Below are 56,170 nucleotides of genomic sequence, written 5' to 3' on the forward strand. Positions count from 1 at the left end.
CGGCGAGGGCGGGCGCCGCGAGGGCGGTGGTGCCGACGGGCAGGACGGTGACGGCTGCGAGCGCGACGGCGAGGCCGCGGCACGCGATACGCCTTCTGATTCTGATCATCCCATCAGAAGAACGCGCGGAAACGGCGGGACCGGGGTGCCGCGCGGCGAGGTCACCCTTTCCGCCGAGCCCGGCCGCGGGTGACAACGAGCAGACCGAGAGGTCCGGCGGCGCGTCAGCCGGCCGGCCCGCAGGTCGGGCGAGGCCGTCGTCAGTCCCGGAGGTCGCGCCAGGCCGTCAGCCCCCGCAAGCCGAGCCAGAACGTCAGTCCTGCACGCCACGTCAGCCCGCCAGTCCCGCACGCCGAGCGAGGCCGTCAGTCCCGGAGGTCGCGTCAGGCCGTCAAGCCCGTACGTCGCGCCAGGCCGCTGGGATCGCCTCCGCGACGTCATGGGCGCCGGCCGGTGCCCCGTGCGCGGCGAACCGTCCGGCCAGGCCGTGCAGGTAGGCCGCGACACTCCCCGCGTCCAGTGCGCTGAGGCCGGACGCCAGCAGCGACCCCGCGAGCCCCGACAGCACGTCCCCGCTGCCGGCCGTCGCCAGCCAGGCCGTCCCGGTCGCGTTGACCCGTACGGCCCCGCCGCCGGAGTCGGCGACCAGCGTCGTCGAGCCCTTGAGCAGGACGGTGGCGCCGTAACGGGCGGCGAGTTCGCGCGCGGAGGCGAGCCGCGCCCCCTCGACCTCCTCCCGCGCCACCCCGAGCAGCGCGGCGGCCTCCCCGGCGTGCGGGGTCATCAACGTCGGCGCCGTACGCCCCCGTACGGCCTCGCGCTCCGCCAGCCGCAGCCCGTCCGCGTCGAGGAGCACGGGTACGTCCGTCTCCAGGACCTCGGCGACGGTCGCCGCGTCGTCCCCGGCACCCGGTCCCACGACCCACGCCTGCACGCGCCCCGCCTTCTGCGGCCCCTGGTCCGACACCAGCGTCTCGGGGAACCGGGCGAGGACGGCGTCCCCGGCGGGCCCGACGTACCGTACGGCCCCGGCGCCACCCCGCAGCGCCCCCGACACGGCCAGCACGGCCGCGCCCGGATACCGCACGGACCCGGCGGCGATCCCGACGACCCCGCGCCGGTACTTGTCACTCTCGGCACCGGGAACGGGCAGCAGCGCGGCCACGTCGGCGTGCTGCAGGGCCTCGAGTTCGGGTTCGAGGGGCAACACGTCCGCCAGCCCGATGTCGACGAGCCTGACCGACCCGGCGTACTCGCGCGCGGGATCGATCAGCAGCCCCGGTTTGTGCGTGCCGAAGGTGACGGTGAGATCGGCCCGCATCGCCTCCCCCCGCACCTCACCGCTGTCCGCGTCGACCCCGCTGGGCAGATCGACGGCGACGACGGGAACGCGGGCGTCCGCGGCGATGGCGGCCAACTGCGCGGCCTCGGGCCGGAGTCCACCCTTGCCGCCGATACCGACGATGCCGTCGACGACGAGATCGGCCCGGAGGACCGCCTCTTCGATCGCGTCAAAAACGGCGGCGGCTGCGGAGTTGGCGGTGGCGCGGGCGGTGTCGGATCCAGGTTCGGCAGAAGGGGTACGAGTGTGAGCGGCCCCCGCGGCGACGATCCGCCCCCCGGCCCGCCGCAACGCCGCGAGCCCCTCGGCGTGCGCCCGTTCGGGCGTGAGCAGCAGCGCCGTGACTCCCGCGCCCCGCCGGGCGAGCCGCGCGCCGGCGTACAGGGCGTCGCCCCCGTTGTCCCCGCTCCCGACGAGCAGCACGACGCGGCTGCCGTAGACCCGCCCGAGCATCTCGGCGCAGGCGGCGGCGAGCCCGGCCGCGGCCCGCTGCATCAACGCCCCCTCGGGAAGCCGCGCCATGAGCTCCCGCTCGGCGTTCCTGACCGTCTCCACGCTGTAGGCAGTACGCATGCGACCGAGTCTCCCCCGCCGACACCCCGCCCCGCACCCCGGCCGTTCACCGCACGAGGTCGACTGTCAGTGGCGGCTGCCATGATCGGCCGCATGGGAGTCATCTACGGCTATTACGCCGCTGCGGACGACGGGGACGCCGCCGGAGCGATCGTGCGCGAGGACGAGGAGCCCTACGGGGCGGGGTACGACGAGGTGGCGGTGAAGGGCATCGACCCGGTGGTCGACCTGCTGCCCGCCGAAACGCTCATCACCGGCCTGTCGGCGGAGACGGTCACGTCCGACCCCCGCCGCGGTGAGCTGATCGCCGCCGTCGCGGACGGAGAAGCGATCAGCCTCTCCCTCACGGACACCTTCCGCGACGCCCTCGCGGCCTTCGACAAGCAACTGCTGGACGCCGTCGCCCAAGGCTGGGCGGCCTCGGGCGACTTCTACACCCCACCGGACCCGTCCGACCTGTCCGACTTCCTCCGCGAACTGTCCGGCTTGGCGGAACGGGCGGTGGGGCGGGGACAGCGGTTGTACTGCTGGATATGCCCGTAGCCGACGTTGGGGCCGCGACGGACGACAGCGCCGCACTCGGTGGTCATCCCTCGGCGACGACGACCGCGGAGGCCACGCCGGCATCATGGCTGAGCGACACATGCCAGGACCGCACGCCCAGTTGTTCCGCCCGGGCCGCCACCGTCCCCTTCACCCGCAACCGCGGTTGCCCACTGTCCTCGACATACACCTCGGCATCGGTCCAGTGCAGCCCCGCCGGGGCCCCGAGCGCCTTGGCGAGCGCCTCCTTGGCGGCGAACCTCGCGGCCAGCGAGGCGACCCCCCGCCGCTCACCGCTCGGCAACAACAACTCGCTCTCCACGAACAGCCGCTCCGCCATCCCGGGCGTCCGCTTCAGCGACGCCTCGAACCGCGCGATCTCAGCCACGTCGATCCCGACGCCGATGATGCTCATGCGGGCACTCTACGGTCCGTCAGACAGCCCTGGTCAGGACTCCTCCTCGGTCCCGGTGAACAGTTCTTATAGCGCGGACCGGGCCTGTCCGTAAGATCCTGCCGGACAGGCCCCATCCCAGGGAGAGCTCAGCACTTCAGTGTGAAGGTGAAGTCGCCGGAGAGCTTGCCGCTCAGGCGGATCGCCGACACGACCTTCCCCTCCGTGATCAGACGCTCGACCTCGGCTCGCGAAAGCCCGCAGCCCTCCGCGATCAGCCGCACCGGCCGGACCGGAATCCGCGCCGCGAAGTGGACCGAGACGTCGATCACCTCGTGGTCCAGGTGATCGGTTCCGCCCGTGTCGAGGCGCCAGGCGCCATCCCAGTCGAGGGCGACGCGATTACGCCGCCGTACGACCGGATCCTGCAGCAACTCGGCTGCCAGGCCGATGTCGTTGGCGTGCAGCCGGTCCAGCAGCTCAGGTCGTACGGAGCGCACGTTCATCCGCTCGAAGACCGTGAGCTTCGCGGTTTCCCCGCACGCCGTGCAGAGCGCGAGCAGCCAGGCGTCGATGAGTTTGTGGTTCGCGTTGACGCGGAATTTACCGCTCGCCCGGAAACGCTCCGACGCGCACGTATGGCAGCGGCGCAGGACGAGCGGCAGGCAGGTGGGCATGACCACCCAGTTGGTGAGCACAGAAGTACACCGGTTTCAGTGAGAAGTCCGCAGCAAAGAGGAGCGCGGCGCACATGCGCGACGCGCGACGATTCAGCGCTCGGGAGGTCTCACACGGTGTACAACGGCACGTCCTTGCCCAGTCGACTCGGTCGGCAGCACGGTAAGGGCCCAAGTCGGCACCCCTCCACTGTTTTTCCACGCCACCGCCAATTCGCGCATCCGGGCCAGGGGCGCGAAGGGCGCCGTACGCAACGACGGGAAGACCTACAAGGGCGGCTCGTACACGGCCTGCGGCGGGGCCGGACAACAAAGGGGCGTACGGCATGCCTTGCGGCAGGCCGTACGCCCCTTTCCGCGCCCGGTAGTTCTACCTCCGCCCGCTCACTCCACCGTCACCGACTTCGCCAGGTTCCGCGGCTGGTCCACCTCGTTGCCGCGGGCCGTCGCCAGTTCGCAGGCGAACACCTGCAACGGGACCGTGGCGACCAAGGGCTGGAGGAGGGTCGGGGTCGCCGGGATGCGGATCAGGTGGTCGGCGTACGGCACCACCGCGTCGTCCCCCTCCTCCGCGATCACGATGGTCCGGGCACCCCGCGCCCTGATCTCCTGGATGTTGGACACGATCTTGTCGTGGAGGACGGAGCGGCCCCGGGGCGAGGGGACGACGACCACGACCGGCAGGTCCTCCTCGATCAGCGCGATAGGCCCGTGCTTGAGTTCACCCGCCGCGAAGCCCTCGGCGTGCATGTAGGCGAGTTCCTTCAGCTTCAGCGCGCCTTCCAGGGCCACCGGGTAGCCGACGTGCCGCCCGAGGAAGAGCACCGTGTTCTTGTCGGCGAGGGACCGCGCCAGCGCCCGTACCGGCTCCATCGTCTCCAGGACGCGGTCGACCTCGACCGAGATCCGTGCGAGGTCGCGGATCACGGCGCCGATCTCGTCGCCCCACTTGGTGCCGCGCACCTGGCCCAGGTAGAGGGCGACCAGGTAGCAGGCGACCAGCTGCGTCAGGAAGGCCTTCGTCGACGCGACGGCCACTTCCGGACCGGCGTGCGTGTAGAGCACCGCGTCCGACTCGCGGGGGATGGTCGAGCCGTTGGTGTTGCAGATGGCCAGCACCTTGGAGCCCTGCTCGCGGGCGTGCCGCAGCGCCATCAGCGTGTCCATCGTCTCGCCTGACTGGGAGATGGCGATCACGAGCGACCGCGCGCCCAGGATCGGGTCCCGGTAGCGGAACTCGCTCGCCAGCTCCACCTCGCACGGGATGCGCGTCCAGTGCTCGATGGCGTACTTGGCGATCAGCCCGGCGTGGAAGGCCGTACCGCAGGCGACGATGACGACCTTGTCGACCTCGCGCAGCTCCGAGGCGCTGATCCGCACCTCGTCCAGCGTCAGCGACCCGCCGGCGTCGATGCGGCCGAGCAGCGTGTCGGCGACCGCCTTGGGCTGCTCGGCGATCTCCTTGAGCATGAAGTAGTCATAGCCCCCCTTTTCCGCGGCGGAGGCGTCCCAGTCCACGTGGTAGGTCCGGACCTCCGCGGGCGCGCCGTCGAAGCCCGTCACCGTCACGCCGTCGCGGCGCAGCTCGACGACCTGGTCCTGGCCCAGCTCGATCGCCGACCGCGTGTGGGCGATGAACGCGGCGACGTCGGAGGCCAGGAACGCCTCACCCTCCCCAACGCCCACCACCAGCGGGGAGTTCCGGCGCGCGCCCACGACGACATCGGGTTCGTCCGCGTGCACCGCCACGAGCGTGAACGCGCCCTCCAGCCGTCGGCACACCAGCCGCATGGCCTCACCGAGATCGGCGCAGGACGAGAACTCCTCGGCGAGCAGGTGCGCGACGACCTCGGTGTCGGTCTCGGAGGCGAGATCGTGGCCCCGCTCCGCCAACTCCGCGCGCAGCACGGCGAAGTTCTCGATGATCCCGTTGTGGACGACCGCGACGCGCCCCGCGTTGTCGAGATGCGGATGCGCGTTCGCGTCGGTCGGTCCGCCGTGCGTGGCCCACCGCGTGTGCCCGATGCCGGTCGAACCCGTCGGCAACGGCCGGTCGACCAGCTCCTTCTCCAGGTTCACCAGCTTCCCGGCCTTCTTGGCCGCCGCCAGCCCCCCGTCCGCCAGCACGGCGACACCCGCCGAGTCGTACCCCCGGTACTCCAGCCGCTTCAGCCCGGCCATCACGACATCAAGCGCCGACTGCGCCCCCACGTATCCCACGATTCCGCACATGGCCCGCAGCCTACGGCCGAATCACCGCCGGAAAGACAGCGATCGTGCCCGAAATCGGAAATTCCCACGGCCATACGAACCCGCGTGGACGAGCGTGACGCACCCCACCCCCCACCCCGTTCAAACTCCGTTAACAATGGACTGTGATCTCTCCGGTCTCCTCGATGCCCCGGAGCGCCCACCGGCAGAGGCCGGAGGCGACTCCCTACGTCGACCTCACCCGAACCGAGTGGAGCGCGCTGCGGGACAAGACGCCGTTGCCGCTGACCGCGGAGGAGGTCGAGAAGCTGCGCGGTCTCGGTGACGTCATCGACCTCGACGAGGTGCGGGACATCTACCTCCCGCTCTCCCGGCTCCTCAACCTCTACGTCGGCGCCACGGACGGGCTGAGAGGGGCCCTGAACACGTTCCTGGGCGAGCAGGGCTCCCAGTCCGGCACCCCGTTCGTCATCGGCGTCGCCGGATCGGTGGCCGTCGGGAAGTCGACCGTCGCCCGTCTCCTCCAGGCGCTCCTGTCCCGCTGGCCCGAGCACCCGCGCGTCGAGCTCGTCACGACGGACGGCTTCCTGCTGCCCACCCGGGAGCTCCAGGCCCGCGGCCTGATGTCGCGCAAGGGCTTCCCGGAGTCGTACGACCGCCGGGCCCTCACCCGTTTCGTCGCCGACATCAAGGCCGGCAAGGACGAGGTCACCGCCCCCGTCTACTCCCACCTGATCTACGACATCGTGCCGGACCAGCGGCTCACGGTCCGCCGCCCGGACATCCTCATCGTGGAGGGCCTCAACGTCCTGCAGCCCGCCCTCCCCGGCAAGGACGGCCGCACCCGCGTCGGTCTCGCCGACTACTTCGACTTCAGTGTGTACGTCGACGCCAGCGGCGAGGACATCGAGCGCTGGTACCTCAGCCGGTTCAAGAAGCTGCGCCAGACCGCCTTCCAGAACCCGGACTCGTACTTCAGGAAGTACACCCAGGTCTCCGAGGAGGAGGCCCTCGACTACGCCCGCACCCTGTGGCGCACGATCAACAAGCCGAACCTGGTGGAGAACATCGCTCCCACCCGAGGCCGCGCCACCCTCATCGTCCGCAAGGGTCCCGACCACAAGGTGCAGCGCCTGAGCCTGCGCAAACTGTGACCGTTACTCTGCGGCCATGCTGCACCTGCGTCTGATCACCCCGGCCGGCAGGACCGACGACGTGGTCCGCCTGATCGAGAAGACGGTCGGGACGACTCATCTCGTCGTCCTGCCCGGCGCCGCCCGCAACCCCGCCGGGGACGTGGTGATGTGCGATGTCGCCCGTGAGGCCGGCGACGAACTGATCGGCGCGCTGCGGGAACTGGGAGTGGACAGGACCGGTTCCATCGCCGTCGAGAACATCGACCTGTCGCTGTCCGAGCGGGCCGACAAGGCGGAGGAGGAGGCCCCGGGCGAGGGCGCGGACGCGGTGCTCTGGGAGCAGCTGACCGACGCGACCCACGAGGAGTCGACGCTCTCCGTCACCTACGTCGCCTTCATCACCCTCGCCACCATGATCGCGGCCTGCGGTGTCGTGCTCGACAACGCGATCCTGATCGTGGGCGCGATGGCGGTGGGCCCGGAGTTCGGTCCGCTCGCGGGCATCTGCACCTCGGTGGTCCAGCGCCATCCGCGTCTGGCCCTGCGCTCGCTGATCGCACTCCTCGTCGGCTTCGCGGCGGCCATGCTGATCACCGTCGGCTTCACCTACCTCATGCACGGCCTGAACCTGTTCAGCAGGGTCCAGCTGGCCGCCGAGCGCCCCAACACCAACTTCATCTACCGCCCCGACGCCTTCTCCTTCGTCGTGGCGGTCCTGGCCGGCATCGCCGGCACCCTCTCGCTGACCTCGGCGAAGTCGGGCCTCCTGGTCGGCGTGGCCATCTCGGTCACCACGGTCCCGGCCGCCGCCAACGCGGCGGTGGCCTTCGCCTACACCGAGTACCGCCAGGCCTGGGGGTCGACGGAACAGCTGCTCCTGAACCTCATGGGCATCGTTCTGGCGGGCACGCTGACGCTTTTGACCCAGAAGTGGGTGTGGGCCTCTCAACGCCGGAACAACAGCGCCCCATAGGGACAGCCCGCAATCAGGAATTCCGCCGCCCCAAACCCGGCCCGGGCCCGTTGCGGCCCTTACCCCAGCGCCGACTTCACCGCGTCGGCCAGCCGCCCCGCCACCGACCGAGCCTGGTCGATGTCGGCCGCCTCGACCATGACCCGGACCAACGGCTCCGTCCCGGAAGGCCGCAGCAACACCCGCCCGGTGGACCCGAGTTCCCGCTCGGCCTCGGAAACGGCCGCCGCCAGCTCCGCGGACGTCCGCACCCGGGACTTGTCGACGTCCGGCACGTTGATCAGCACCTGCGGCAGCCGCTCCATCACACCCGCGAGGTCCCGCAGCGACCGCCCCGTCTCCGCGACCCGCGCCGCCAGCATGAGCCCCGTCAGGGTGCCGTCCCCGGTCGTCGCGTGGTCCAGGATGATCACGTGCCCGGACTGCTCGCCGCCGAGCGCGTAGCCGTGCTGCTTCATCTCCTCCAGCACATACCGGTCCCCGACCGCGGTCTGGACGAGCGTCAGCCCCTCCCGCTCCAGCGCCAGCTTGAAGCCGAGGTTGGACATCACGGTCGCCACCACGGTGTCGGCCCGCAGCACCGACCGCTCCCGCATGGCCAGCGCGAGTACGGCGAGGATCTGGTCGCCGTCGACCTCCGCCCCGGTGTGGTCCACGGCCAGGCACCGGTCCGCGTCACCGTCGTGCGCGATACCGAGCGCCGCCCCGTGCTCGACGACCGCGGCCTTCAGCTTGTCGAGGTGGGTCGAGCCGCAGCCGTCGTTGATGTTGAGCCCGTCCGGCGAGGCGCCGATCGTGACGACCTCGGCCCCGGCCCGGGAGAACGCCTCCGGCGACACCCACGCCGCCGCGCCGTGCGCCTCGTCGAGGACGATCTTCAGTCCGTCCAGCCGGTTCGGGAGTACGGCGATCAGATGGGCCACGTACTTGTCGAAGCCCTCCTCGTAGTCCCGCACCCGTCCGACGCCCGCCCCGGTGGGCCGCTCCCAGGGCTCACCGTGCCGGTGGGAGTCGTACACCGCCTCGATCCGGTCCTCCAGCTCGTCGGCCAGCTTGTGGCCGCCGCGGGCGAAGAACTTGACGCCGTTGTCGGGCATGGCGTTGTGGCTGGCGGAGAGCATGACGCCCAGGTCGGCGCCGAGCGCGCCGGTGAGGTACGCCACCGCGGGCGTCGGCAGCACACCGACGCGCAGCACGTCCACGCCGGCGCTCGCGAGGCCCGCGACGACCGCGGCCTCCAGGAACTCCCCGGACGCACGGGGGTCCCGTCCGACGACCGCCGTTGGCCGGTGGCCCTCGAACGTTCCCGCCTCGGCCAGCACGTGCGCCGCCGCGACCGACAGACCGAGCGCCATCTCGGCCGTCAGGTCCGCGTTGGCGACGCCCCGTACGCCGTCCGTGCCGAAGAGTCGTCCCACTTGTCCTCCTGAGGAAACGTCAGTTACGGGCGGCGTACACCCATCGGATAGCGGCATCCGATCACACAAGCCGTTGAGCGTCTTGTGCCGTTATACGCCCCCGACGGTGATAAACGAACGCCCCGACAGCACTGTGGCGTGCCGCCGGGGCGTTCGCGGAAGAGCAGGCAGCGAAGCTTAGCGCTTGCTGTACTGCGGGGCCTTGCGGGCCTTCTTCAGACCGGCCTTCTTGCGCTCGACCGCACGGTCGTCGCGGCGGAGGAAGCCGGCCTTCTTGAGCGGGCCGCGGTTGTTGTCGACGTCGGCCTCGTTCAGCGCGCGGGCGACACCGAGACGGAGCGCACCGGCCTGACCGGAGACACCGCCACCGGCGATGCGGGCGATGACGTCGTAGCGCCCCTCGAGCTCGAGCACCTTGAAGGGCTCGTTGACTTCCTGCTGGTGCACCTTGTTCGGGAAGTAGTCCTCGAGGGTGCGACCGTTGATCTTCCACTTGCCGGTGCCCGGGACGATCCGGACGCGGGCGATGGCGTTCTTGCGGCGGCCCAGGCCGGCGGCCGGCTGGGGGTCGCCGAAGCGGGACGCGAGGGACTCGGAGGTGTACTCGCCCTCGACGGGGACGTCCGACTCCGTGGTGTAGCTGTCGATGTCAAGCTCTTCGAGCGGCTGCTCGGCAGTGGTCTCGGCCACGATTCTCCTCAGATTCTCTTCAGTCTTAGGGGTGGCCGGACTTACTGCGCGACCTGGGTGATCTCGAACGGCTGCGGCTGCTGCGCGCCGTGCGGGTGCTGGTCACCCTTGTAGACCTTCAGCTTCGAGAGCATCTGACGGCCCAGGGAGTTCTTGGGAAGCATGCCCTTGACGGCCTTCTCGATGGCTTTCTCCGGGTTCTTGTCCAGCAGCTCGTCGTAACGGACGGAGCGCAGACCACCCGGGTAGCCGGAGTGGCGGTACGCCATCTTCTGGGTCCGCTTGTTGCCGGAGAGGTGCACCTTGTCGGCGTTGATGATGATGACGAAGTCACCGGTGTCGACGTGGGGCGCGTAGATCGGCTTGTGCTTGCCGCGGAGAAGCGACGCGGCGGTCGTGGCGAGACGCCCCAGGACAACGTCCTGAGCGTCGATGACGTGCCACTGGCGAGTCACATCGCCGGGCTTGGGGCTGTACGTACGCACTTCGCAGCCTTCTTCTTCAGTGGATGGTTGCTGAAAATGGCATCACTGAAGCGATCGTGCAGCTGGGGACGACAAATATGCCGGGCCACTGCCCGTATGCCGCCCACTGGTAACTGCTCCAGGGAACCTGTGTGAAGGGCCTCTCGTGAGTACGAGCGAGCCAATACACAACGAAGAAGCAGAATACCGGGGTCATCCGGGCGGGTCAAAACGAGCCCGTTGTCCACAGGCCCACCGGCACCACGCGCACCCCCACTAAGATGCGCCCCATGAGCTTTGGGCAGCAGGGGGGACCTCAGTCCCAGTGGGATCCCTGGAAACCGCAATCCCAGCAGCCGTGGAACAGCGGCGGCGACAGCCGGACGCCGGACTGGGCGGCCCTGGCCGAGGCGTCTGAGACCCGCAACAGAAGGCGCCGGCTGCTGTTCATAGGCGGCGGCGCGGTGGCCACCATCGCGATAGGCACCGCCGTCGCCATGGCCGTGGTGTCGGCCAACGGCGACAACAACGCCTCCGGGAGCCCGTCCAACCTGCCCGCGAGCGCCTCGATCCCCAGCGGCAGCGCCTCGGCCCCGTCCTTCGCGCCGACCAGCGCCCCGCCCCCGCTGGACCCGAAGGAGTTCATCTCCAGCAAGGCCAAGGACACGGCCCCGCTCAGCGTGGAGACCCTCTTCCCGGGCTCCCAGCTGACCATGGGCTCGGCGGTCTACAAGAAGGGCGCCACGGCCGACACGAAGAACTGCGCGTCGGCCGCCAAGGGCACCCTCCCGGCCGTCCTCACCGGCAACGACTGCACCCGTCTGATGCGCGTCACCTACAGCAAGGACGGCGTCGCGGTGACGGTCGGCGTGGCCGTCTTCGACACCCAGGCCCAGGCGGCGAAGGCCAGGACCCAGTCGGACAAGAAGGGCTTCGTCACGTCCCTGCCCGGCAAGGGCGTGAAGGACTTCTGCAACGCCGCCACCTGCCTCACCACGGCCAACTCCTACGGCCGCTACGCCTACTTCACGACCGTCGGCTTCACCAACGGCAAGGACGTGACGAAGAACTCCACGAACGTCTTCGCCGCCGGCAACGACCTGCAGCTGTTCACGTTCCGCCAGATCAACCGGCGGGGCGAGGCGCAGGCGTCGGCCGCGGCCGGCGAGTGACCGTGCGCCCGCGCGTGTGAGACGCTCCCCCTGATCATCTGATCATCGACCGCCGACACGGGTGGGGGACAGGTCCATGGCCGAGCACCACAGATCCAGACGTCACCTGCTGGCAACCGCCGCCGGACTCGGCGGGACGGCACTCGCCGCGACCGTGGCCGCCGCAGGCGACGCCGCCGCCGTCGGTACCGGGGATGGCTGGCTCAATGTCATGGACGCGGAATCCACGAGCCGTATCTTCCTCACCGTCCAGGCCCCCGGCGGCACCCCGGCGGGCGTCGCCTACGTCGCGGGACGCAACGCCGGCGCGTCCTTCACCGTCAAGGGCGTCGCCGGGGACACCTCGACCGTCGCCTGGCTCATCGTCGAACCGGCGTAGCAACATGGAGAGGCGGAGGCTGATCCAGCTGGCCGGGTCGGCCACGGTGGCTGCGATGATCGCGGCCCCGCTGGCGGTGTGGGCCTGGCCCGACGGGACGGAGGGGCCGCGAGCGGTGTCGACGGACCTGCGCGCGAGGGACCCGCGGGCGACGGACGCAGCACGCCGTGTGTACGCGCTGCTGGCGGGCCTGGAGAACGAGGCGCGCGCCGGTCGGCCGAGCCGGACGGTCATCGGCCAGCACGTCGAGCTGCACAACGAACGGTACAACCCGTCGTACGGCGACTACCGGGGTATCAAGCAGCCTGGCTACTACTACAAGAAGGTCCACGACATCACCGGCCGGCTGCCCGGTTTCGTCGAGCTGGACCTCGGCCCCGGTTACGGCCGGCCCGGCTGGGCGGTGGGCACGGCACGCTCGTACAACAAGGCCTGGCCCTCCTGCCGGCCCTACTGGGGGTACATAGAGGACGCCGTGGACCTCGCCGTCGGCGTGTGGGCGGGACTGCCGCGGGCGGCCGACGGCAGCTACCGACCCTCCGGCACACACAAGGAGTGCGCCACCGGCAGGTACGTATCCCTTCCGCACAACGGGGGCGGACCCGCGGGCCTGGTCGGCTTCTCCTTCCACCTGCCCTACCCGGGCAGCCCGGTCAAAGGCTTCACGCAGACGCTGCAGCACAACTCCCCCGGCGCAGAGGACCCCGGCTGGTTCGGGCGGGTGGTCACCGAGGGCACCGCCGAACACCAGGCCCTTCTGCATGATCTCGCCTTTCTCGCGGACCACCTCGGCTATCTCGCGGATCAGGGGGTGCCCGTGCTGCTGCGGCCGTACCACGAGATGAACTCGGCACCCGGGCACGGCTTCTGGTGGGCGGGGCAGGACCCGGCCGCGTACCACCGGCTGTGGCGGCTGACGCACGACTTCCTGGTGAACCGGCGAGGACTGCACAACCTGATCTTCGTGTGGTCGGCGAACTCCTGGGGCAGCGGCCACGGCCGGCCGCCGCGCGAGTACTACCCCGGCGGCGACTACGTGGATGTCGTCGGTGTCGATGCCTACAGCGACACCCCGGCCGAGCCACTGGGCAAGGGCGCCTGGACCGAGCTCTGGTACCGCGGTCTCGAGGAGTTCGACAGGCCGCGCGTCGTCGCCGAGTCCTTCCACGTGCCGCTGAACGCGAACCAGCCCCGGACCCTCACACGGACACCGTGGGTGATGTGGACGGTGTGGGGTCAGTCACTGTCGTACGACAACATCTCCGCGCCGCGGGCGAAGAACACGGCGGATGACGTGAAACAGACCTACGGATCGCCGATGGTGATCACCGGTGGCCATCGAATCCAAGCCGAAGACGCCCAGTGAAGATCACCGAACAAGACGTAACTTGATTAACTTTTGAACACACCTTCCTCACAGGTGTTCCATGCATCGCCCATACATGCCATTATTTGACGTCTGTTCGGTCAGTGGCACGGGCGCCTGGGGGGGCATCTGAGCGGCCAGTGACCGAGGCGCCGAAGAAGGCGTTGAGGGGGATGGACCCGGAACAATCCAGCCGCCAGGCTCCGTACGCGCGTGCCATGGCCGAGATCCGTCGTTGCCTCAGCGCACCATCGATCTCACGGGAGTTCCGCAGTCGTCATGGCATCGACACTGGTCGACGGGGGTGTGCCGCATTCGCGGCACAATCAGAAACTGGCCAAGCGCACCGCTGCGTGGAAGCCGGGAATCCTGCCCTTCCTGCTGCCGTTCGCTTTCCTTGTCCTGTTCGGGCTCTGGAGCTTCAGACCCAGCACCTCGGTGCTGAGCTGGATCCTCACCGTCGTCTGGTCCCTGCCGGTGGCCGGTGTGCTGGTCGGCATCCAGGGGGCCCTGCTGATCCGCCGCCGGGTCCGCAAGAGCGACCAGATGACCCCTCCCGCCCCGGCCGAACAGGACTTCCTGATCGTCCTGTGCCCGACCATCGGACGCAACGACACCTACCCGGCCCTCGAGCGCTCGATCATCTCGTACGTCGATCACCTGCCCGAGTGGTTCCCGCACATGCGCGTCGACATCCTCACCGAGGAGGGCTGCGAGGCGGCAGCGGACATCGACCGGCTCGCCGCCTCCCACCCGCTGATCCGGGTGATCACGGTCCCCAAGGACTACGTCCCGGCCAACGGCACCCGCTTCAAGGCCCGCGCCAACCACTACGCCCACGAGCTGCGCATCGAGGAGGGTGAGGCCCTCGAGTACGTCTGGGTGCTGCACATGGACGACGACACCGGCGTCGGCCCCGACACCGCGTCCTCGCTCGCCCAGTTCATCAACCGCCAGCGCCGCGCCCACCCCGACGAGGCCAAGCACATGGCCCAGGGCATCCTCACTTATCCGCGCGAGAACGCGGTCAACAAGTTCACCTGGCTCGCCGACGCGGTCCGCCCCGCCGACGACATCGCCCGCTTCCGAGCGCTGACCGGCATGGGCACCCCGGCCGCCGGCGTGCACGGCGAACTGCTGGTGCTGCGCGCCTCCATCGAAGCCGAGATCGGCTGGGACTTCGGCCCCAAGGAGATCGTCGAGGACGCTCGGCTCGCCCTGACCTTCTGCCGCAAGTACCCGGGCCGCAGCGACTGGTTCAACGGCCGCTGCTACGGCGCCTCTCCCGCGACCGCGGCCGACTTCGTCAAGCAGCGCGACCGCTGGGCCTGGGGCCTGGTGGCCCTCTGCTTCAACCGGGCTGTGCCCTTGCGCTACCGCTGGTTCCTGTCGATCTGCGTGACCACCTGGATCCTCGGCCCGCTCCAGCACATCGGAGCCGTACTCCTCATCGGCTGGCTCTTCAACGACATGAACACCTCGCCCGTGACCCAGTCGATCACCATCCTGTGGGCCTTCAACTTCGCCTACGTCATCTGGACGTACTGGGAGGGGCTGCGACTGAACGCGCTCGCCTCGATCAGCGGCCGGCGCAAGTGGTGGGAGCCGATCGTGGTGGTCGCGCTCATCCCCGTCTTCTCCGTGATGGAAGGGCTCGGCGGCTTCAAGGGTTTCCTGAAGTTCGTCCGCCGTGAGGAGAACAAGTTCGTCGTGATCGCCAAGCCCGCCTAGCCGCCCGGAAGACAACCACTGACATGCGTTCACGACTGCCTCTGCTTGCCGTTTTCCCGGTGACCGTGCTCACCCTCGTCCTCGGCAGCCCCTTCATCCTCGGCAACCACCCGGTGCGCTGGGAGTCCGGCTCCGCCCTGCCCAAGATCGTGATCGGCGACGAGAAGGAGTCCAAGAGTCCGTCCGGCCACAAGTCCGGTACGGTGACCGCCTCCTCCCCCTCCAAATCGGCGTCCTCCGCCACCGACGCACTCCAGGTCGCCAAGGCCTGGAAGCCGGGCATGCCGCAGTGGGGCGTCCAGCTCTACTGGGAGGAGGAGAAGACGAAACGATCCGACACCTTCATCGAGAAGCAGGCGCGCAAGCAGGCCAAGTACCTGATCGGCCTGGGCGCCAACTCGGTCTCCGTGTCCTTCCCCTTCTTCATCCAGAACTCCACCTCCGACACGCTCACGGCCGAGACCAAGACGCCTTCCCCCGAGCGGCTCCAGAAGGTGTTGAAGGTGTTCAAGGACGCCGGCTTCCGCACCCAGGTCCGCCCGATCCTGGACGAGGGGACCCTCAAGCCGACCAAGCACTGGCGCGGCGACATCGATCCCGCCTCCCGCTCCGTCTGGTTCGCCTCGTACAAGAAGTTCCTCACCCCCTACCTCCGGGTCGCCGACGAAGCGAAGGCCAACACCTTCGTGATCGGCACGGAACTCAACTCCCTGGAGGGCGACGTGGGCTGGGAGCCCCTGGTCACCTACGCCGAGAAGAACTTCTCCGGCGAGATCTCCTACAACGCCAACTGGGACAACTACGTCAACGGCCGGATCAACATGCCGGTCAACCACCTCGGCGTGGACGCCTACTTCCCGGTCAAGGTGCCGGACACGGCACCCGTCTCGGACCTGGTGAAGGGCTGGAACACCTGGCTGGACCGCAAGGCCACGGGTCCGTTGCCCAAGATCCTCGTCTCCGAGACGGGCATCGGCGCCATGAACGGCGCCTACCACGCCCCCGGCGACTTCTACGCCCGGCGGACCGTCAACCCCCAGGTGCAGGCCAACTGGTACAAGGCGGTCTGCAAGGTCGTCGAGGAGCGCAAGATGCAGGGCATCTACTGGTGGTCGCTCTGGTTCGACGACGACCCGAACTCCAAGCCCGACGACAAGGTTGCCTCCCGGCTGGACTTCGCCGGACGCCCCCTCTCCGAGGCGGCCATCAAGTCCTGCTTCACCTCTGACTACGCGGGACCCGGCACCGCCACCACCACCAGCTGACCGAGCGGAGGCAATCATGCAAGAAGCCATTGTCCTGGTGGGCGGCAAGGGAACACGCCTGCGCCCGCTGACCAACCACACCCCGAAGCCGCTGCTCAGCGTGGCCGGCACGTCCTTCATCCGGCACCAGATCGCCAAGCTGATGGACGCAGGCGTCGAGCACGTGGTGTTCGCCACCTCGTATCTCGCCAGTCTCTTCGAGGAGGAGTTCCAGGACTTCTCCCAGGACCTGGAGATCTCCTACGCCGTCGAGGAGGTCCCGCTCGGCACGGGCGGGGCGATCCGCAACGCCGGACGCCTGCTCCGGGGCACCTCGGCCGACGCGCCGGTGCTGATCCTCAACGGCGACATCCTGTCCGGCGTCGACCTGCGCGCCGTCCTCGATCGGCACCAGGACCGCGAGGCGGACGTGACCCTGCACCTCACCAGGGTCCCCGACCCGCGCGCCTTCGGACTCGTCCCCACCGACGACTCCGACCGGGTGCTCTCCTTCCTGGAGAAGCCCAAGACACCCGAGGAGTGCGTCACCGACCAGATCAACGCCGGCTGCTACGTCTTCCGCCGGTCCGTGCTGGACGCCATCCCGGCCGACCGCGAGGTCTCCGTCGAGCAGGAGACCTTCCCGCAGCTCGTCGCCGCGGGCCGACGCGTGTTCGGACACACCACCGAGGACTACTGGCGCGACCTCGGTACGCCGCTGGCCTTCGTGCGCGGCTCCGCCGACCTGGTCACCGGCCGGACGACCTCGCCTCTCGTGCCCACACACGGCGACGCCCTGATCCACCGCACGGCCACCGTCGACCCGACCGCCCGTGTCACGGGCGGCTCGACGATCGGCCCCGGCGCCGTCGTCGGCCCCCACGCCGTCATCGATCGGTCCATCATCGGCGCGAACGTCACAGTGGCCGAGGCCGCGCGGATCCACGAGTCCGTGGTGGACCACGACTCCTCGATCGGCAGCGAGTCCTTCCTGCGCGAGGTCGTCGTGGGCTGCCACTCGCACGTCGGCGCCCAGAACGAGCTGCCCGCCCAGCTGCGGCTGTCGTGCGGCATCCGCATTCCCGCCCAAGGTGTGCGCGTCAGCGGTACGGCTGTCGCCTGCCCGACGGTCCACTGAAGTCGCCGGCCCGCCCGGAAAGTTACTGGAGAACCGTGACCCGCCACCGATCATCGGCCGCCGCCCCGACGGAGCGTCTACGCAAGTACCGGCCGGACATTCAGGGCCTGCGCGCCGTGGCCATCATGATGGTCGTCAGCATGCACTGCGGCATCCTCGACATCCACGGCGGCGTGGATGTCAGCTTCGTACTCAGCGGCTTCCTTATCGGCAGCCAGCTGCTGGCCGAGATCGACAAGACAGGCAAGGTCTCGCTGACCAAGTTCTGGGCACGCCGGTTCCGGCGGCTGACCCCGCCCATGGCCATCGTCATCGTCGGCACCGCCGCCCTGGCATGGCTGTACGGCAGCCCGCTGAGGTTCCGCACCTACATCGAGGACGGCCTCAGCGCCTCCCTCAGCTTCCTGAACTGGCGCCTCGTCGAGAACGGCACCGACTACTTCGCCAACGACGGGTCCCAGACCCCGTACCAGCACTTCTGGTCGCTGGGCATCGAGGAGCAGTTCTACCTCGCCGCCCCGATCCTCCTCGTCGTGCTGGTCTGGGTCAGCCGCAAGATCTTCCGCAACCGTGCTCTGGTGGCGCTGTTCCTGACGGCCGTGATCGCCGGCTCGTTCTACCTGGGCTGGAAGAAGACCTCCGAGAACCAGCCCCTCGCGTACTTCAGCACGCACACCCGGATCTGGGAGATCACCTGCGGAGTGCTGCTCGCCCTCGCCGCCACGCAGGTCTCCCGTATGAACACCGGAGTCGCCGCGGTCGTCTCGTGGCTGGGGCTGACCACCGTGCTCGTCACGGCGTCGCTCATCTCCAGCACGACACCGCTGCCCGGCTACGCGGTGGCCGGCCCGGTCATCGGTGCCGTCATGGTGATCGCCGGTGGCTGCGCCAATCCCCGGTTCGGCGTGGAACGGCTGTTGGACAATCCCGTCCTCGACTTCGTCGGCAACGTCAGCTACGGCTGGTACCTGACGCACTGGCCGCTCCTGGTGCTCTGGCCGTCCATCACCGACCGGGACTTCACGTTCGAGGAGCGGATGCGTGTCGTCGTCCTGTCCTTCTTGGCGGCCGTCGTCCTGCACTACGCGGTCGAGCGCAGGTTCAAGAAGAACGTGTCGCTGCTGGACCGCCCCTGGAAGGGCGTCTTCACCGGCGGATTCACCACCGCTGGGACGGCCGGGGCGATGGTCCTGGCCACGATCATCCCGCTGAACCTGGCGACCTCATCCTCCTCGAGCACGGTCGCGGCCGGGTACACCGACAAAACGTCGGTCGAGAAAGCCACGCAGCGCACGCAGCTCTCAGCGGCCGCGCAGGGCGGCCTGCAAAGCGCGCCCAAGAACCTGGCCACGCGCGGCTGCATCGACAACTTCGACGTGGCGAAGTTCGTGATGCGCGACGGCTGTGTCGCCGGCGACCCGAAGGGCTCGAAGACCCTGGTCCTGATGGGCGACTCCCACGCCTGGCAGTGGAACGACCTCTACGACGTCATCGGCAAGGATCTCGGCGTCCGAGTGGTGACCATGGCGAAGGGCGGCTGTCCACCGCAGACCTACCGCATCGTCAATCCCCAGCTGGGCCGCGAGTACACCGAGTGCGACAGCTGGCGCCGGTCCGCCTTCGCGGAGCTCAAGAAGATCCACCCGGACGTCATCGTCATCGCCGACCGAGTGCGTGGTGAGGCGAACCGGGCCGGGGCCGAGGCCTCGTTCAAGGTGCTCAAGGACACCGGCGCCAAGCTCGTCTACATGACGGACACCCCGGAGCCCGGCCAGAACATCCCGGACTGTCTCGCCACCCACATCGACAAGATCACTCTCTGCAACCGCCAGCAGTGGCAGGCGCTGGAGTACACGCGGTTCCGCACCATGGAGCGGGAAGTGGCCGAGAAGTACGGCGCGGAGATCATCGACACGACGCCCGCGTTCTGCGCAGCGGGCGTGTGCCCGGCGGTCATCGGCGACCAGATCGTCTACTTCGACAACAGCCACATCACGTCGTCGTACTCGAAGACCCTGAAGCCCTTCCTCGAGCCCACTCTGAAGGAGTTCCTGGCCGGCTGACCCCGCCCGGAAAGTAATGGCCAAGCGCCTGCTCTCGGCCCTCACTGATCATGCTCTTGGGAGACCTGCATGTCCTGGAACTCGCGACGCTCCGTCCTCAGATCGGCCCTGGGAGTGGGCGGTGCCGCTGTCGCCGCCACAACGATCTCCGCCGGTGACGCCGTCGCCGCGCCAGCGGACGCGGGATGGGTGAACGTCAAGGACCACGGCGCCAAGGGAGACGGCACCACCGACGACACCGCAGCGCTCCAGGCGGCGCTGGACGCCTGCCAGCCGGGGAACATCGCCGTGCTCCCGGCGGGGGTGTACCGCACGAGCGCTCCTCTGCGCATCGGCCCGTACGTGACCCTCCAGGGTTCGCACGCCGGAGGCGAGTCCCAGCCGGGCGACCAGAACCCGGTGGTCGGCATTCGCCCCCTCCCGTCATTCAAGGGAAACGCCGTCGTCGAGGTCCTGGACCAGCAGCTGGGGGGTTATTCCCTCAAGGCCAACGCGCAGCGCATCTTCTCCCTGAGCATCGACGGTTCCGATCTGCCTCGCACCGGAGCGGAGATCGACGGCATCCGCGCGACCGGGCAGATCCAGCACATGCAACTCCGGGACGTCCATGTCCGCGCCGTCACCGGCATCGGAGTAAATACCTGGTACAACTTCAACGCCACGGGCGGCCCTCAGGCACCGTTCTGCCTGCACTACGACCGCGTCTCCGTCCTGTGGACCGGCTCGCACGGCATCGTGCTGAACAACTCCACCGACTCCGACTTCCACGACGTGTACGTCCTGGGTGTCGGGGGGTGTGGCTGGTGGATGTCGGGCGCGGGCAACTCCTCCTTCACAAGCTGCCGAGCGGAGTGGTCGAAGCTGCACGGATTCGACATCGAGTCCGTGCCCGGTGTGATCAAGATGGTCGCCTGCTCCACCGACCGGAACGGCTGGCACGGCATGTACGTCCACGCGACGGACACCACCGGGGTGCTTCTGCTGTCAGCCACGCAGCTCACCCGGGACGGCAAGAACGGCGGGTCCGGTGGCGGCGGGTACGCGGGACTGGGTGTCGCGAGTTCCCAGTGCAAGGTAATGGCCGACGGCCTGGTCGTCCTCACGGGCAAGGACGACGACGGAACGGGAGTGGCAAGCCCTCAGTACGGTGTGAAGGCCGACAACTCGGCCTACGTCGTGGTCAACTCAGGCCACCTTCAGGGAGTCACGTCCCCGTGGCAGAGCGGCTCCGGCAACACGAAGTTCGTGAAGGGCACGCTTGTGGGCACGGGCTGAGAGCACACCGTTCCCGGACACCACCAACCCCAGCACGTGGGGCGGCCCCGGCCAGGAGCGGGACTCCCCGTCAGCACCCGCCGCACCCCGGCAACGACCGCTTGTTGCGCGCCTCCCTGCTGCGCGCGGCCAGCAACTCGTCCGCCGGATACCCGACTTCCTCCAGCGTCAGCCCGTGCGGCCGTACGACGTGCACCGCCGAGTCCCGTACGCCGGCGGCCAGCACCTTGGCCGGCCAGTCCGGCCCGCGGTGGCCGTCCCCCACGAACAGCAACGCCCCGATCAGCGAGCGCACCATGTTGTGGCAGAAGGCGTCGGCCCGCACGGTGGCCGTGATGATCCCGTCCGCCCCGCGCTCCAGGCTCAGCTCCTGCAGCGTACGGATGGTGGTGGCCCCCTCCCGCCGCTTGCAGTAGGCGGCGAAGTCGTGCTCCCCCAGCAGTCCCCGGGCCGCCTCGTTCATGGCGTCGACGTCGAGCGCCCAGTCGTGCCACAGCACATGGTTGCGCAGCAGCGGGTCCACTCCCCCGGGGTTGTCCGTCACCCGGTACGCATAGCGCCGCCAGACGGCCGAGAAACGGGCGTTGAAGCCCTGGGGCGCCTCCCTGAGCGCCCACACCCGCACATCCCGCGGCAGCCGCCCGGCGAGCCGCTTCAGCAGCTTCTCGTGATGCTCACGCCAGACCGCCTCCGGCAGATCCACATGCGCCACCTGCCCCCGCGCGTGCACCCCGGCATCGGTCCGCCCGGCCACGGTCAACTCGTACGAGACGTCCCCCGACCGCGTGACGGTCCGCAGAGCATCCTCGATCTCCCCCTGCACGGTCCGCCGCCCCCCGGCCTGCCTGGCCCACCCGGAGAACTCGCTCCCGTCATAGGACAGGTCGAGACGGACACGTACATAACCGGGCTCTACTTCATCACTCACCCAGAAATCCTCTCAAAACACAAAAGCGGGCCCGCCCCTAGAAAGGAACGGACCCGCTAACGCGCCCCGTAAGGGGCGCGGGGCTGTGTTCATTTGCGGCTACCGCCGCGCGAGCGCGATCAGCCACCACGAACCCACAGCCGCAAGCCGAACAGCACCCCGCAGACGCTTACGCGTCCTTGGTCTCCTCGGCGGAGCCCTCGGCGTCCTTGGTCACATCGACCTTGGTCTCCTCGGCAACCGGAGCGGCAGCGGCCTCCGCGTCCTTGGCGGCACGCTTCGTCGCGGCCTCCGCCTCACCCGTGGCCTGCTGCGCAACCGTCAGCGCCTCGACCAGCTCGATGACAGCCATGGGCGCGTTGTCGCCACGGCGGTTACCGATCTTGGTGATGCGGGTGTAGCCACCCGGACGGTTCTCGTAGCGCGGGCCGATCTCGGTGAAGAGCGTGTGGACGACGCTCTTGTCCGTGATGACCTGCAGCACCTGGCGGCGGTTGTGAAGGTCGCCCTTCTTCGCCTTGGTGACCAGACGCTCGGCGTACGGGCGCAGGCGGCGGGCCTTCGCCTCGGTGGTGGTGATACGGCCGTGCTCGAACAGCGACTTCGCGAGGTTCGCGAGGAGCAGCTTCTCGTGCGCGGCGCTGCCGCCCAGACGGGCACCCTTGGTGGGCTTCGGCATTGTTCTTCTCCTGTGTGTCTGCCCCGGCCGTATCAGGTACCGGGGTCAGGAACCCGATGAGCGGACGCTCACCGGCATCAACCGATCAGGTACTGCTCAGCACTGTTGGTGCTGCTCAGTACTGCTCGGTCTCCACGAAACCCGCGTCCGCGTCGTCGTCGGCACCGAAGGCGTCGGCGGCGGCGGTCGGGTCGAATCCGGGCGGGCTGTCCTTCAGGGCCAGGCCCATGCCGGCCAGCTTCGCCTTGACCTCGTCGATGGACTTCGCACCGAAGTTGCGGATGTCCAGGAGGTCGGCCTCGGAACGGGCCACGAGCTCACCCACGGAGTGGATGCCCTCGCGCTTGAGGCAGTTGTAGGAACGGACCGTGAGCTCGAGCTCCTCGATCGGGAGCGCGAGGTCCGCGGCCAGGGCGGCGTCCGTCGGGGACGGGCCCATGTCGATGCCCTCGGCGTCGATGTTCAGCTCGCGGGCGAGACCGAACAGCTCGACCAGGGTCTTACCGGCGGAGGCCATGGCGTCACGGGGACGCATCGCCTGCTTGGTCTCGACGTCGACGATCAGCTTGTCGAAGTCGGTGCGCTGCTCGACACGCGTGGCCTCGACCTTGTACGTGACCTTCAGCACCGGGCTGTAGATGGAGTCGACCGGGATACGGCCGATCTCCTGGCCCACCTGCTTGTTCTGCACGGCGGAGACATAACCGCGGCCACGCTCGACCGTGAGCTCCATCTCCAGCTTGCCCTTGCCGTTGAGCGTGGCGAGGACCAGGTCGGGGTTGTGCACCTCGACACCGGCCGGGGGCGCGATGTCGGCGGCGGTGACCAGACCCGGGCCCTGCTTGCGCAGGTACATCACGACCGGCTCGTCGTGCTCCGAGGAGACGACCAGCTGCTTGATGTTGAGGATCAGGTCGGTGACGTCCTCCTTGACGCCCGGCACGGTGGTGAACTCGTGCAGGACGCCGTCGATGCGGATGCTGGTGACAGCGGCACCGGGGATCGACGACAGGAGGGTGCGGCGGAGGGAGTTGCCGAGGGTGTAGCCGAAGCCCGGCTCCAGCGGCTCGATCACGAACCGGGAGCGGAACTCGTCGACGACCTCTTCGGTCAACGAGGGACGCTGAGCGATCAGCATGTGTGGATCAGATCCTTCTTTCGTGGACGCCCGCTATTTGACGCCCGACGGAAACCACCCCCGGTAAAAGGGACGGGTACTGCAAGGGTACGGGCGATACGGCCCTTGCAGAGCCGTACCGCCCGAAACCAAGCCTGCGCGAAGCAGCCGTACGTCAGACGCGACGACGCTTGGGCGGACGGCAGCCGTACTGCGACATGTGGGGGATAACCCCCACACCCCCAGCCGGAAGCCGCACGACCGTGAGCCCTCGCGTCAGACGCGACGACGCTTCGGCGGACGGCAGCCGTACTGCGACATGTGGGGGATAACCCCCACACCCCCAGCCGGAAGCCGCACGACCGTGAGCCCTCGCGTCAGACGCGACGACGCTTGGGCGGACGGCAGCCGTACTGCGACATGTGGGGGATAACCCCCACACCCCCAGCCGGAAGCCGCACGACCGTGAGCCCTCGCGTCAGACGCGACGACGCTTGGGCGGACGGCAGCCGTTGTGCGGGGTCGGGGTGACGTCCTGGATGGAGCCGACCTCGAGGCCCGTGGCCTGCAGGGAGCGGATGGCGGTCTCACGACCGGAACCCGGGCCCTTGACGAACACGTCGACCTTGCGCATGCCGTGCTCCTGGGCGCGGCGGGCAGCCGACTCGGCGGCCATCTGCGCGGCGAACGGCGTGGACTTCCGGGAGCCCTTGAAGCCGACGTGGCCGGCGGAGGCCCAGGAGATCACGTTGCCGGACGGGTCCGTGATGGAGACGATCGTGTTGTTGAACGTGCTCTTGATGTGCGCGTGGCCGTGAGCGACGTTCTTCTTTTCCTTGCGGCGCACCTTCTTGGCAGCGCCCTGACGACCCTTGGGGGGCATGTAGAAATCTCCTACGGGAGGTGGTCGGTCCTACGGCAGCTGGTGGGACCGCTGCGAGGACTACTTCTTGCCCGGCTTCTTCTTGCCGGCGATGGCGCGACGCGGGCCCTTGCGGGTGCGGGCGTTGGTGCTGGTGCGCTGACCGCGGACGGGCAGACCACGACGGTGACGGAGACCCTGGTAGCAGCCGATCTCGACCTTGCGGCGGATGTCGGCCTGGATCTCGCGACGGAGGTCACCCTCGGTCTTGATGTTGTTGTCCACGTACTCGCGGATCGCGACGAGCTGCTCTTCGCTCAGGTCACGAACACGGGTGTTCGGGTCGATGCCCGTCTCCGCCAGCGTCTGCTGGGAGAGCGTCCGGCCGATGCCGAACACGTAGGTGAGGGCGACCTCCACGCGCTTTTCGCGCGGGATGTCAACACCGGAAACGCGTGCCATTCAATGGCTCCTGGTGGTCTTCGGAGGTCTTCCACAGAATCGGTTCCCGGCCGCCGTATCAGGTACGAACCGGGTCCCCGGCCTCCGAACCGGGGGTGTCAGGCGGGCGCTCGCCCTCCTGGATCCTGCGTATGAACATATTCAGCTCGCGTCGCGCGAAGCCCTGCGAAACCGCAGAGGGAGGTCGTTACGTCAGCCCTGGCGCTGCTTGTGGCGCGGGTTCTCGCAGATGACCATGACCCGGCCGTGACGGCGGATCACCCTGCACTTGTCGCAGATCTTCTTGACGCTCGGCTTGACCTTCATGGGATCGAGGTTCTCCGAGTCAGAGGGATCTACTTGTAGCGGTAGACGATCCGGCCACGCGTCAGGTCGTACGGAGACAGCTCCACCACGACCCGGTCGTCAGGGAGGATGCGGATGTAGTGCATACGCATCTTGCCGCTGATGTGTGCCAGGACCTGGTGGCCGTTCTGGAGCTCGACCTTGAACATGGCGTTCGGAAGAGACTCGACGACAGTGCCCTCGATCTCGATGGCACCTTGCTTCTTGGCCACGCTTCGCCCTTCGAATCGACTACCTTGATCGACTCTCCCGCTGTGCCCCTGAGGGCGCATGCGGACATGCGGATGCACGAGAGCCGACGAGTCAGTCTACGTCAGCGCATCCCGAAAGACGAATTCACTGCGGTTCCACGGCCTTCTCATGACGATGCCCCACCCGTCGGCATGGTATGCACGACGGACGGGGCGATCGGCGTCGCTTCTCAGCCCAGCGGGTCCGGCGCCGCCGTGACCCCGTGTTCCGCCAGCTTGGCCTTGCCGCCGTCCGGGGCCGTGAGGACCAGGGGGCCCTGCTCGGTCAGGGCGACCGAGTGTTCCCAGTGCGAGGACCAGGTGCCGTCCGTGGTGATGACCGTCCAGTCGTCGGAGAGGACCTCGGTCTTCGGGGTGCCCAAGGAGACCATCGGCTCGATGGCGAGGCAGAAGCCCGGGACCAGCTTGGGGCCCTTGCCTCGGCGGCGGTCGACGTAGTTCAGCAGGTGCGGGTCCATGTGCATCTCGGTCCCGATGCCGTGGCCGCCGTAGTCCTCGATGATCCCGTACTTGCCGCCGCCCGGCTTCGGCTGGCGGCGGATGTACGTCTCGATCGCCCGGGAGACGTCGACCAGCCGGTTGCCCTGCTTCATGGCCGCGATGCCGGCCCACATCGACTCCTCGGTCACCCGGGAGAGCTCGATCAGTTCGGGAGCGTGGCCCGAGCCCACGAAGGCGGTGTAGGCCGCGTCCCCGTGCCAGCCGTCGACGATCGCGCCGCAGTCGATGGAGATGATGTCGCCGTCCTTGAGGACCACGTCCTCGGACGGGATGCCGTGGACGACGACCTCGTTGACGGAGGTGCAGATCGTCGCCGGGAAGCCGCCGTAACCGAGGAAGTTGGGCTTGGCGTTGTGCTCGGCGAGCACCTTGCGCGCGACCTCGTCCAGATCCTTGGTGCTGGCTCCGGGCACCGCCGCCTCACGGGTGGCCGCGTGGATGGCGGCGACGACCAGCCCCGCCTCCCGCATCTTGGCGATCTGCTCGGGGCTCTTGATCTGCACCATGGGGGCCTGCGCTCTCCGTCTACTGCTCAACTGCGTCAACCGGTTACCAACACAACAGTACGGCCGTGACGCCCTCTCGGGTGCCACGGCCGTGACTGGCTGACGGCTACTTGCCGTCGTCCTCGCGCTTGAGGGCCTCCAGCGCCCGCTGCGTGACCTCGTCCACCGGGCCGAGGGACGAGATCGTGACGACCAGGCCCTGCGACTTGTAGTAGTCGATGATCGGCTCGGTCTGCGTGTGGTAGACCTCGAGCCGGGTGCGGACCGTTTCCTCCGAGTCGTCGTCCCGCTGGTACAGCTCACCGCCGCAGACGTCGCAGACGCCCTCCTTCTTCGGCGGGCTGTACGTCACGTGGAAGACGTGCGAGGAGTCGTTGCGGCAGATACGGCGGCCGGCGATCCGCTTGACGACCTCTTCCTCGGGGACTTCGAGGTCGAGTACCGCGTCCAGCTTGATGGCCTCGGTCTTCAGCAGCTCGTCCAGCGCCTCGGCCTGCGAGACATTGCGCGGGAAACCGTCGAGCAGGAAGCCGCCCTCGGCGTCCGGCTGCTCCATGCGGTCCTTCGCCATCGCGATGGTGACCTCGTCGGGGACGAGATTGCCGGCGTCCATGTAGGACTTCGCGAGTTTCCCGAGCTCCGTCTGCTGGCTGATGTTGGCCCGGAACAGGTCGCCCGTGGAGATGTGCGGGATGCGCAGTTTCTCGGCAAGGCGAACGGCTTGCGTTCCCTTGCCGGCTCCCGGCGGCCCGACGAGGACGATTCGCATCAGCGGAGGAACCCTTCGTAATTGCGCTGCTGGAGCTGGCTCTCGATCTGCTTCACCGTCTCGAGACCCACACCCACGATGATCAGGATGCTCGTCCCGCCGAAGGGGAAGTTACCGGTTGCCCCGAACCCGACCAACGCCATCGTTGGAACGAGAGCGATCAGACCCAGATACAGCGAACCCGGCCAGGTGATCCGGTTGAGCACGTAACTCAGGTACTCAGCGGTCGGTCGGCCAGCCCGGATGCCCGGGATGAAGCCACCATACTTCTTCATGTTGTCGGCGACTTCCTCGGGGTTGAAGGAGATCGCCACATAGAAGAACGCGAAGAAAACGATCAGCAAGAAGTAGCTGACCAGGTAGATCGGGTGGTCACCCTTGGTCAGGTTGTCGTTGATCCAGACCTTCCAGCTGGAGTTCCCGCCGGAGAACTGCGCGACCAGCGCCGGGATGTAGAGCAGCGACGAAGCGAAGATGACGGGGATCACACCCGCCTGGTTGACCTTCAGCGGAATGTACGTCGACGTACCGCCGTAGGAACGACGGCCGATCATGCGCTTCGCGTACTGCACCGGGATCCGGCGCTGGGCCTGCTCGACGAAGACGACCAGACCGACCATGACCAGGCCGACGAGGATGACGGTGCAGAACTCGATCCAGCCGTCGGCGAGCTTGCCCTGCTTCTTGATGGCCCACAGCGCGGACGGGAAGGTCGCCGCGATCGAGATGAACATCAGGATCGACATGCCGTTGCCGATGCCGCGGTCGGTGATGAGCTCACCGAGCCACATGACGACGGCGGTGCCGGCCGTCATGCAGATGACCATCGTGATGGTGGTGAAGATCGAGCGGTCCGGCACGATCTGGCTGCCGACCGAGCACTGGCCGAAGAGCGCGCCGCTGCGGGCGGTGGCCACCAGGCCGGTGCCCTGCAGGATGGCGAGGGCCACCGTCAGGTAACGGGTGTACTGCGTGATCTTCGCGGTACCCGCCTGGCCCTCCTTCTTCAGGGCCTCCAGGCGCGGGATCACCACGGTCAGCAGCTGCAGGATGATGCTCGCCGTGATGTACGGCATGATGCCGAGCGCGAAGATCGTGATCTGCAGCAGCGCGCCACCGCTGAACATGTTGATCATGCCGAAGAGCCCCTGGTTGCCAGAGGCCTCCTTTACGCACTGCTGAACAGACGTGTAGTCGACGCCAGGGATCGGAATGTGGGTACCGACCCGGTAGACCACGATGATGCCCAGCGTGAAGAGCAGCTTCTTGCGCAGGTCGGGCGTTTTGAACGCCCGGGCGAACGCGGTGAGCACGGTGCCTCCTGCGACCCCCGCGCAACTGCGTCAAGGGTGACGGTCTTGAGGTTCGACGGATACGAATAACGAACGGTGCAGGCTACCTTACCGGCGGCACAGCTCCCCGTGGAACGACCAACCGGGGATACCCCTTTGTGGGATATCCCCGGTCGGGATCGTTCATGTCATCGAGCGATCGCCTGGTGTCAGACGAGCTCGGTGACGGTGCCGCCGGCGGCGGTGATCTTCTCCTTGGCGGAACCGGAGACGGCGTCGACCGTCACCTGCAGCGCCACGGAGATCTCGCCCTGGCCGAGGACCTTGACGAGCGCGTTCTTGCGAACGGCGCCCTTGGCCACCAGACCCTCGACGGTGACCTCGCCACCCTCGGGGTAGAGCGAGGCCAGCTTGTCGAGGTTCACGACCTGGTACTCGGTCTTGAACGGGTTCTTGAAGCCCTTCAGCTTCGGAAGACGCATGTGGAGGGGCATCTGCCCACCCTCGAAGCGCTCCGGAACCTGGTAGCGGGCCTTGGTGCCCTTGGTACCACGACCGGCCGTCTTACCCTTCGACGCCTCACCACGACCGACACGGGTCTTGGCGGTCTTGGCGCCCGGGGCGGGACGGAGGTTGTGGATCTTGAGCGGGTTGTTCTCCGCCATGATCAGTCGACCTCCTCGACCGTCACGAGGTGGCGGACGGTGTGCACCATGCCGCGGAACTCGGGGCGGTCCTCCTTGACGACCACGGTGTTGATCCCCTTGAGACCAAGCGACCGCAGGGTGTCACGGTGGTTCTGCTTGCTGCCGATGTAGGACTTGACCTGCGTAATCTTGAGCTGCGCCATGATTACGCACCCGCCCCGGCACGCGCACGGAGAAGAGCCGCGGGAGCGACGTCCTCGAGCGGCAGACCACGGCGGGCCGCGATCTCCTCGGGACGCTGCAGACCCTTCAGGGCCTCCACGGTCGCGTGCACGATGTTGATCGCGTTGTCGGAGCCGAGCGACTTCGACAGCACGTCGTGGATACCGGCGCACTCGAGCACGGCACGCACCGGACCACCGGCGATAACACCGGTACCGGGGGACGCGGGCTTGAGCAGCACGACGCCGGCAGCCTTCTCACCCTGGATGGGGTGCGGGATGGTGCCCTGGATACGGGGGACCTTGAAGAAGTGCTTCTTGGCCTCCTCAACGCCCTTGGCGATGGCGGCCGGCACCTCCTTGGCCTTGCCGTAACCGACACCCACGGTGCCGTCACCGTCGCCCACCACGACCAGCGCGGTGAAGCTGAAGCGACGACCACCCTTCACAACCTTGGCGACGCGGTTGATCGCGACGACGCGCTCAACGTACGCGGTCTTCTCGGCGGCAGCAGCGCCGCCGTCACGGCCCTTCCGGTCCCGCCGCTCGCCGCCACCGGCACCGCTTCCGCGGCGCTGGGGTCCAGCCATTGGATTACCTCTCTCTTTCCGCTAGCTACAAGCGGCTCAGAACTTGAGCCCGGCCTCGCGGGCGGCGTCCGCCAGGGCGGCGATGCGCCCGGCGTACTGGTTGCCACCACGGTCGAACACGACGGCCTCGACACCGGCGGCCTTGGCACGCTCGGCGACCAGGGCGCCGACCTGCTTGGCCTGCGCGGACTTGTCGCCCTCGCCACCGCGGATCGACGTGTCCAGCGTGGACGCCGAAGCCAGGGTGTGGCCCTTGAGGTCGTCGATCACCTGCGCCACGATGTGGCGGTTCGAGCGGGTCACGACCAGACGGGGACGCTCCGCCGTACCGGACACCTTCTTGCGGATCCGGATGTGGCGGCGCTTGATCGCGGCGCGCTTGTAGGCGTCGCCCTTGAGGATCTTCTGCCCGTATGCCATGGCTTACTTACCCGCCTTTCCGACCTTGCGGCGGATGACTTCGCCCTCGTACTTGACGCCCTTGGCCTTGTACGGGTCGGGCTTGCGCAGCTTGCGGATGTTGGCCGCAACCTCGCCGACCTTCTGCTTGTCGATGCCCTCGACCGAGAAGCGGGTCGGGGTCTCCACCTTGAAGGTGATGCCCTCGGGCGCCTCGACGGTGATCGGGTGGCTGTAGCCGAGCGCGAACTCGAGGTTCGAACCCTTGGCCGTCACGCGGTAACCGACACCGCTGATCTCGAGCTTCTTCACGTAACCCTGGGTCACGCCGGTGATCATGTTCGCCACCAGCGTGCGGGACAGGCCGTGCAGGGCCTTGTTCTGACGCTCGTCGTTGGGGCGGGTGACGTTGAGCACGCCGTCCTCACCCTTGGCGATGTCGATCGGCGATGCGACGGTGTGGGTCAGCGAGCCCTTGGGGCCCTTGACCGAAACCGTACGGCCGTCGATGGTGACGTCCACGCCGGCGGGAACCGCGATGGGGAGCTTGCCGATGCGCGACATAGCTGTTTCCTCCGTTCCCTTCCGCTACCAGACGTAGGCGAGGACTTCCCCACCCACGCCCTTCTTGCCGGCCTGCTTGTCGGTCAGGAGACCGTGCGACGTGGAGATGATCGCCACGCCGAGGCCACCGAGGACCTTGGGCAGGTTGGTGGACTTCGCGTACACCCGGAGACCGGGCTTGGAGATCCGCTTGATGCCCGCGATGGAGCGCTCACGGTTCGGGCCGAACTTCAGCTCGAGGACGAGGTTCTTGCCGACCTCGGCGTCCTCGATCTTCCAGCCCGTGATGAAGCCCTCCTGCTGGAGGATCTCCGCGATGTGAGACTTGATCTTGGACGCCGGCATCGTCACGGAGTCGTGGTACGCCGAGTTCGCGTTCCGCAGACGCGTCAGCATGTCTGCGATCGGATCAGTCATGGTCATGAATTGGCCTTCGGCCTCTCTCGCCGGGGTTTCCAGGTGCCCATCCCTCTCCTCGATCCGAGACGAGGCGGGTGCGGTGCGGTGGACCTACGGCGTAGTAAGTCGTACGGGCAGTCGTCAGACGCCCAACCCTCCAAGCCTAAGCCATGGAGGGATGGGCCCCTGACCAAACCCTTTGCTTACCGAGAGCTTCAGGTATCCCCAAGTAGGGGATTACCAGGAGCTCTTGGTCACGCCCGGCAGCTCGCCACGGTGAGCCATCTCACGAAGGCACACGCGGCACAGGCCGAACTTGCGGTACACGGAGTGCGGACGGCCGCAGCGCTGGCAGCGGGTGTAGCCACGCACACCGAACTTGGGCTTGCGAGCAGCCTTGGCAATCAGAGCCTTCTTCGCCATCTCGCTCACGCCTCCTTGAACGGGAAGCCGAGGTGACGAAGGAGCGCGCGGCCCTCAGCGTCGTTGGTCGCCGTGGTGACCACGGTGATGTCCATGCCCCGGGTACGGTCGATCTTGTCCTGGTCGATCTCGTGGAACATGACCTGCTCCGTGAGACCGAAGGTGTAGTTGCCACGGCCGTCGAACTGCTTGGGGGACAGACCGCGGAAGTCGCGGATGCGCGGGAGCGCGAGCGACAGGGTGCGGTCCAGGAACTCCCACATGCGGTCGCCACGGAGCGTGACGTGGGCACCGATCGGCTGACCCTCGCGCAGCTTGAACTGCGCGATGGACTTGCGGGCCTTGGTGACGGCCGGCTTCTGACCGGTGATGGTGGTCAGGTCGCGGATCGCGCCCTCGATCAGCTTCGAGTCACGGGCGGCGTCGCCGACACCCATGTTGACCACGATCTTCACGAGACCGGGGATCTGCATGACGTTCTCGTACTTGAACTCGTCACGCAGCTTGCCCGCGATCTCCTCGCGGTACTTCGTCTTGAGACGCGGAGTGGTGGTGGTAGCCATCAGATGTCCTCACCCGTCCGCTTGGCAACGCGGATCTTGTTGCCCTCGTCGTCGAAGCGGTAACCGACACGCGTGACGACCTTCTGGCCGTCCTTCTCAACGACCAGCTGGACGTTGGAGACGTGGATCGGCGCCTCGGTCGTGACGATGCCGCCGGCCTGCGAACCGCTGGCGGTCGGACCGGCCTTGGTGTGCTTCTTGACCCGGTTGACACCCTCGACCAGGACGCGCTCCTCGCGCGGGTAAGCGGCAATGACCTTGCCCTGCTTGCCCTTGTCCTTGCCGGTGATGACCTGAACCAGGTCGCCCTTCTTGATCTTCATGCTTACAGCACCTCCGGAGCCAGCGAGATGATCTTCATGAACTTCTTCTCGCGCAGCTCACGCCCGACCGGGCCGAAGATGCGGGTGCCGCGAGGGTCGCCGTCGTTCTTCAGAATGACGGCGGCGTTCTCGTCGAAGCGGATGTACGAGCCGTCCGGACGGCGGCGCTCCTTGACGGTGCGAACGATGACCGCCTTGACGACGTCACCCTTCTTCACGTTGCCACCGGGGATCGCGTCCTTGACGGTGGCGACGATGACGTCACCGATGCCCGCGTAGCGGCGACCGGAGCCACCGAGCACACGGATGCAAAGGATCTCCTTCGCACCAGTGTTGTCGGCGACACGCAGTCGCGACTCCTGCTGGATCACGTCTATCTCCTGTTTGTCTGCCGGTTCCCTCCGGGGTTGAACCGGAGAGCCTGGCGGAACCGTCCTGCGGGGGTTGCTCCGCAGGAATTACTTGCGCCTCTCGAGGCGGAAACCCTGTCGCCGGGGGCGGACTCGCGCGCCGGAGCGCGGGGCCACCGATGGCCGCGGACCGTCCGGCCGGGCGCCGCGAGTCGCCTCGCGGGCCGGCCGGTGGCCTGGCATCGGCCTCCGGGACCTCGCCCGTCGGCCGAGGCCGGGGGCGATGTCCCAGCGCCGGGGCGCCACCCACCCGGCCCCTGGGGGCCGGGGGGCGAAGCCCCCAGCGGGTGCCGGGGCGGGAGCCCCGGCGGGGGCAGCTGGGGCGGAGCCCCGCTTGATTACTTCGCCTTCTCGAGGATCTCGACGACGCGCCAGCGCTTCGTCGCGGACAGCGGCCGGGTCTCCGCGAGGAGGACACGGTCGCCGACACCCGCGGCGTTCTGCTCGTCGTGCGCCTTGAGCTTGTTCGTACGGCGGATGACCTTGCCGTACAGCGCGTGCTTCACGCGGTCCTCGACGGCGACGACGACGGTCTTGTCCATCTTGTCGCTGACGACCAGACCCTCACGGGTCTTGCGGAAGCCGCGCGCCTCTGCAGTCTGCTCAGTCACGTTGCTCTCACTCATCAGGCGTTCTCCACCGTTTCGATGCCCAGCTCACGCTCGCGCATCAGGGTGTAGATCCGCGCGATGTCCTTGCGGACCGCCTTCAGACGGCCATGGTTCTCGAGCTGACCGGTCGCCGCCTGGAAGCGGAGGTTGAACAGCTCTTCCTTGGCCTCGCGGAGCTTCGCCAGAAGCTCCTCGTTGCCCAGCTCGCGCAGCTCGGACGCCTTGGTACCGGCCGACATCACGCTTCACCTGCCTCGCGCTTGACGATCCGGCACTTCATCGGCAGCTTGTGGGCCGCACGGGTCAGCGCCTCACGGGCGATCTTCTCGTTGGGGTACGACAGCTCGAACATCACGCGTCCGGGCTTGACGTTGGCGATCCACCACTCAGGAGAACCCTTACCGGAACCCATGCGGGTCTCGGCGGGCTTCTTGGTGAGCGGACGGTCCGGGTAGATGTTGATCCAGACCTTGCCACCACGCTTGATGTGACGCGTCATGGCGATACGAGCGGCCTCGATCTGACGGTTCGTCACATACGCCGGGGTGAGCGCCTGGATGCCGTACTCGCCGAACGCAACCGTCGTGCCACCCTTGGCAGCGCCGCTGCGTCCGGGGTGGTGCTGCTTGCGGTGCTTGACCCTACGGGGGATCAGCATGTCGGTCAGGCCTCCGTTCCGGTGCTCTCAGCCGGAGCGGACGCGGGAGCCTCGGCCTTGGGGGCCTCGGCGCCGGCAGCCTGCTGCGGCTTGCGACCGCGCCGCTCGCCACCACGGCCACCACGGGCCGGGCGGTCGGCACCGCCACCGCGAGCCGGGCGGTTACCCGCACGGGCGGCAGCGTTCTCGGCGCGGACCTCGGCGATGTTCTTGACGTCGCCCTTGTAGATCCAGACCTTCACACCGATGCGGCCGAAGGTCGTCTTGGCCTCGAAGAAGCCGTAGTCCACGTTCGCGCGGAGCGTGTGCAGGGGCACGCGGCCCTCGCGGTAGAACTCCGAGCGGGACATCTCGGCGCCGCCGAGGCGGCCGCCGCACTGGATCTTGATGCCCTTGGCGCCGGCCTTCATGGCGGACTGCATGCTCTTGCGCATGGCCCGACGGAAGGAGACGCGGGAGGAGAGCTGCTCGGCGACGGCCTGAGCGACCAGCTGAGCGTCCGTCTCGGGGTTCTTGACCTCGAGGATGTTCAGCTGGACCTGCTTGCCCGTGAGCTTCTCGAGGTCGCCGCGGATGCGGTCGGCCTCGGCGCCACGGCGGCCGATGACGATGCCCGGACGAGCGGTGTGGATGTCCACACGCACGCGGTCACGGGTGCGCTCGATCTCCACCTTGGAGATGCCGGCGCGCTCCATGCCGGACGTCATCATCCGACGGATGGCGACGTCTTCCTTGACGTAGTCCTTGTAGAGCTTGTCGGCGTACCAACGCGACTTGAAGTCGGTGGTGACACCGAGCCGGAACCCGTGCGGGTTTACCTTCTGGCCCATTACCGGGTTCCTTCCTTGCTGCTGACGACCACGGTGATGTGGCTGGTCCGCTTGCGGATCCGGTAGGCACGGCCCTGGGCACGCGGACGGAACCGCTTCAGGGTCGGGCCCTCGTCGACGTAGGCCTCGGAGATGTAGAGGCTGTCGGCGTCGGTGTGGTCGTAGTTGTGCGCGGCGTTGGCGATGGCGCTGTCGAGCACCTTGCCGACGGGCACGGAGGCTGCCTGCGGAGCGAATCGCAGAACAGCCTGGGCCTCCGTGGCGTCCATGCCACGGATGAGGTCCACCACACGGCGGGCCTTCATGGGCGTGACGCGGATGTACCGCGCCTGGGCCCTGGCTTCCATGGTTGTCCCTTCAGAGTTACTTACGTGTCTGAATGCGATCCGCTGCTAGCGGCGCTTCGACTTCCGGTCTTCCTTGACGTGACCCCGGAAGGTGCGCGTCGGCGAGAACTCGCCGAGCTTGTGGCCGACCATCGACTCGGTGACGAACACCGGGATGTGGGTCTTGCCGTTGTGCACCGCGATCGTGTGGCCGAGCATGGCCGGGACGATCATCGAGCGACGGGACCAGGTCTTGATGACGTTCTTGGTGCCGGCTTCGTTCTGGGCGTCCACCTTCTTGATCAGGTGGTCGTCGACGAAGGGCCCCTTCTTGAGACTGCGCGGCATCTAAACCCGCTCCTAGCGCTTCTTGTTCGTCTTGCGGCGGCGGACGATGTACTTGTTGCTCGCCTTCTTGGGAGCACGAGTACGACCCTCCTTCTGACCCCAGGGGCTGACCGGGTGGCGACCACCGGAGGTCTTGCCCTCACCACCACCGTGGGGGTGGTCAACCGGGTTCATCGCCACACCGCGAACGGTCGGGCGGACGCCCAGCCAGCGCTTGCGGCCGGCCTTGCCCCAGTTGATGTTGCTCTGCTCGGCGTTGCCGACCTCGCCGACCGTGGCGCGGCAGCGCTGGTCGACCAGGCGGATCTCACCGGACGGCATGCGGAGGTGGGCCATCGAGCCCTCCTTCGCGAGCAGCTGCACGGAGGCACCGGCGGAGCGGGCGAACTTGGCGCCGCCGCCCGGACGAAGCTCCACGGAGTGGATCGTCGTACCGACCGGGATGTTGCGCAGCGCCAGGTTGTTGCCGGGCTTGATGTCGGCGCCCGGACCGTTCTCGATCCGGTCGCCCTGGGTCAGACCCTTCGGCGCCAGGATGTAGCGCTTCTCGCCGTCCGCGTAGTGGAGCAGCGCGATGCGCGCGGTGCGGTTGGGGTCGTACTCGATGTGCGCGACCTTCGCCGGCACGCCGTCCTTGTCGTGACGACGGAAGTCGATCACGCGGTAGGCGCGCTTGTGTCCGCCACCCTGGTGGCGAACGGTCACACGACCGGCGTTGTTACGGCCGCCCTTGCTGTGCAGGGGGCGGACCAGCGACTTCTCCGGCGTGGACCGCGTGACCTCGACGAAGTCGGCGACGCTGGAACCACGACGGCCCGGCGTAGTCGGCTTGTACTTGCGGATTCCCATTTCTCAGTCCTCGTCCGATATCGGACGATCCGACCCGCTTACGCGGTCGGACCGCCGAAGATGTCGATACGGTCGCCCTCGGCGAGGGTCACGATCGCGCGCTTGGTGGCCACACGCTGGCCGAAGCCGGTGCGGGTCCGCTTGCGCTTGCCGATGCGGTTGATCGTGTTGACCCCGGTGACCTTGACCGAGAAGACCGCCTGGACGGCCTGCTTGATCTGGGTCTTGTTGGCGTTCGGGTCGACGATGAACGTGTACTTGTTCTCGTCCAGGAGCGCGTAGCTCTTCTCCGACACGACCGGCTTGAGCAGCACGTCACGGGGGTCCGTGTACGACTTGCTCAGCGGCGTGACGACGGTGTTCTTGCCCTCGGCTGCGTGGCGACGCGCCTTGGCGACGCGAGCGGCCTTGGCCTTCTTCGCGGCCTTGGAGGCAATGGCGGGGTGACGGATGGCCATCAGACCTCGCTCCCTTCGGTGTCATTGGCCTTCGGGCCGGACACGAAGGACTCGAAGGCGGCCTGGGTGAAGACCACGTCGTCGGAGACGAGAACGTCGTACGTGTTCAGCTGGCCCGGCTCCAGGATGTGGACCTGGGGCAGGTTGCGGGCGGACAGCCACGCGGCCTCGTCGGCGCGCTCGACGACCAGGAGCAGGTTCTTGCGCTCCGAGATCTTGCCGAACAGCGTCCGGGCGGCCTTCGTCGAGGGGCTGTCGCCCTCGATGACGCCGGAGACGACGTGGATGCGGTTGTGGCGGGCCCGGTCGGTGAGGGCGTGACGCAGGGCCGCGGCCTTCATCTTCTTCGGGGTCCGCTGCGAGTAGTCGCGCGGCACGGGACCGTGCACGACGCCACCGCCGGCGAACTGCGGCGCGCGGGTCGAGCCCTGACGGGCGCGGCCGGTGCCCTTCTGGCGGTACGGCTTCTTGCCGCCACCGCGAACCTCGCCACGGGTCTTGGTCTTGTGCGTGCCCTGACGGGCAGCGGCCAGCTGCGCGACGACGACCTGGTGGATCAGCGGGATGCTGACCTTCTCAACGCCGAAGATCTCCGCGGGGAGCTCGACGGAACCGGCCTTGTCGCCAGCCGGCGAAAGGATGTCAACAGTGCTCATCGGTTACCTCAGGCCCCCTTGGCCGCGGTGCGGACCAGGACGAGGCCGCCGTTCGGACCGGGAACCGCGCCCTTGATGAGCAGCAGACCCTTCTCCGCGTCAACGGCGTGGACGGTCAGGTTCTGGGTGGTGACCCGCTCGTTGCCCATACGACCCGCCATGCGGAGGCCCTTGAACACACGGCCCGGGGTGGCGCAGCCACCGATGGAACCGGGAGAGCGGTGCTTGCGCTGCGTGCCGTGACCGGCGCCGAGGCCACCGAAGTTGTGGCGCTTCATGACACCGGCGAAGCCCTTGCCCTTGCTCTTGCCAGTGACGTCGACCTTCACGCCGGCCTCGAACACCTCGGCGGTGATCTCCTGGCCGAGGGTGTACTCGGCGGCGTCCGCGGTGCGGATCTCGACGAGGTGGCGGCGCGGGGTGACGTCGGCCTTGGCGAAGTGGCCCTTGAGGGGCTTGTTCACCTTGCGCGGGTCGATCTCGCCGAAGGCGATCTGGACCGACTCGTAGCCGTCGCTGTCGTTCGTACGCACCTGGGTGACGACGTTGGGGCCGGCCTTGACGACGGTGACCGGAACAACACGGTTGTTCTCGTCCCACACCTGCGTCATGCCGAGCTTCTCGCCCAGGATGCCCTTGATCTGCTTGGTCATTCTCAGCTCACCGGCCCTCAGAGCTTGATCTCGATGTCGACACCGGCCGGGAGGTCGAGTCGCATCAGAGAGTCAACGGTCTTGGGCGTCGGGTCGAGGATGTCGATCAGGCGCTTGTGCGTGCGCATCTCGAAGTGCTCGCGCGAGTCCTTGTACTTGTGCGGCGACTTGATGACGCAGTACACGTTCTTCTCAGTGGGCAGCGGCACCGGGCCCGCGACCGACGCACCAGTACGGGTCACCGTCTCGACGATCTTCTTCGCCGAGGAGTCGATGACCTCGTGGTCGTAGGCCTTGAGCCGGATGCGGATCTTCTGTCCCGCCATGGCTACTCAGTAGTCCTGTCTCTCTACAGCTCTGGAACCCGGTGTTCCCTTGACTTCCTCCGACCCACGCGGTCGGGCGTGTCGCGCTTTCACTGACACAGATGTCCCTTGTTCGAACATCCCTTGCCTGGGAAAGAGGTTCACCGGGTGCCTGGCCAGTGCCGCACCACACTTCCCGGAAGATTCCCGTACGTCCGCCCCAGTGCTGCCATCAGGCAGTTAGGACGACGAGTACTGTGGGACTCGCTTCCGGTCCCCCCGGCGGGAGGCGCGCAGCATCAACACTCGACCGAGCAACTCCGACAGTCTGCCATATGGGGCAGGGGCCTGGCCAATCGAGCCGGAGACAATACCCCGAGAGTGACGCAGGTCAAACACGAGCACCCGTCAGCCGCCGTCGGCGGGCGGGATGCCCCCTGGTGTCGCTCCCCCGCCCACGAGCCCAGGTGATGCGTTGCCCGTCCCGGCTGCCGTCGTCGCCCCCGAAGTAAAGGGCTGTCGGTCGGCGTCGTGCCCCGGCGCGTGGGGGGGCTGCCGCGTCGTCAGGACGCCGCGTTGCGCAGTCGGGCGAACGACGTCTCCAGGCCCCGTTTCAGCAGGCGGGCCACCGGTGCCTCCACGAAGCGGTGGACCAGCCAGCTCAGGAGCAGGAAGCCGGTGATGACGGCGGCGACCAGGAGGCGGGCGTCCATCGTGTCCTTCAGGCGGTTGATGACCGTCGTACCGGCGGCGTAGTGCATCAGGTACAGGGGGTACGTCAGGCTGCCGGCCGTCACCAGCCACTTCCAGCGGATGCGGTCCGTCGCGCCGAGCGCGATCGCCACCATGACGAGCAGGAACACGGTGTAGATCAGCAGCGCCCCGCGCCAGCTGGAGACGTGCTCGACGGTGTCGATCCGTTTGCCGAGCTCCCGCTGCCCCATCAGCCAGGACATCGCGAGGATGCCCCACAGCAGCAGGTCCTGACCGAAGCGGTACATCAGGTACAGGGCGAGGCCGGCGATGAAGTACCAGGCGCCGTCGGGGTTCGCGACCAGGGTGAGGAGCCTGAAGTCCGCCACCGGCGTCAGCATCGCCGCCGCGCCCCAGACGCAGCAGAAGACGACGACCTTGCGGTACGTCAGCCCGGTCGCGACCACGAGCAGGAAGAGCAGGTAGAAACGGAGCTCGGACCACAGGGTCCAGTACACGCCGTCGACGTTGCCCACGTTCGAACCGGCCTGCAGCATCGTGAAGTTGAGCAGCACGTCCCGTGCCCGCATCCGGTCCCAGACGCCGGGCAGCAGCACCAGGACGGCGGTGGTGAAGGCTATGGCGAACCAGTACGCGGGGTAGAGCCGTATGACCCGGGAGACGAAGAACTGGCGCGGGCTGCGGCCCCAGCAGGACATGCAGATCACGAAGCCGCTGATGACGAAGAAGATCTCGACGCCGATCCAGCCGTAGGACGCGACGTGGAACACCGTCGGCATGATGTCGGACACCGGCCGGTCCCAGATGGCGTTGCCCGGCTGGTTCACCCGCCAGGTGCCGGCGTAGTGGTGCGCGGCGACCATCAGCGCGGCCGCCAGCCGGATGCCGTCGATGGCGTAGAGCCGCGGGCGTTCCCGGCGCGGCGGGTCGGCAGGACGGGGCACCCGCACCACGCGCAGCTGCTGCGTCGGCCGGTCGGCCATCACGGACATGCACGTCCCCCTGTCTGCCTGCTTCTGCCGGTCCACGCTAGGACGTCACAAGAACCCCACAGAGAACAGAGGCGAACAATCGGGGCACCGGCGGCCGGGAGTTGGTCCAACTCTCGACGACATGTCCCGCAAGGTTTGCCGAGACTTCACCGGGCGACCATCGCTCAACCATCCCCGGGGCACGCACCCCGGGCGAACGAAAGGATCCGGGCAAGCGAAAGGGCCCGTACGACCGAAGTCGTACGGGCCCTTCCAGAGGCCTAGCGGCTCAGAGTCACTTGGTGATCTTGGTGACCTGGCCGGCGCCGACCGTCCGGCCACCCTCACGGATGGCGAACTTCAGGCCCTCTTCCATGGCGATGGGCTGGATGAGCTCCACCTTCATCTCGGTGTTGTCACCCGGCATGACCATCTCGGTGCCCTCGGGGAGGGTCACCACGCCGGTCACATCCGTCGTACGGAAGTAGAACTGCGGACGGTAGTTGTTGAAGAACGGCGTGTGACGGCCACCCTCGTCCTTGGACAGGATGTACGCCTGCGCCTCGAACTCGGTGTGCGGGGTGACCGAGCCCGGCTTGATGATGACCTGGCCGCGCTCGACGTCCTCGCGCTTGATGCCGCGGAGCAGCAGACCGACGTTCTCACCGGCCTGGCCCTCGTCGAGCAGCTTGCGGAACATCTCGATGCCGGTGACCGTGGTGGTGGTCTTCTCGTTCTTGATGCCGATGATGTCCACGGTCTCGTTGACCTTCAGGACACCACGCTCGATACGGCCGGTGACGACCGTACCGCGACCGGTGATCGTGAAGACGTCCTCGATCGGCATCAGGAACGGCTTGTCGACGTCGCGCTCCGGCTCCGGGATCGCGGTGTCGACGGCGGCCATCAGGTCCAGGACCGACTGGCCCCACTCCTTGTCGCCCTCGAGCGCCTTGAGCGCGGAGACCTTGACGACCGGAACGTCGTCGCCCGGGAACTCGTACTCGGAGAGCAGCTCACGGACCTCGAGCTCGACGAGCTCCAGGATCTCCTCGTCGTCCACCATGTCGGCCTTGTTCAGGGCGACCACGATGTACGGAACGCCGACCTGGCGGGCCAGGAGCACGTGCTCCTTGGTCTGCGGCATCGGGCCGTCCGTGGCGGCGACAACGAGGATGGCGCCGTCCATCTGCGCCGCACCCGTGATCATGTTCTTGATGTAGTCCGCGTGACCGGGGCAGTCGACGTGGGCGTAGTGACGGGTCTCCGTCTGGTACTCGACGTGCGCGATGGAGATGGTGATACCGCGCTGGCGCTCTTCGGGAGCCTTGTCGATCTGGTCGAACGCCGAGGCCTCGTTCAGGTCCGGGAACGCGTCGTGCAGCACCTTGGTAATGGCGGCCGTGAGGGTCGTCTTACCGTGGTCGATGTGACCGATGGTGCCGATGTTGACGTGCGGCTTAGTCCGCTCGAACTTCGCCTTCGCCACTGGGGTCCTCCTGTGGAGTGGTTCTGTACGCCTTACTTCATCGGCGCCAGGTGATCTTTGCTGTCAGTGCCCGGGCCCCGGGGCATTCCCCCACGATCGGGGAGGAATGCCCCGGCAGGCTCCGGAGTCAAGCCTACGGCGTATGAACGCGGTGCGTTAACGCGGTGCGTTTACTCGCCCTTGGCCTTCGCGATGATCTCCTCGGCGACGTTCCGCGGAACCTCGGCGTAGGAGTCGAACTGCATGGAGTAGCTGGCCCGGCCGGACGTCTTGCTGCGCAGGTCGCCGACGTAACCGAACATCTCCGAGAGGGGCACGAGGCCCTTCACGACGCGGGCACCGGCCCGCTCCTCCATGGCCTGGATCTGGCCACGGCGGGAGTTGATGTCGCCGATGACCTCACCCATGTAGTCCTCGGGCGTGGTGACCTCGACGGCCATCATCGGCTCGAGCAGCACGGGGCTGGCCTTGCGCGCGGCCTCCTTGAAGGCCTGCGAACCGGCGATCTTGAAGGCCAGCTCCGAGGAGTCGACCTCGTGGTAGGCACCGTCGTGCAGGATCACACGGACACCGGTCATCTCGTAACCGGCGAGGATGCCGAACTGCATGGCCTCCTGCGCACCCGCGTCCACCGAGGGGATGTACTCCTTGGGGATGCGGCCACCGGTCACCTTGTTGATGAACTCGTACGAGGCGTCGCCGCCCTCGATCGGCTCGATGCCGATCTGGACCTTGGCGAACTGACCCGTACCACCGGTCTGCTTCTTGTGCGTGTAGTCGACGCGCTCGACGGCCTTGCGGATCGTCTCGCGGTAGGCCACCTGCGGCTTGCCGACGTTGGCCTCGACCTTGAACTCACGGCGCATACGGTCGACCAGCACCTCGAGGTGCAGCTCGCCCATACCACCGATGATGGTCTGGCCGGTCTCCTCGTCCGAGTGCACCTGGAAGGACGGGTCCTCCTCGGCCAGGCGCTGGATCGCGACGCCCAGCTTCTCCTGGTCGCCCTTCGACTTGGGCTCGATGGCGACCTGGATGACCGGCGCCGGGAAGTCCATGGACTCCAGGATCACCGGGGCCTTGTCGTCGCACAGCGTCTCACCGGTCGTGGTCTGCTTCAGACCCATGACGGCGATGATGTCGCCGGCGCCCACCGAGTCGATCTCCTCACGCTTGTTCGCGTGCATGCGGTAGATCTTGCCGATGCGCTCCTTCTTGCCCTTGACGGAGTTCAGCACCGAGGTGCCGGACTCCAGGCGGCCCGAGTAGACCCGGACGAAGGTGAGCTTGCCGAGGTGCGGGTCGCTCATGATCTTGAAGGCGAGGGCCGACAGCGGCTCGTCCTCGGACGGCTTGCGCTTGACCACGACCTCCGGGTCCTTCACGTCGTGGCCCTCGATGGCCTCGACGTCCAGGGGGGAGGGGAGGTAGCGCACGACCGCGTCGAGCAGGGGCTGGACGCCCTTGTTCTTGAACGCGGTCCCGCAGAACACCGGGGTGACCGTGGTGTCCTTGGACTTGCCGGACGCGATGGTGATACGACGGATCGCGGCGTACAGCTGCTCCTCGGTGGGCTCGACGCCCTCGAGGTACAGCTCCATGATCTCCTCGTCGTTCTCGGCCACGGCCTCCAGCAGCTTGCCGCGGTACTCCTCGGCAGCCTCGGCGTGCGTGTCCGGGATGTCGACGACGTCGTACATCTCGCCCTTGGTGGCCTCGGCGGACCAGACGAGCGCCTTCATGCGGACCAGGTCCACGACGCCCTTGAAGTCGGCCTCGGCACCGATCGGGAGCTGCATGACGATCGGCTGAGCGCCCAGGCGGTCCGAGATCATGTCCACGCAGCGGTGGAACTCGGCGCCCGTGCGGTCGAGCTTGTTGACGAAGCAGATACGCGGAACGCCGTAGCGGTCCGCCTGACGCCACACCGTCTCGGACTGGGGCTCGACGCCGGCGACGCCGTCGAACACCGTCACGGCACCGTCGAGCACACGCAGCGAACGCTCCACCTCGACGGTGAAGTCGACGTGGCCCGGCGTGTCGATGATGTTGATGGTGTGGTCGACGTCTTCCAGCGGCCAGTGACAGGTGGTGGCAGCAGAGGTGATCGTGATGCCACGCTCCTGCTCCTGCTCCATCCAGTCCATGGTGGCAGCGCCGTCGTGGACCTCACCGATCTTGTAGGACACACCGGTGTAGAACAGGATCCGCTCGGTGGTGGTCGTCTTGCCCGCGTCGATGTGAGCCATGATCCCGATGTTGCGGACCTTGGCCAGGTCAAGTGAAGTGGTAGCCATAAGGCTTCAGTCTTCTCTCGGTCTCGATGTGGGTAGCGACTACCAGCGGTAGTGCGCGAAGGCCTTGTTGGACTCGGCCATCTTGTGCGTGTCCTCGCGCTTCTTGACGGCCGCACCGAGGCCGTTCGAAGCGTCGAGAAGCTCGTTGAGCAGACGCTCGGTCATGGTCTTCTCGCGACGGGCGCGGGAGTAACCGACCAGCCAGCGCAGCGCCAGGGTGTTGGCGCGGCCGGGCTTGACCTCGACCGGCACCTGGTAGGTGGCGCCACCGACACGGCGGGACTTGACCTCGAGGGTCGGCTTGATGTTCTCGAGAGCGCGCTTGAGGGTGATGACCGGGTCGTTGCCGGTCTTCTCGCGCAGGCCCTCCATGGCGCCGTAAACGATCCGCTCGGCAGTCGAGCGCTTGCCGTTCAGCAGCACCTTGTTGATCAGGGAGGTCACCAGAGGAGAACCGTAGACCGGGTCGATGATGACCGGGCGCTTCGGGGCGGGGCCCTTACGAGGCATTCTTACTTCTCCTTCTTGGCGCCGTAACGGCTGCGAGCCTGCTTGCGGTTCTTGACACCCTGGGTGTCGAGCGAGCCGCGGATGATCTTGTAGCGAACACCCGGCAGGTCCTTCACACGGCCGCCGCGCACGAGCACGATGGAGTGCTCCTGCAGGTTGTGTCCCTCACCCGGAATGTAGGCCGTGACCTCGATCCCGCTGGTCAGACGCACACGCGCGACCTTACGCAGGGCCGAGTTCGGCTTCTTCGGGGTGGTCGTGAACACACGCGTGCAGACGCCGCGACGCTGAGGGGAACCCTCGAGTGCGGGCGTCTTGTTCTTCTCGACCTTGTCCTGCCGGCCCTTGCGGACCAGCTGCTGGATCGTAGGCACTACTTCTCCGGTTTCTGTGTGCCGATGGGTACAGCTAACCTGGAACGTCGCCGACCCACGCGGTCGGGTGTGTCGAATCCGGCAGACTCCCGCCGCAAGGCAAAAGGGCACAGATTACGGTGGCCAGTAGCGGCTCGCTATGCGGTTGATGGCACGCACAAGAGCCAGGGCACACCCCAGGCACAAGGTCTGAGCGTACCTACCGCATTCGCTGCGGTCAAAACAAATGGGCCCCGCCCGCATCACCATGCGGAACATGTCAAGACCCTACGCCGTACGTGATCTTCGATTTCACGTCCCGGTCACGTGGAGACGCTAGCCGGAAGCGAGCGACACCGCGATGAGAAGGGTCAGCACCAGGGCCCATCCGGCGGTCGACAGCCAGCCCAGCACCAGCCCGGTCATGGCGAGCCCCTCACCCGTCTCGCCGGTCCGCTCGATCTCGGCGCGCGCGGTGTGGCCGAGGATCACCGCCGGGATCCCGGTGAGCCCCAGCGTCGGCACGCACAGCAGACCGCACACGGCGGCTCCCACGGCCTTCCCGTTCGTCTGCGGCCGCGCGGTGGGCAGGAACGTCCGCGGTACGGGCGGTACGGCCATCAGGGGCGCCGGCTGCGGTACGGGGCCCGTGGGCAGGTCGCCGACCAGCAGGGCCAGCTCCCCCACCGTCCGCGCCGCGTACGCCCGCGCCACCCGCTTCTCGAACTCGGAGTGCTCCAGCCGCCCCTCCCCGTACCCGGCTCTGAGCACGTCGACGGCACGCTCGCGGTCGGCGTGCGAGGCGAGCATGGAGGAGGTCGTGTGGGGCTGCCACGGCTGCGGGACACCTTGCCCCGACTGCCACGGCTGCCATGGAGTCGGTTGAGACACGGGCGCCTCCCCCCAAAAGCGAATGAACGCCTCCATCATCCTCCAACGCCCCGCTTTCGCCACGGGTTCCCACACAGCGGACCGACTTCCGGCCACCGGGGTCGTGCGTGACGCCGGGGCGGGGCGTTGCCGGGGTCCTCGTGTTCGGCCTGGTGCCGGTCGGCGACGGCATGGCCGCGCTGCTGATGTATCTGGCCCTGGTGGTGCCACCGGCGCTGACGGCCCGCCTGTTCGCCCGGAAGGGCGGAGCGGGCGGAGCGGTCCGGTCACGCGGCACCGCGAAGCCCGCCGTGGCCCGTGCGCCCCGGCGCACCCGCCCCACGTCCACCGAGGCGGCAGAGCTCGCCGTCACGTCGTACGGCGGAATGCCGCGCCTGCACCCCTACCGCCCCGGCCCCTCGGCCGACCAGGGTGCGCGTGCCCGCGCCGGGCGACGGCCCCGTTCTGCTCGTCTTCGAGTCCACCGGCCGGCACGGCGGCTTCTCGGTGTCCGAGGGCGGCGGCGACCCGAACCCCCGTCCGCGGGAGCTGTTCCGGGTCGCCCCCCAGGACGGGCGCCCGGTGTCCTGCCGGGTCCGCGTCCTGCTGCCCGCGCAGCGCGGCACGGAGCGGCTGCTGGACGTCTGGGCCATGGGCCCGTGGCGGCTGGCGCTGCGCCCGCCCGGCGAGGCCCGGCGACTGGAGACGGATCTGCCGCTCACGCGGAGCACGACGGCACGGGAGCGTTCGCGCTGCCCGAGGTGACCCGTACCCACCGCACGGGACGCCTCTGGCGAACGGCCACGGCCCGGCCCGCCTGTCCCTCGCCGTGCCGGAATCGCGCCGCGTCCTGCGCGTCGAGTCCACCGGCCGCTGGACCCCGCGCACGCCGAAGGGCGGCCACCCCTCCACGAGGTGACCGCCCTTCAGCTCAAGCGATCGCTCGCCTACTGGTTGTACGGACCGTAGTCGTAGTCCTCCAGCGGAACGGCCTGGCCGGAGCCCGTGCCGAACGGCGAGTAGTCGATGTCGTCGTAGCCGACGGCCGAGTACATCGCGGCCTTGGCCTCCTCGGTCGGCTCGACCCGGATGTTGCGGTAGCGGGACAGACCCGTACCGGCCGGGATGAGCTTACCGATGATGACGTTCTCCTTGAGGCCGATGAGCGAGTCGGACTTGGCGTTGATCGCCGCGTCCGTGAGGACTCGCGTCGTCTCCTGGAAGGACGCCGCCGACAGCCAGGACTCCGTGGCCAGCGAGGCCTTGGTGATACCCATGAGCTGCGGACGACCGGAGGCCGGGTGACCGCCCTCCTGGACCACACGACGGTTCTCGTGCTCGAACTTCGAGCGCTCGACCAGCTCACCGGGCAGCAGCTCGGCGTCGCCGGACTCGATGATCGTCACACGGCGCAGCATCTGCCGGATGATGATCTCGATGTGCTTGTCGTGGATCGACACACCCTGCGAGTTGTAGACCTTCTGGACCTCGCCGACCAGGTGGACCTGGACGGCACGCTGGCCCAGGATGCGCAGCACGTCGTGCGGGTTGGTGGCACCCACGGTGAGCTTCTGGCCCACCTCGACGTGCTCGCCCTCGCTGACCAGGAGCCGGGCACGCTTCGAGATCGGGTACGCCGTCTCGTCGCTGCCGTCGTCCGGGGTGATGACGATCTTCTTGGTCTTCTCCGTCTCCTCGATGCGAACGCGGCCGCTCGCCTCGGAGATGGGAGCCACACCCTTCGGGGTACGGGCCTCGAAGAGCTCGACGACACGCGGCAGACCCTGCGTGATGTCGTCACCGGCCACACCACCGGTGTGGAAGGTACGCATCGTCAGCTGGGTACCGGGCTCACCGATGGACTGGGCGGCGATGATGCCGACCGCCTCACCGATGTCGACCAGCTTGCCGGTGGCCAGCGAACGGCCGTAGCACATCGCGCAGGTGCCGACGGCGGACTCGCAGGTCAGGACCGAGCGGGTCTTGACCTCGGAGACACCGTGCTTGACCAGCTCGTCGATGAGCACGTCGCCCAGGTCGGTACCGGCCGGGGCCAGCACCTTGCCATCGACCACGATGTCCTCGGCGAGGCAGCGCGCGTACACGGACGTCTCGACGTTGTCCGCCTTGCGCAGCACGCCGTCCGCGCCGACCTCCGCGATGTGGAGCTTGAGGCCGCGGTCGGTGCCGCAGTCCTCCTCGCGGATGATGACGTCCTGGGAGACGTCGACCAGACGACGGGTCAGGTAACCCGAGTCGGCCGTACGCAGAGCGGTGTCCGCCAGACCCTTACGGGCACCGTGCGTGGAGATGAAGTACTCCAGCACGGACAGGCCCTCACGGAACGACGCCTTGATCGGACGCGGGATCGTCTCGTTCTTCGCGTTCGACACCAGACCACGCATACCGGCGATCTGACGCATCTGCATCATGTTGCCTCGTGCACCCGAGTTCACCATCATGAAGATCGGGTTGGTCTTCGGGAAGTTGTCGTTCATCGCCTCGGCGACCTCGTTGGTCGCCTTGGTCCAGATCGCGATGAGTTCCTGCGTGCGCTCGTCCTTGGTGATCAGACCGCGCTCGTACTGCTTCTGGACCTTCTCGTCCTGTGCCTCGTAGCCCTTGACGATCTCCTTCTTCGCCTCGGGAACGACGACGTCGGAGATGGCCACGGTGACACCGGAACGGGTCGCCCAGTAGAAGCCGGCCGCCTTCAGGTTGTCGAGCGTCGCCGCCACGATGACCTTGGGGTAGCGCTCGGCGAGGTCGTTGACGATCTCGGAGAGCTGCTTCTTGCCGACCTCGTAGTCGACGAACGGGTAGTCCTCGGGCAGCAGTTCGTTGAAGAGCGCACGGCCGAGCGTGGTCCTCAGACGGAAGCTGTCACCCTGCTGCCACTCCGGCTCGCCCTCCTCCTGCGCCGGCGGGGTCCAGCCGCGCGGCGGGATGGTGCCCACCGGGAAGCGGATGTCCACGCGCGACTGCAGCGAGAGCTCGCCCGCGTCGAACGCCATGATCGCCTCGGCCGCGGAGCCGAAGGAACGGCCCTCGCCCTTGACGTTGCGCATCTCGCCGTCGGTGGTGAGGAAGAACAGACCGAGGACCATGTCCTGGGTCGGCATCGTCACCGGACGGCCGTCGGCGGGCTTGAGGATGTTGTTCGAGGACAGCATCAGGATGCGGGCCTCGGCCTGCGCCTCCGCGGACAGCGGCAGGTGCACGGCCATCTGGTCACCGTCGAAGTCCGCGTTGAACGCGGTGCAGACGAGCGGGTGGATCTGGATGGCCTTGCCCTCGACCAGCTGCGGCTCGAAGGCCTGGATGCCGAGGCGGTGCAGGGTGGGGGCACGGTTGAGCAGCACCGGGTGCTCGGCGATGACCTCTTCGAGGACGTCGTACACGACGGTGCGGCCGCGCTCCACCATGCGCTTGGCGGACTTGATGTTCTGCGCGTGGTTCAGGTCGACCAGGCGCTTCATCACGAAGGGCTTGAACAGCTCCAGCGCCATCGCCTTCGGCAGACCGCACTGGTGCAGCTTCAGCTGCGGACCGACGACGATCACGGAACGCGCGGAGTAGTCCACACGCTTGCCGAGCAGGTTCTGACGGAAACGGCCCTGCTTGCCCTTCAGCATGTCGCTGAGGGACTTCAGCGGGCGGTTGCCGGGGCCGGTCACCGGACGGCCGCGACGACCGTTGTCGAAGAGGGCGTCAACGGCCTCCTGAAGCATGCGCTTCTCGTTGTTGACGATGATCTCGGGCGCGCCGAGGTCGAGGAGCCTCTTCAGACGGTTGTTGCGGTTGATCACACGGCGGTACAGGTCGTTCAGGTCGGAGGTCGCGAAGCGGCCACCGTCCAGCTGCACCATCGGGCGGAGGTCCGGCGGGATGACCGGGACGCAGTCCAGGACCATGCCCTTGGGGCTGTTGGAGGTCTGCAGGAAGGCAGACACGACCTTCAGCCGCTTCAGGGCGCGGGTCTTCTTCTGGCCCTTGCCGGTACGGATGATCTCGCGGAGCTTCTCGGCCTCCTCGTCGAGGTCGAAGGACTCCAGGCGCTTCTGCAGCGCCGCGGCACCCATCGAGCCGTCGAAGTAGGTGCCGAAGCGGTCGCGCAGCTCGCGGTAGAGCAGCTCGTCGCCCTCGAGGTCCTGGACCTTGAGGTTCTTGAACCGGGTCCACACCTCGTCGAGACGGTCGATCTCGCGCTGCGCACGGTCGCGCAGTTGCTTCATCTCACGCTCGGCACCCTCGCGCACCTTGCGGCGCACGTCGGCCTTGGCGCCCTCGGCCTCCAGCTCGGCCAGGTCGGACTCGAGCTTCTTGGCGCGGGCCTCCAGGTCGGCGTCCCGGCGGTTCTCGATCTGCTGCCGCTCGACCGAGACGTGCGCCTCCAGGGAGGGCAGGTCGCGGGTACGGCGCTCCTCGTCGACGTACGTGATCATGTACGCGGCGAAGTAGATGACCTTCTCGAGGTCCTTGGGCGCCAGGTCCAGCAGGTAGCCGAGGCGCGAGGGGACACCCTTGAAGTACCAGATGTGCGTGACGGGGGCGGCCAGCTCGATGTGGCCCATCCGCTCACGGCGCACCTTGGCGCGAGTGACCTCGACGCCGCAGCGCTCACAGATGATGCCCTTGAAGCGGACGCGCTTGTACTTGCCGCAGTAGCACTCCCAGTCCCGGGTCGGACCGAAGATCTTCTCGCAGAAGAGTCCGTCCTTCTCGGGCTTGAGGGTGCGGTAGTTGATGGTCTCGGGCTTCTTGACCTCGCCGTGGCTCCACTGACGGATGTCGTCAGCGGTGGCCAGGCCGATCCGGAGCTCGTCGAAGAAGTTGACGTCGAGCACTATGCGTCAATCCCTCTCAGGGTTGTAAGTCTTGGGGTCTGAAACGGGGGTCCCGGAGCCGGCCGGAGGTTCCTCACCAGGTCCTCCGGCCGGACTCCCGTCAGACCTCTTCGACGCTGCTCGGCTCGCGCCGGGACAGGTCGATGCCGAGCTCCTCCGCAGCGCGGAAGACGTCCTCGTCGGTGTCACGCATCTCGATGGACATACCGTCGCTGGACAGCACCTCCACGTTCAGGCAGAGCGACTGCATCTCCTTGATGAGCACCTTGAAGGACTCGGGGATGCCGGGCTCGGGGATGTTCTCGCCCTTGACGATGGCCTCGTAGACCTTCACGCGGCCGGTGACGTCGTCGGACTTGATGGTCAGCAGCTCCTGGAGGGCGTACGCGGCGCCGTACGCCTCGAGCGCCCACACCTCCATCTCGCCGAACCGCTGGCCACCGAACTGCGCCTTACCACCCAGCGGCTGCTGGGTGATCATCGAGTACGGACCGGTCGAGCGGGCGTGCAGCTTGTCGTCGACCAGGTGGTGCAGCTTCAGGATGTACATGTAGCCGACCGAGATCGGGTCCGGGAACGGCTCACCGCTACGGCCGTCGAACAGCCGCGCCTTACCGGTCGGGAGCACCATGCGCTCGCCGTCCCGGTTCGGGATGGTGTGCTGCAGCAGACCCGCGAGCTCGTCCTCGCGCGCACCGTCGAAGACGGGGGTCGCGACGTTCGTGCCCGGGTCGACCTGGTCGGCGCCGATCGCCTGGAGGCGCTGCGCCCACTCCTCCGCGAGGCCAGAGACGTCCCAGCCGCGGCTGGCGAGCCAGCCGAGGTGGATCTCCAGGACCTGTCCCGGGTTCATTCGGGACGGCACACCCAGCGGGTTGAGGATGATGTCGACCGGGGTGCCGTCCTCCAGGAACGGCATGTCCTCGATCGGCAGGATCTTGGAGATGACACCCTTGTTGCCGTGCCGGCCGGCGAGCTTGTCACCGTCGGTGATCTTGCGCTTCTGCGCGACGTACACGCGCACCAGCTGGTTCACACCGGGGGGAAGCTCGTCGCCCTCCTCGCGGTCGAAGACGCGGACGCCGATGACCTTGCCGGTCTCGCCGTGCGGCACCTTCAGCGAGGTGTCACGGACCTCACGGGCCTTCTCACCGAAGATCGCGCGCAGCAGGCGCTCCTCCGGGGTCAGCTCGGTCTCACCCTTGGGGGTCACCTTGCCGACGAGGATGTCACCGGCGATGACCTCGGCGCCGATGCGGATGATGCCGCGCTCGTCGAGGTCGGCGAGGACCTCCTCGGAGACGTTCGGGATGTCCCGGGTGATCTCCTCCGGGCCGAGCTTGGTGTCACGGGCGTCGACCTCGTGCTCCTCGATGTGGATCGAGGAGAGGACGTCGTCCTGCACGAGGCGCTGCGACAGGATGATCGCGTCCTCGTAGTTGTGACCCTCCCACGGCATGAACGCGACCAGCAGGTTCTTGCCGAGCGCCATCTCGCCGTTCTGGGTGGCCGGACCGTCGGCCAGGACCTGGCCCTCGATGATCCGGTCGCCCTCGTTGACGATGACCTTCTGGTTGACCGAGGTGCCCTGGTTGGAGCGGGCGAACTTGGCCAGCCGGTAGGTGATGTACGTGCCGTCGTCGTTGGCGGTGGTGATGTAGTCCGCGGAGACCTCCTGGACCACACCGGCCTTCTCGGCCTTGACCACGTCGCCGGCGTCGACCGCGGAGCGGTACTCCATGCCGGTGCCGACGAGCGGGGCCTCGCTCTTGATCAGCGGCACGGCCTGGCGCATCATGTTCGCGCCCATGAGGGCACGGTTGGCGTCGTCGTGCTCGAGGAACGGGATCATGGCGGTCGCGACCGACACCATCTGGCGCGGCGAGACGTCCATGTAGTGCACGTCGTCACCGGCGACGTAGTCGACCTCGCCGCCACGGCGGCGGACGAGCACCCGGGCCTCGGCGAACCGCATGTCCTCGTTGAGCGTGGCGTTGGCCTGCGCGATGACGAAGCGGTCCTCCTCGTCGGCGGTCAGGTAGTCCACCTCGTCGGTGACCTGGCCGTCGACGACCTTGCGGTACGGGGTCTCGACGAAACCGAACGCGTTGACGCGGCCGTAGGAGGCGAGCGAGCCGATCAGACCGATGTTCGGGCCTTCAGGGGTCTCGATCGGGCACATGCGGCCGTAGTGCGAGGGGTGCACGTCACGGACCTCGAAGCCGGCCCGCTCACGGGAGAGACCACCCGGACCAAGGGCCGACAGACGGCGCTTGTGGGTGAGGCCCGACAGCGGGTTGTTCTGGTCCATGAACTGCGACAGCTGGCTGGTGCCGAAGAACTCCTTGATGGAGGCGACGACCGGCCGGATGTTGATCAGGGTCTGCGGCGTGATCGCCTCGACGTCCTGGGTCGTCATGCGCTCGCGCACGACGCGCTCCATACGGGCCAGACCCGTGCGGACCTGGTTCTGGATGAGCTCGCCGACGCTGCGCAGACGGCGGTTGCCGAAGTGGTCGATGTCGTCGGTCTCGACGACGATCGTGTCGCCGTTGTCCCCGGCGGTCTCGGTCTCGCCGGCGTGCAGCTTCACCAGGTACTTGATCGTCGAGATGATGTCCTCGACGGTCAGGATGCCCGCGTCCAGCGGGGCGTCCGCACCCAGCTTCTTGTTGACCTTGTAGCGGCCGACCTTGGCGAGGTCGTAGCGCTTGGGGTTGAAGTACAGGTTCTCGAGCAGCGTCTGCGCGGCCTCACGCGTGGGGGGCTCGCCCGGACGCAGCTTGCGGTAGATGTCGAGCAGCGCGTCGTCCTGGCCCTGGGTGTGGTCCTTCTCCAGGGTGGCGCGCATCGACTCGTACTCGCCGAACTCCTCGAGGATCTGCTCGGTCGTCCAGCCGAGAGCCTTCAGGAGAACGGTGACGGACTGCTTGCGCTTGCGGTCGATGCGGACACCGACCATGTCGCGCTTGTCGATCTCCATCTCCAGCCAGGCGCCCCGGGAGGGGATGATCTTGGCGGAGAAGATGTCCTTGTCGGACGTCTTGTCGATGGTGGAGTCGAAGTAGACACCGGGCGAGCGGACCAGCTGCGACACCACGACACGCTCGGTGCCGTTGATGACGAAGGTGCCCTTGTTGGTCATGAGCGGGAAGTCGCCCATGAAGACCGTCTGGGACTTGATCTCGCCGGTCTCGTTGTTGGTGAACTCGGCCGTGACGAAGAGCGGGGCCGCGTACGTGAAGTCGCGCTCCTTGCACTCGTCGATGCTGTTCTTCGGCGGCTCGAAACGGTGGTCGCGGAACGTCAGCGACATCGACCCGGAGAAGTCCTCGATCGGGGAGATCTCCTCGAAGATCTCCTCCAGACCGGACTTGGTGGGGACGTCCTGACCGGACTCCAGAGCCTCCTCGACCCGACTCTGCCAAGCGGTGTTTCCGAGCAGCCAGTCAAAGCTCTCGGTCTGCAGCGCGAGCAGGTTGGGAACCTCGAGAGGCTCCTTGATCTTTGCAAAGGAGATGCGCAGCGGGGCGGTGCTGGCGCCGTTGTTCGTATTCGCGGTCGAGGCAGTGCGCGAGGCGGCCAAGAGGGGGTCCTTCCGAGGGCTCGGACTCACTACGCGCTCCCCGGCCCCTTGCCACCGCACCACGACAGGCTCTTCCAGATCTGGCAAAAAGCCAGGTCAGAGATGATCCGGTCGACAATGCTGAGGCGAGGGCAGACCCCTGGTGACGGGCAGGGGACAGCTAACAGGCAGCGCAAAGGGTCAGTGTAGCCACTTGGCGCACTGATGTCCAGCCCCGATTTTCTGAGACCCTCGTTGTCCTCAACGCCCTCGGCATGCCTGCCCTCAACGCACGTTGATACTGCCCTCTTCGTCGCCGATCCATGCCTCGGATTCGGACCGTTCTGGCGACGCGTCCTGAGAATTGCGCGCTGCGTGCGGTTCGTCAAGGCCCCCTTGCCCGAACCGGAGTTCCGGGAGACGCGACGAAGATCACCATACCCCTCGCACGCGAGCCCGCAAGGTGACCGTGGCCGCGCCCCCAGGAACGCCGAAGAGCGACCACCCGGATGGATGATCGCTCTTCGGTGCTTGAGCGTTACAGCCCTCTGTCACGACGGCTGTGGCGCACGTGGTCCTGGCGGACCCGAGAGGTCTTACTTGACCTCGACGGAGGCACCGGCGCCCTCGAGGGACTCCTTGGCCTTGTCGGCGGCCTCCTTGTTGACCTTCTCCAGAACCGGCTTCGGCGCACCGTCGACCAGGTCCTTGGCCTCCTTCAGGCCGAGGGAGGTCAGCTCACGCACGACCTTGATGACCTGGATCTTCTTGTCGCCGGCGCCGGTGAGGATGACGTCGAACTCGTCCTTCTCCTCCACGGCCTCGGCGCCACCGGCGGCACCGCCGGCAGCGGGGGCGGCGACGACGGCCGCGGCGGCGGCGGTGACGTCGAACTTCTCCTCGAACGCCTTCACGAACTCGGAGAGCTGGATGAGGGTCATGCCCTCGAACTCGGCGAGCAGTTCGTCCTGGGTGAGAGCCACGATGGCTTTCCTTCCACTAATTTCGGCTGGTGCCGGATGTACATGTAAGGCGGGCGTACGTTCGGCCCGCTACGACCACTGCCTTGCGGCGGGCTGCCTCAGGCGGCGGTCATGATGCGAGCCGAGTTACTCGGCACCGCCCTGCTCGTCCTGCTTGGCGCGCAGCGCGTCCACGGTGCGGACGAGCTTCGTCGGAAGCGCCTGGAAGAGCTGTGCAGCCTGCGTCTGCTTGCCCTTCAGGGCGCCCGCCAGCTTGGCGAGCAGAACCTCGCGGGACTCGAGGTCCGCAAGCTTCTTGATCTCGTCGGCGGACAGCGCCTTGCCGTCAAGGACACCGCCCTTGATGACGAGGTTCGGGTTGTCCTTGGCGAAGTCACGAAGACCCTTCGCCGACTCCACCGGGTCACCGGTGACGAAGGCGACCGCCGTCGGACCGTTGAACAGGTCGTCGAGCGTCGTGATCCCGGCCTCGTTGGCCGCAATCTTGGTCAGCGTGTTCTTCACCACGGCGTACTGGGCGTTCTCACCGAGCGAGCGGCGCAGCGTCTTGAGCTGAGCCACGGTGAGACCCCGGTACTCGGTCAGCACGGCGGCGCTCGAGCTGCGGAACTGCTCCGTCAGCTCGGCTACCGCGGCAGCCTTGTCGGGCCTTGCCATAGAGCGTCGGCCTCCTTCCGGGTGATGACGACCGCTCGGAAGGGGCTGGGGAAAACGAAACGCCCCGGCGCAGGCGCACGGGGCGTAGCTCGACCGGGCGACCCCATGGTCAGGGGCGGTCCGGGAGCACTTCCACAGTCACCTGCGCGGGTCGTCCGCGGTTCAGCGGATCCTTCGGCC

The 56,170-nt window shown here is 67.7% G+C and carries 60 protein-coding genes; 12 read left to right on the forward strand and 48 right to left on the reverse strand.

What is annotated here, in order from left to right:
- Nucleotides 1–391: 391 nt before the first annotated feature.
- Nucleotides 392–1,915: an NAD(P)H-hydrate dehydratase gene (locus GRC12_RS03655; RefSeq protein ID WP_208777355.1), complete on the reverse strand. Its 1,524-nt coding sequence runs from the start codon at nt 1,913–1,915 to the stop codon at nt 392–394.
- 93 nt (nt 1,916–2,008) lie between these two features.
- Between GRC12_RS03655 and GRC12_RS03660 the strand changes: the two genes are divergently transcribed.
- The gene (locus GRC12_RS03660; RefSeq protein WP_208777358.1) at nt 2,009–2,458 is read left to right on the forward strand and encodes a hypothetical protein; all 450 of its coding nucleotides are present in this window, start codon (nt 2,009–2,011) and stop codon (nt 2,456–2,458) included.
- Between the two features lie 43 nt (nt 2,459–2,501).
- On the opposite strand, the gene GRC12_RS03665 is transcribed toward GRC12_RS03660, so the two are convergent.
- From GRC12_RS03665 to glmS, 3 genes are all read right to left on the reverse strand, one after another.
- On the reverse strand, nt 2,502–2,873 hold the full coding sequence (locus tag GRC12_RS03665; protein WP_133043264.1) for a holo-ACP synthase: 372 nt from the start codon (nt 2,871–2,873) through the stop codon (nt 2,502–2,504).
- A 128-nt stretch (nt 2,874–3,001) separates the two neighbouring features.
- Nucleotides 3,002–3,550 (reverse strand): DUF1062 domain-containing protein, encoded by a 549-nt coding sequence (locus tag GRC12_RS03670; protein ID WP_208777360.1) that lies wholly within the window; start codon nt 3,548–3,550, stop codon nt 3,002–3,004.
- 363 nt (nt 3,551–3,913) lie between these two features.
- Nucleotides 3,914–5,761, reverse strand: coding sequence for a glutamine--fructose-6-phosphate transaminase (isomerizing) (glmS, locus tag GRC12_RS03675; RefSeq protein WP_208777362.1), 1,848 nt, complete (start codon nt 5,759–5,761; stop codon nt 3,914–3,916).
- A gap of 164 nt (nt 5,762–5,925) precedes the next feature.
- Here glmS and coaA point away from each other — a divergent pair, with 164 nt between their 5' ends.
- Nucleotides 5,926–6,894 (forward strand): type I pantothenate kinase, encoded by a 969-nt coding sequence (coaA, locus tag GRC12_RS03680; protein WP_165954815.1) that lies wholly within the window; start codon nt 5,926–5,928, stop codon nt 6,892–6,894.
- 16 nt (nt 6,895–6,910) lie between these two features.
- Nucleotides 6,911–7,849, forward strand: coding sequence for a DUF389 domain-containing protein (locus GRC12_RS03685; protein WP_208777364.1), 939 nt, complete (start codon nt 6,911–6,913; stop codon nt 7,847–7,849).
- A gap of 59 nt (nt 7,850–7,908) precedes the next feature.
- Here the strand turns inward: GRC12_RS03685 and glmM are convergent, their stop codons facing one another.
- The 3 genes from glmM to rplM form a co-directional block, all read right to left on the reverse strand.
- Nucleotides 7,909–9,267, reverse strand: coding sequence for a phosphoglucosamine mutase (glmM, locus tag GRC12_RS03690; protein WP_208777366.1), 1,359 nt, complete (start codon nt 9,265–9,267; stop codon nt 7,909–7,911).
- 177 nt (nt 9,268–9,444) lie between these two features.
- Nucleotides 9,445–9,957, reverse strand: a complete 513-nt coding sequence (gene rpsI / locus GRC12_RS03695) for a 30S ribosomal protein S9 (protein ID WP_123974782.1) — start codon at nt 9,955–9,957, stop codon at nt 9,445–9,447.
- A gap of 41 nt (nt 9,958–9,998) precedes the next feature.
- Nucleotides 9,999–10,442 (reverse strand): 50S ribosomal protein L13, encoded by a 444-nt coding sequence (gene rplM, locus GRC12_RS03700; RefSeq protein WP_133043272.1) that lies wholly within the window; start codon nt 10,440–10,442, stop codon nt 9,999–10,001.
- A gap of 269 nt (nt 10,443–10,711) precedes the next feature.
- Between rplM and GRC12_RS03705 the strand changes: the two genes are divergently transcribed.
- The 8 genes from GRC12_RS03705 to GRC12_RS03740 all read left to right on the forward strand — a co-directional run bounded on the left by GRC12_RS03705 (nt 10,712) and on the right by GRC12_RS03740 (nt 20,789).
- A complete protein-coding gene (locus GRC12_RS03705; RefSeq protein ID WP_208777367.1) occupies nt 10,712–11,593 on the forward strand; it encodes a hypothetical protein in 882 nt (293 codons plus the stop codon).
- Between the two features lie 76 nt (nt 11,594–11,669).
- Nucleotides 11,670–11,972, forward strand: a complete 303-nt coding sequence (locus GRC12_RS03710; protein WP_208777368.1) for a hypothetical protein — start codon at nt 11,670–11,672, stop codon at nt 11,970–11,972.
- 4 nt (nt 11,973–11,976) lie between these two features.
- Nucleotides 11,977–13,338 carry a glycoside hydrolase family 26 protein gene (locus GRC12_RS03715; RefSeq protein ID WP_208777369.1) on the forward strand — a complete coding sequence of 454 codons (1,362 nt, stop codon included), beginning with the start codon at nt 11,977–11,979 and terminating at the stop codon, nt 13,336–13,338.
- A gap of 279 nt (nt 13,339–13,617) precedes the next feature.
- Nucleotides 13,618–15,069: a glycosyltransferase family 2 protein gene (locus GRC12_RS03720; protein ID WP_244371985.1), complete on the forward strand. Its 1,452-nt coding sequence runs from the start codon at nt 13,618–13,620 to the stop codon at nt 15,067–15,069.
- Nucleotides 15,070–15,128: 59 nt separating this feature from the next.
- Nucleotides 15,129–16,334, forward strand: a complete 1,206-nt coding sequence (locus GRC12_RS03725) for a glycoside hydrolase family 113 (protein ID WP_308286466.1) — start codon at nt 15,129–15,131, stop codon at nt 16,332–16,334.
- A 16-nt stretch (nt 16,335–16,350) separates the two neighbouring features.
- Nucleotides 16,351–17,451, forward strand: a complete 1,101-nt coding sequence (locus GRC12_RS03730; protein ID WP_208777371.1) for a nucleotidyltransferase family protein — start codon at nt 16,351–16,353, stop codon at nt 17,449–17,451.
- Between the two features lie 35 nt (nt 17,452–17,486).
- Nucleotides 17,487–19,514, forward strand: coding sequence for an acyltransferase family protein (locus tag GRC12_RS03735; RefSeq protein WP_308286467.1), 2,028 nt, complete (start codon nt 17,487–17,489; stop codon nt 19,512–19,514).
- 69 nt (nt 19,515–19,583) lie between these two features.
- On the forward strand, nt 19,584–20,789 hold the full coding sequence (locus GRC12_RS03740; protein ID WP_208777373.1) for a right-handed parallel beta-helix repeat-containing protein: 1,206 nt from the start codon (nt 19,584–19,586) through the stop codon (nt 20,787–20,789).
- 70 nt (nt 20,790–20,859) lie between these two features.
- Here GRC12_RS03740 and truA read toward each other — a convergent pair whose 3' ends face one another.
- The 37 genes from truA to GRC12_RS03925 form a co-directional block, all read right to left on the reverse strand.
- Nucleotides 20,860–21,717 carry a tRNA pseudouridine(38-40) synthase TruA gene (gene truA / locus GRC12_RS03745; protein WP_208777374.1) on the reverse strand — a complete coding sequence of 286 codons (858 nt, stop codon included), beginning with the start codon at nt 21,715–21,717 and terminating at the stop codon, nt 20,860–20,862.
- Nucleotides 21,718–21,886: 169 nt separating this feature from the next.
- Nucleotides 21,887–22,396, reverse strand: coding sequence for a 50S ribosomal protein L17 (gene rplQ, locus GRC12_RS03750; protein WP_208777375.1), 510 nt, complete (start codon nt 22,394–22,396; stop codon nt 21,887–21,889).
- A gap of 115 nt (nt 22,397–22,511) precedes the next feature.
- Nucleotides 22,512–23,534, reverse strand: a complete 1,023-nt coding sequence (locus GRC12_RS03755) for a DNA-directed RNA polymerase subunit alpha (RefSeq protein ID WP_003966937.1) — start codon at nt 23,532–23,534, stop codon at nt 22,512–22,514.
- A gap of 457 nt (nt 23,535–23,991) precedes the next feature.
- Nucleotides 23,992–24,396, reverse strand: a complete 405-nt coding sequence (rpsK, locus tag GRC12_RS03760; protein WP_003956432.1) for a 30S ribosomal protein S11 — start codon at nt 24,394–24,396, stop codon at nt 23,992–23,994.
- Nucleotides 24,397–24,456: 60 nt separating this feature from the next.
- Entirely contained in the window at nt 24,457–24,837 is a 381-nt protein-coding gene (gene rpsM / locus GRC12_RS03765; protein ID WP_020135802.1) for a 30S ribosomal protein S13, read from the reverse strand.
- A 192-nt stretch (nt 24,838–25,029) separates the two neighbouring features.
- Nucleotides 25,030–25,143: a 50S ribosomal protein L36 gene (rpmJ, locus tag GRC12_RS03770; RefSeq protein ID WP_003998809.1), complete on the reverse strand. Its 114-nt coding sequence runs from the start codon at nt 25,141–25,143 to the stop codon at nt 25,030–25,032.
- 29 nt (nt 25,144–25,172) lie between these two features.
- A complete protein-coding gene (infA, locus tag GRC12_RS03775; protein ID WP_003948620.1) occupies nt 25,173–25,394 on the reverse strand; it encodes a translation initiation factor IF-1 in 222 nt (73 codons plus the stop codon).
- 209 nt (nt 25,395–25,603) lie between these two features.
- A complete protein-coding gene (gene map, locus GRC12_RS03780; RefSeq protein ID WP_208777376.1) occupies nt 25,604–26,440 on the reverse strand; it encodes a type I methionyl aminopeptidase in 837 nt (278 codons plus the stop codon).
- Between the two features lie 106 nt (nt 26,441–26,546).
- Nucleotides 26,547–27,209 carry an adenylate kinase gene (locus tag GRC12_RS03785; protein ID WP_133043284.1) on the reverse strand — a complete coding sequence of 221 codons (663 nt, stop codon included), beginning with the start codon at nt 27,207–27,209 and terminating at the stop codon, nt 26,547–26,549.
- On the reverse strand, nt 27,209–28,522 hold the full coding sequence (secY, locus tag GRC12_RS03790; RefSeq protein WP_208777377.1) for a preprotein translocase subunit SecY: 1,314 nt from the start codon (nt 28,520–28,522) through the stop codon (nt 27,209–27,211). The genes GRC12_RS03785 and secY overlap by 1 nt, the downstream gene beginning before the upstream one ends.
- A gap of 188 nt (nt 28,523–28,710) precedes the next feature.
- Entirely contained in the window at nt 28,711–29,166 is a 456-nt protein-coding gene (rplO, locus tag GRC12_RS03795) for a 50S ribosomal protein L15 (protein ID WP_133043286.1), read from the reverse strand.
- Nucleotides 29,167–29,168: 2 nt separating this feature from the next.
- Nucleotides 29,169–29,351 carry a 50S ribosomal protein L30 gene (gene rpmD, locus GRC12_RS03800; protein ID WP_003998814.1) on the reverse strand — a complete coding sequence of 61 codons (183 nt, stop codon included), beginning with the start codon at nt 29,349–29,351 and terminating at the stop codon, nt 29,169–29,171.
- Nucleotides 29,352–29,353: 2 nt separating this feature from the next.
- Nucleotides 29,354–29,959, reverse strand: a complete 606-nt coding sequence (gene rpsE, locus GRC12_RS03805; protein WP_019753099.1) for a 30S ribosomal protein S5 — start codon at nt 29,957–29,959, stop codon at nt 29,354–29,356.
- Nucleotides 29,960–29,995: 36 nt separating this feature from the next.
- Nucleotides 29,996–30,379, reverse strand: coding sequence for a 50S ribosomal protein L18 (rplR, locus tag GRC12_RS03810; protein WP_208777378.1), 384 nt, complete (start codon nt 30,377–30,379; stop codon nt 29,996–29,998).
- Between the two features lie 3 nt (nt 30,380–30,382).
- On the reverse strand, nt 30,383–30,922 hold the full coding sequence (gene rplF, locus GRC12_RS03815) for a 50S ribosomal protein L6 (protein ID WP_208777379.1): 540 nt from the start codon (nt 30,920–30,922) through the stop codon (nt 30,383–30,385).
- A gap of 24 nt (nt 30,923–30,946) precedes the next feature.
- Complete coding sequence (gene rpsH, locus GRC12_RS03820) at nt 30,947–31,345, reverse strand: 30S ribosomal protein S8 (protein ID WP_007494756.1); 399 nt, start codon at nt 31,343–31,345, stop codon at nt 30,947–30,949.
- Between the two features lie 213 nt (nt 31,346–31,558).
- Entirely contained in the window at nt 31,559–31,744 is a 186-nt protein-coding gene (locus tag GRC12_RS03825) for a type Z 30S ribosomal protein S14 (protein ID WP_003948630.1), read from the reverse strand.
- Nucleotides 31,745–31,749: 5 nt separating this feature from the next.
- Nucleotides 31,750–32,307 (reverse strand): 50S ribosomal protein L5, encoded by a 558-nt coding sequence (rplE, locus tag GRC12_RS03830; RefSeq protein WP_020135807.1) that lies wholly within the window; start codon nt 32,305–32,307, stop codon nt 31,750–31,752.
- The gene (gene rplX / locus GRC12_RS03835) at nt 32,307–32,630 is read right to left on the reverse strand and encodes a 50S ribosomal protein L24 (protein ID WP_086726220.1); all 324 of its coding nucleotides are present in this window, start codon (nt 32,628–32,630) and stop codon (nt 32,307–32,309) included. The genes rplE and rplX overlap by 1 nt, the downstream gene beginning before the upstream one ends.
- A 2-nt stretch (nt 32,631–32,632) precedes the next feature.
- Nucleotides 32,633–33,001, reverse strand: a complete 369-nt coding sequence (rplN, locus tag GRC12_RS03840) for a 50S ribosomal protein L14 (protein ID WP_003998823.1) — start codon at nt 32,999–33,001, stop codon at nt 32,633–32,635.
- 377 nt (nt 33,002–33,378) lie between these two features.
- Nucleotides 33,379–33,666, reverse strand: a complete 288-nt coding sequence (gene rpsQ / locus GRC12_RS03845; protein WP_007384073.1) for a 30S ribosomal protein S17 — start codon at nt 33,664–33,666, stop codon at nt 33,379–33,381.
- On the reverse strand, nt 33,666–33,890 hold the full coding sequence (gene rpmC, locus GRC12_RS03850) for a 50S ribosomal protein L29 (protein WP_007494763.1): 225 nt from the start codon (nt 33,888–33,890) through the stop codon (nt 33,666–33,668). Before rpmC ends, rpsQ begins: the two co-directional genes overlap by 1 nt.
- Nucleotides 33,890–34,309 (reverse strand): 50S ribosomal protein L16, encoded by a 420-nt coding sequence (gene rplP, locus GRC12_RS03855; protein WP_007494765.1) that lies wholly within the window; start codon nt 34,307–34,309, stop codon nt 33,890–33,892. Before rplP ends, rpmC begins: the two co-directional genes overlap by 1 nt.
- A gap of 5 nt (nt 34,310–34,314) precedes the next feature.
- The gene (gene rpsC / locus GRC12_RS03860) at nt 34,315–35,139 is read right to left on the reverse strand and encodes a 30S ribosomal protein S3 (protein ID WP_094215512.1); all 825 of its coding nucleotides are present in this window, start codon (nt 35,137–35,139) and stop codon (nt 34,315–34,317) included.
- Complete coding sequence (gene rplV, locus GRC12_RS03865) at nt 35,139–35,486, reverse strand: 50S ribosomal protein L22 (RefSeq protein ID WP_019329637.1); 348 nt, start codon at nt 35,484–35,486, stop codon at nt 35,139–35,141. The genes rpsC and rplV overlap by 1 nt, the downstream gene beginning before the upstream one ends.
- Before the next feature lie 45 nt (nt 35,487–35,531).
- A complete protein-coding gene (rpsS, locus tag GRC12_RS03870; RefSeq protein ID WP_004984529.1) occupies nt 35,532–35,813 on the reverse strand; it encodes a 30S ribosomal protein S19 in 282 nt (93 codons plus the stop codon).
- A gap of 12 nt (nt 35,814–35,825) precedes the next feature.
- Nucleotides 35,826–36,662, reverse strand: a complete 837-nt coding sequence (gene rplB / locus GRC12_RS03875) for a 50S ribosomal protein L2 (protein ID WP_208777380.1) — start codon at nt 36,660–36,662, stop codon at nt 35,826–35,828.
- Between the two features lie 38 nt (nt 36,663–36,700).
- Nucleotides 36,701–37,120: a 50S ribosomal protein L23 gene (rplW, locus tag GRC12_RS03880; RefSeq protein ID WP_208777381.1), complete on the reverse strand. Its 420-nt coding sequence runs from the start codon at nt 37,118–37,120 to the stop codon at nt 36,701–36,703.
- On the reverse strand, nt 37,120–37,776 hold the full coding sequence (gene rplD / locus GRC12_RS03885; protein ID WP_208777382.1) for a 50S ribosomal protein L4: 657 nt from the start codon (nt 37,774–37,776) through the stop codon (nt 37,120–37,122). Before rplD ends, rplW begins: the two co-directional genes overlap by 1 nt.
- An 8-nt stretch (nt 37,777–37,784) precedes the next feature.
- Nucleotides 37,785–38,429, reverse strand: coding sequence for a 50S ribosomal protein L3 (gene rplC, locus GRC12_RS03890; RefSeq protein WP_208777383.1), 645 nt, complete (start codon nt 38,427–38,429; stop codon nt 37,785–37,787).
- Nucleotides 38,430–38,446: 17 nt separating this feature from the next.
- A complete protein-coding gene (rpsJ, locus tag GRC12_RS03895) occupies nt 38,447–38,755 on the reverse strand; it encodes a 30S ribosomal protein S10 (protein ID WP_003948644.1) in 309 nt (102 codons plus the stop codon).
- A gap of 542 nt (nt 38,756–39,297) precedes the next feature.
- The gene (locus GRC12_RS03900) at nt 39,298–40,440 is read right to left on the reverse strand and encodes an acyltransferase family protein (protein ID WP_208777384.1); all 1,143 of its coding nucleotides are present in this window, start codon (nt 40,438–40,440) and stop codon (nt 39,298–39,300) included.
- A gap of 274 nt (nt 40,441–40,714) precedes the next feature.
- Nucleotides 40,715–41,908, reverse strand: coding sequence for an elongation factor Tu (gene tuf, locus GRC12_RS03905; RefSeq protein ID WP_133043296.1), 1,194 nt, complete (start codon nt 41,906–41,908; stop codon nt 40,715–40,717).
- Nucleotides 41,909–42,078: 170 nt separating this feature from the next.
- Nucleotides 42,079–44,205, reverse strand: a complete 2,127-nt coding sequence (gene fusA / locus GRC12_RS03910; protein ID WP_208777385.1) for an elongation factor G — start codon at nt 44,203–44,205, stop codon at nt 42,079–42,081.
- A gap of 39 nt (nt 44,206–44,244) precedes the next feature.
- Nucleotides 44,245–44,715, reverse strand: a complete 471-nt coding sequence (rpsG, locus tag GRC12_RS03915) for a 30S ribosomal protein S7 (RefSeq protein WP_003998848.1) — start codon at nt 44,713–44,715, stop codon at nt 44,245–44,247.
- Between the two features lie 2 nt (nt 44,716–44,717).
- Nucleotides 44,718–45,089, reverse strand: a complete 372-nt coding sequence (gene rpsL, locus GRC12_RS03920; protein WP_003948652.1) for a 30S ribosomal protein S12 — start codon at nt 45,087–45,089, stop codon at nt 44,718–44,720.
- A gap of 315 nt (nt 45,090–45,404) precedes the next feature.
- Nucleotides 45,405–45,959 carry a DUF1707 and DUF4190 domain-containing protein gene (locus GRC12_RS03925; protein WP_439959866.1) on the reverse strand — a complete coding sequence of 185 codons (555 nt, stop codon included), beginning with the start codon at nt 45,957–45,959 and terminating at the stop codon, nt 45,405–45,407.
- Between the two features lie 417 nt (nt 45,960–46,376).
- Between GRC12_RS03925 and GRC12_RS03930 the strand changes: the two genes are divergently transcribed.
- Nucleotides 46,377–46,703 carry a hypothetical protein gene (locus GRC12_RS03930; RefSeq protein ID WP_208777387.1) on the forward strand — a complete coding sequence of 109 codons (327 nt, stop codon included), beginning with the start codon at nt 46,377–46,379 and terminating at the stop codon, nt 46,701–46,703.
- Between the two features lie 182 nt (nt 46,704–46,885).
- Here GRC12_RS03930 and GRC12_RS03935 read toward each other — a convergent pair whose 3' ends face one another.
- The 4 genes from GRC12_RS03935 to rplJ all read right to left on the reverse strand — a co-directional run bounded on the left by GRC12_RS03935 (nt 46,886) and on the right by rplJ (nt 55,990).
- Nucleotides 46,886–50,785 carry a DNA-directed RNA polymerase subunit beta' gene (locus tag GRC12_RS03935; RefSeq protein WP_208777388.1) on the reverse strand — a complete coding sequence of 1,300 codons (3,900 nt, stop codon included), beginning with the start codon at nt 50,783–50,785 and terminating at the stop codon, nt 46,886–46,888.
- 100 nt (nt 50,786–50,885) lie between these two features.
- The gene (gene rpoB, locus GRC12_RS03940) at nt 50,886–54,371 is read right to left on the reverse strand and encodes a DNA-directed RNA polymerase subunit beta (protein WP_208777389.1); all 3,486 of its coding nucleotides are present in this window, start codon (nt 54,369–54,371) and stop codon (nt 50,886–50,888) included.
- 575 nt (nt 54,372–54,946) lie between these two features.
- The gene (gene rplL / locus GRC12_RS03945; RefSeq protein WP_208777399.1) at nt 54,947–55,336 is read right to left on the reverse strand and encodes a 50S ribosomal protein L7/L12; all 390 of its coding nucleotides are present in this window, start codon (nt 55,334–55,336) and stop codon (nt 54,947–54,949) included.
- 123 nt (nt 55,337–55,459) lie between these two features.
- The gene (gene rplJ, locus GRC12_RS03950; RefSeq protein ID WP_133043302.1) at nt 55,460–55,990 is read right to left on the reverse strand and encodes a 50S ribosomal protein L10; all 531 of its coding nucleotides are present in this window, start codon (nt 55,988–55,990) and stop codon (nt 55,460–55,462) included.
- Nucleotides 55,991–56,170: the final 180 nt, after the last annotated feature.

The sequence above is a fragment of the Streptomyces griseorubiginosus genome, assembly GCF_017614965.1.
Taxonomy (GTDB): domain Bacteria; phylum Actinomycetota; class Actinomycetes; order Streptomycetales; family Streptomycetaceae; genus Streptomyces; species Streptomyces griseorubiginosus_B.

Excerpts from the sequence above, each read along its gene's own strand:
- GRC12_RS03785 (WP_133043284.1), bottom strand. The coding sequence starts at position 27,209 with ATGCGAATCGTCCTCGTCGGGCCGCCGGGAGCCGGCAAGGGAACGCAA.
- GRC12_RS03740 (WP_208777373.1), top strand. The coding sequence starts at position 19,584 with ATGTCCTGGAACTCGCGACGCTCCGTCCTCAGATCGGCCCTGGGAGTG.
- rplC (WP_208777383.1), bottom strand. The coding sequence starts at position 38,429 with ATGACCAAGCAGATCAAGGGCATCCTGGGCGAGAAGCTCGGCATGACG.
- GRC12_RS03755 (WP_003966937.1), bottom strand. The coding sequence starts at position 23,534 with ATGCTGATCGCTCAGCGTCCCTCGTTGACCGAAGAGGTCGTCGACGAG.
- rplR (WP_208777378.1), bottom strand. The coding sequence starts at position 30,379 with ATGGCATACGGGCAGAAGATCCTCAAGGGCGACGCCTACAAGCGCGCC.
- rpmD (WP_003998814.1), bottom strand. The coding sequence starts at position 29,351 with ATGGCGCAGCTCAAGATTACGCAGGTCAAGTCCTACATCGGCAGCAAG.
- GRC12_RS03715 (WP_208777369.1), top strand. The coding sequence starts at position 11,977 with ATGGAGAGGCGGAGGCTGATCCAGCTGGCCGGGTCGGCCACGGTGGCT.
- fusA (WP_208777385.1), bottom strand. The coding sequence starts at position 44,205 with ATGGCTACCACTTCACTTGACCTGGCCAAGGTCCGCAACATCGGGATC.
- GRC12_RS03705 (WP_208777367.1), top strand. The coding sequence starts at position 10,712 with ATGAGCTTTGGGCAGCAGGGGGGACCTCAGTCCCAGTGGGATCCCTGG.
- rplD (WP_208777382.1), bottom strand. The coding sequence starts at position 37,776 with ATGAGCACTGTTGACATCCTTTCGCCGGCTGGCGACAAGGCCGGTTCC.
- rplE (WP_020135807.1), bottom strand. The coding sequence starts at position 32,307 with ATGGCTACCACCACCACTCCGCGTCTCAAGACGAAGTACCGCGAGGAG.
- GRC12_RS03900 (WP_208777384.1), bottom strand. The coding sequence starts at position 40,440 with ATGTCCGTGATGGCCGACCGGCCGACGCAGCAGCTGCGCGTGGTGCGG.
- GRC12_RS03660 (WP_208777358.1), top strand. The coding sequence starts at position 2,009 with ATGGGAGTCATCTACGGCTATTACGCCGCTGCGGACGACGGGGACGCC.
- GRC12_RS03730 (WP_208777371.1), top strand. The coding sequence starts at position 16,351 with ATGCAAGAAGCCATTGTCCTGGTGGGCGGCAAGGGAACACGCCTGCGC.
- rpsM (WP_020135802.1), bottom strand. The coding sequence starts at position 24,837 with ATGGCACGCGTTTCCGGTGTTGACATCCCGCGCGAAAAGCGCGTGGAG.
- rpsH (WP_007494756.1), bottom strand. The coding sequence starts at position 31,345 with ATGACCATGACTGATCCGATCGCAGACATGCTGACGCGTCTGCGGAAC.
- GRC12_RS03720 (WP_244371985.1), top strand. The coding sequence starts at position 13,618 with ATGGCATCGACACTGGTCGACGGGGGTGTGCCGCATTCGCGGCACAAT.
- rpsJ (WP_003948644.1), bottom strand. The coding sequence starts at position 38,755 with ATGGCGGGACAGAAGATCCGCATCCGGCTCAAGGCCTACGACCACGAG.
- GRC12_RS03655 (WP_208777355.1), bottom strand. The coding sequence starts at position 1,915 with ATGCGTACTGCCTACAGCGTGGAGACGGTCAGGAACGCCGAGCGGGAG.
- rpsC (WP_094215512.1), bottom strand. The coding sequence starts at position 35,139 with ATGGGCCAGAAGGTAAACCCGCACGGGTTCCGGCTCGGTGTCACCACC.
- rplO (WP_133043286.1), bottom strand. The coding sequence starts at position 29,166 with ATGGCGGAGAACAACCCGCTCAAGATCCACAACCTCCGTCCCGCCCCG.
- GRC12_RS03665 (WP_133043264.1), bottom strand. The coding sequence starts at position 2,873 with ATGAGCATCATCGGCGTCGGGATCGACGTGGCTGAGATCGCGCGGTTC.
- rplJ (WP_133043302.1), bottom strand. The coding sequence starts at position 55,990 with ATGGCAAGGCCCGACAAGGCTGCCGCGGTAGCCGAGCTGACGGAGCAG.
- rpsQ (WP_007384073.1), bottom strand. The coding sequence starts at position 33,666 with ATGAGTGAGAGCAACGTGACTGAGCAGACTGCAGAGGCGCGCGGCTTC.
- rplQ (WP_208777375.1), bottom strand. The coding sequence starts at position 22,396 with ATGCCGAAGCCCACCAAGGGTGCCCGTCTGGGCGGCAGCGCCGCGCAC.
- rpsE (WP_019753099.1), bottom strand. The coding sequence starts at position 29,959 with ATGGCTGGACCCCAGCGCCGCGGAAGCGGTGCCGGTGGCGGCGAGCGG.
- coaA (WP_165954815.1), top strand. The coding sequence starts at position 5,926 with ATGCCCCGGAGCGCCCACCGGCAGAGGCCGGAGGCGACTCCCTACGTC.
- GRC12_RS03685 (WP_208777364.1), top strand. The coding sequence starts at position 6,911 with ATGCTGCACCTGCGTCTGATCACCCCGGCCGGCAGGACCGACGACGTG.
- rplF (WP_208777379.1), bottom strand. The coding sequence starts at position 30,922 with ATGTCGCGCATCGGCAAGCTCCCCATCGCGGTTCCCGCCGGCGTGGAC.
- rplB (WP_208777380.1), bottom strand. The coding sequence starts at position 36,662 with ATGGGAATCCGCAAGTACAAGCCGACTACGCCGGGCCGTCGTGGTTCC.
- rplX (WP_086726220.1), bottom strand. The coding sequence starts at position 32,630 with ATGAAGATCAAGAAGGGCGACCTGGTTCAGGTCATCACCGGCAAGGAC.
- rpsS (WP_004984529.1), bottom strand. The coding sequence starts at position 35,813 with ATGCCGCGCAGTCTCAAGAAGGGGCCCTTCGTCGACGACCACCTGATC.
- rplV (WP_019329637.1), bottom strand. The coding sequence starts at position 35,486 with ATGGAAGCCAGGGCCCAGGCGCGGTACATCCGCGTCACGCCCATGAAG.
- rplP (WP_007494765.1), bottom strand. The coding sequence starts at position 34,309 with ATGCTGATCCCCCGTAGGGTCAAGCACCGCAAGCAGCACCACCCCGGA.
- map (WP_208777376.1), bottom strand. The coding sequence starts at position 26,440 with ATGGTGCAGATCAAGAGCCCCGAGCAGATCGCCAAGATGCGGGAGGCG.
- rplW (WP_208777381.1), bottom strand. The coding sequence starts at position 37,120 with ATGGCCATCCGTCACCCCGCCATTGCCTCCAAGGCCGCGAAGAAGGCC.
- rpsK (WP_003956432.1), bottom strand. The coding sequence starts at position 24,396 with ATGCCCCCCAAGGGTCGTCAGGGCGCTGCCAAGAAGGTGCGCCGCAAG.
- rpmC (WP_007494763.1), bottom strand. The coding sequence starts at position 33,890 with ATGTCGGCCGGTACCAAGGCGTCCGAGCTGCGCGAGCTGGGCAACGAG.
- GRC12_RS03710 (WP_208777368.1), top strand. The coding sequence starts at position 11,670 with ATGGCCGAGCACCACAGATCCAGACGTCACCTGCTGGCAACCGCCGCC.
- GRC12_RS03825 (WP_003948630.1), bottom strand. The coding sequence starts at position 31,744 with ATGGCGAAGAAGGCTCTGATTGCCAAGGCTGCTCGCAAGCCCAAGTTC.
- glmS (WP_208777362.1), bottom strand. The coding sequence starts at position 5,761 with ATGTGCGGAATCGTGGGATACGTGGGGGCGCAGTCGGCGCTTGATGTC.
- rpmJ (WP_003998809.1), bottom strand. The coding sequence starts at position 25,143 with ATGAAGGTCAAGCCGAGCGTCAAGAAGATCTGCGACAAGTGCAGGGTG.
- rpsG (WP_003998848.1), bottom strand. The coding sequence starts at position 44,715 with ATGCCTCGTAAGGGCCCCGCCCCGAAGCGCCCGGTCATCATCGACCCG.